The sequence below is a fragment of the Pseudoalteromonas sp. P1-26 genome, assembly GCF_001401795.1.
GTDB lineage: Bacteria > Pseudomonadota > Gammaproteobacteria > Enterobacterales > Alteromonadaceae > Pseudoalteromonas.
Genome location: NZ_LKDX01000014.1, coordinates 1 through 57,671, shown reverse-complemented (window position 1 = coordinate 57,671; position 57,671 = coordinate 1). Strand labels below are relative to the sequence as shown.

General features: G+C 39.9%; 57 protein-coding genes (1 of these 57 running past the window's edge). 32 read left to right on the top strand and 25 right to left on the bottom strand.

Features of this window, described 5'->3' with window-relative positions; genetic code table 11:
- On the bottom strand, positions 1–561 hold the beginning of the coding sequence (locus tag AN394_RS09310; protein WP_054561519.1) for an isovaleryl-CoA dehydrogenase. It extends 615 nt beyond the left edge of the window; 561 of the gene's 1,176 nt are visible here — the first part of the coding sequence; the start codon lies at positions 559–561; its stop codon lies beyond the left edge, outside the window.
- Positions 562–605: 44 nt separating this feature from the next.
- The gene (locus AN394_RS09305; protein WP_054553803.1) at positions 606–1,040 is read right to left on the bottom strand and encodes a MerR family DNA-binding transcriptional regulator; all 435 of its coding nucleotides are present in this window, start codon (positions 1,038–1,040) and stop codon (positions 606–608) included.
- 341 nt (positions 1,041–1,381) lie between these two features.
- Between AN394_RS09305 and AN394_RS09300 the strand changes: the two genes are divergently transcribed.
- The 11 genes from AN394_RS09300 (at position 1,382) to AN394_RS09250 (ending at position 12,762) form a co-directional block, all read left to right on the top strand.
- On the top strand, positions 1,382–2,563 hold the full coding sequence (locus tag AN394_RS09300; protein WP_055021360.1) for an acetyl-CoA C-acyltransferase: 1,182 nt from the start codon (positions 1,382–1,384) through the stop codon (positions 2,561–2,563).
- Between the two features lie 91 nt (positions 2,564–2,654).
- Positions 2,655–4,145: a CoA-acylating methylmalonate-semialdehyde dehydrogenase gene (locus AN394_RS09295; RefSeq protein WP_054553805.1), complete on the top strand. Its 1,491-nt coding sequence runs from the start codon at positions 2,655–2,657 to the stop codon at positions 4,143–4,145.
- Positions 4,146–4,256: 111 nt separating this feature from the next.
- Positions 4,257–5,414 (top strand): acyl-CoA dehydrogenase family protein, encoded by a 1,158-nt coding sequence (locus tag AN394_RS09290; RefSeq protein WP_054561517.1) that lies wholly within the window; start codon positions 4,257–4,259, stop codon positions 5,412–5,414.
- Between the two features lie 10 nt (positions 5,415–5,424).
- Positions 5,425–6,204 carry an enoyl-CoA hydratase gene (locus tag AN394_RS09285; RefSeq protein WP_055021359.1) on the top strand — a complete coding sequence of 260 codons (780 nt, stop codon included), beginning with the start codon at positions 5,425–5,427 and terminating at the stop codon, positions 6,202–6,204.
- The gene (locus tag AN394_RS09280; protein ID WP_055021358.1) at positions 6,204–7,346 is read left to right on the top strand and encodes an enoyl-CoA hydratase/isomerase family protein; all 1,143 of its coding nucleotides are present in this window, start codon (positions 6,204–6,206) and stop codon (positions 7,344–7,346) included. Before AN394_RS09285 ends, AN394_RS09280 begins: the two co-directional genes overlap by 1 nt.
- 17 nt (positions 7,347–7,363) lie before the next feature.
- Positions 7,364–8,254, top strand: a complete 891-nt coding sequence (gene mmsB / locus AN394_RS09275) for a 3-hydroxyisobutyrate dehydrogenase (RefSeq protein ID WP_054561514.1) — start codon at positions 7,364–7,366, stop codon at positions 8,252–8,254.
- A 9-nt stretch (positions 8,255–8,263) separates the two neighbouring features.
- Positions 8,264–9,025: an SDR family oxidoreductase gene (locus AN394_RS09270; protein WP_055021357.1), complete on the top strand. Its 762-nt coding sequence runs from the start codon at positions 8,264–8,266 to the stop codon at positions 9,023–9,025.
- Positions 9,026–9,133: 108 nt separating this feature from the next.
- Positions 9,134–9,622: a hypothetical protein gene (locus AN394_RS09265; RefSeq protein ID WP_054561512.1), complete on the top strand. Its 489-nt coding sequence runs from the start codon at positions 9,134–9,136 to the stop codon at positions 9,620–9,622.
- Between the two features lie 55 nt (positions 9,623–9,677).
- Positions 9,678–11,498 carry a protein kinase domain-containing protein gene (locus tag AN394_RS09260; protein WP_055021356.1) on the top strand — a complete coding sequence of 607 codons (1,821 nt, stop codon included), beginning with the start codon at positions 9,678–9,680 and terminating at the stop codon, positions 11,496–11,498.
- Between the two features lie 39 nt (positions 11,499–11,537).
- The gene (locus tag AN394_RS09255; RefSeq protein ID WP_055021355.1) at positions 11,538–12,209 is read left to right on the top strand and encodes an RDD family protein; all 672 of its coding nucleotides are present in this window, start codon (positions 11,538–11,540) and stop codon (positions 12,207–12,209) included.
- Positions 12,210–12,348: 139 nt separating this feature from the next.
- Positions 12,349–12,762, top strand: a complete 414-nt coding sequence (locus AN394_RS09250; protein WP_152968925.1) for a hypothetical protein — start codon at positions 12,349–12,351, stop codon at positions 12,760–12,762.
- Positions 12,763–12,952: 190 nt separating this feature from the next.
- On the opposite strand, the gene gloA is transcribed toward AN394_RS09250, so the two are convergent.
- The 4 genes from gloA to AN394_RS09230 all read right to left on the bottom strand — a co-directional run bounded on the left by gloA (position 12,953) and on the right by AN394_RS09230 (position 15,873).
- Positions 12,953–13,483: a lactoylglutathione lyase gene (gene gloA / locus AN394_RS09245; protein ID WP_055021353.1), complete on the bottom strand. Its 531-nt coding sequence runs from the start codon at positions 13,481–13,483 to the stop codon at positions 12,953–12,955.
- 196 nt (positions 13,484–13,679) lie between these two features.
- Entirely contained in the window at positions 13,680–14,096 is a 417-nt protein-coding gene (locus AN394_RS09240; RefSeq protein ID WP_055021352.1) for a VF530 family DNA-binding protein, read from the bottom strand.
- Positions 14,097–14,174: 78 nt separating this feature from the next.
- A complete protein-coding gene (locus AN394_RS09235; RefSeq protein WP_055021351.1) occupies positions 14,175–15,179 on the bottom strand; it encodes an MDR family oxidoreductase in 1,005 nt (334 codons plus the stop codon).
- A gap of 61 nt (positions 15,180–15,240) precedes the next feature.
- A complete protein-coding gene (locus AN394_RS09230) occupies positions 15,241–15,873 on the bottom strand; it encodes a TetR/AcrR family transcriptional regulator (protein WP_055021350.1) in 633 nt (210 codons plus the stop codon).
- A 374-nt stretch (positions 15,874–16,247) separates the two neighbouring features.
- Here AN394_RS09230 and rmf point away from each other — a divergent pair, with 374 nt between their 5' ends.
- A complete protein-coding gene (gene rmf / locus AN394_RS09225) occupies positions 16,248–16,418 on the top strand; it encodes a ribosome modulation factor (protein ID WP_036968408.1) in 171 nt (56 codons plus the stop codon).
- Positions 16,419–16,496: 78 nt separating this feature from the next.
- On the opposite strand, the gene fabA is transcribed toward rmf, so the two are convergent.
- Positions 16,497–17,012: a bifunctional 3-hydroxydecanoyl-ACP dehydratase/trans-2-decenoyl-ACP isomerase gene (fabA, locus tag AN394_RS09220; protein WP_054553819.1), complete on the bottom strand. Its 516-nt coding sequence runs from the start codon at positions 17,010–17,012 to the stop codon at positions 16,497–16,499.
- A 207-nt stretch (positions 17,013–17,219) separates the two neighbouring features.
- Between fabA and AN394_RS09215 the strand changes: the two genes are divergently transcribed.
- The 4 genes from AN394_RS09215 (at position 17,220) to AN394_RS09200 (ending at position 20,382) form a co-directional block, all read left to right on the top strand.
- Entirely contained in the window at positions 17,220–18,077 is an 858-nt protein-coding gene (locus AN394_RS09215) for a 6-carboxytetrahydropterin synthase (protein WP_055021349.1), read from the top strand.
- Positions 18,070–18,888 carry a M23 family metallopeptidase gene (locus AN394_RS09210; RefSeq protein ID WP_055021348.1) on the top strand — a complete coding sequence of 273 codons (819 nt, stop codon included), beginning with the start codon at positions 18,070–18,072 and terminating at the stop codon, positions 18,886–18,888. Before AN394_RS09215 ends, AN394_RS09210 begins: the two co-directional genes overlap by 8 nt.
- A 5-nt stretch (positions 18,889–18,893) precedes the next feature.
- Positions 18,894–19,328 (top strand): acyl-CoA thioesterase, encoded by a 435-nt coding sequence (locus AN394_RS09205; protein ID WP_054561502.1) that lies wholly within the window; start codon positions 18,894–18,896, stop codon positions 19,326–19,328.
- Between the two features lie 139 nt (positions 19,329–19,467).
- On the top strand, positions 19,468–20,382 hold the full coding sequence (locus tag AN394_RS09200; RefSeq protein ID WP_055021347.1) for an endonuclease/exonuclease/phosphatase family protein: 915 nt from the start codon (positions 19,468–19,470) through the stop codon (positions 20,380–20,382).
- Here the strand turns inward: AN394_RS09200 and AN394_RS09195 are convergent.
- Together AN394_RS09195 and AN394_RS09190 are read right to left on the bottom strand one after the other, a co-directional pair.
- Positions 20,355–20,759: a response regulator gene (locus tag AN394_RS09195; RefSeq protein WP_055021346.1), complete on the bottom strand. Its 405-nt coding sequence runs from the start codon at positions 20,757–20,759 to the stop codon at positions 20,355–20,357. The two genes, AN394_RS09200 and AN394_RS09195, sit on opposite strands and share 28 nt — an antisense overlap.
- Positions 20,756–21,673, bottom strand: a complete 918-nt coding sequence (locus AN394_RS09190) for a glycosyltransferase family A protein (RefSeq protein WP_055021345.1) — start codon at positions 21,671–21,673, stop codon at positions 20,756–20,758. The genes AN394_RS09195 and AN394_RS09190 overlap by 4 nt, the downstream gene beginning before the upstream one ends.
- Positions 21,674–21,893: 220 nt before the next feature.
- Between AN394_RS09190 and AN394_RS09185 the strand changes: the two genes are divergently transcribed.
- From AN394_RS09185 to AN394_RS09120, 14 genes are all read left to right on the top strand, one after another.
- Entirely contained in the window at positions 21,894–23,045 is a 1,152-nt protein-coding gene (locus AN394_RS09185) for a glycosyltransferase (RefSeq protein WP_055021344.1), read from the top strand.
- Positions 23,046–23,054: 9 nt separating this feature from the next.
- Complete coding sequence (locus tag AN394_RS09180) at positions 23,055–24,473, top strand: lipopolysaccharide biosynthesis protein (RefSeq protein ID WP_055021343.1); 1,419 nt, start codon at positions 23,055–23,057, stop codon at positions 24,471–24,473.
- The gene (locus AN394_RS09175; protein WP_055021342.1) at positions 24,457–25,821 is read left to right on the top strand and encodes an O-antigen ligase; all 1,365 of its coding nucleotides are present in this window, start codon (positions 24,457–24,459) and stop codon (positions 25,819–25,821) included. The genes AN394_RS09180 and AN394_RS09175 overlap by 17 nt, the downstream gene beginning before the upstream one ends.
- Positions 25,814–26,524, top strand: a complete 711-nt coding sequence (locus tag AN394_RS09170; RefSeq protein ID WP_055021341.1) for an acyltransferase — start codon at positions 25,814–25,816, stop codon at positions 26,522–26,524. Before AN394_RS09175 ends, AN394_RS09170 begins: the two co-directional genes overlap by 8 nt.
- Positions 26,521–27,657, top strand: a complete 1,137-nt coding sequence (locus tag AN394_RS09165; RefSeq protein ID WP_055021340.1) for a glycosyltransferase — start codon at positions 26,521–26,523, stop codon at positions 27,655–27,657. The genes AN394_RS09170 and AN394_RS09165 overlap by 4 nt, the downstream gene beginning before the upstream one ends.
- Positions 27,658–27,825: 168 nt before the next feature.
- On the top strand, positions 27,826–29,301 hold the full coding sequence (locus tag AN394_RS09160; protein WP_054561493.1) for a GNVR domain-containing protein: 1,476 nt from the start codon (positions 27,826–27,828) through the stop codon (positions 29,299–29,301).
- Positions 29,298–30,377, top strand: coding sequence for a glycosyltransferase (locus AN394_RS09155; protein WP_055021339.1), 1,080 nt, complete (start codon positions 29,298–29,300; stop codon positions 30,375–30,377). The genes AN394_RS09160 and AN394_RS09155 overlap by 4 nt, the downstream gene beginning before the upstream one ends.
- 9 nt (positions 30,378–30,386) lie before the next feature.
- On the top strand, positions 30,387–32,198 hold the full coding sequence (locus AN394_RS09150; RefSeq protein ID WP_055021338.1) for a sugar transferase: 1,812 nt from the start codon (positions 30,387–30,389) through the stop codon (positions 32,196–32,198).
- 186 nt (positions 32,199–32,384) lie between these two features.
- Positions 32,385–32,705 carry an STAS domain-containing protein gene (locus tag AN394_RS09145; protein WP_055021337.1) on the top strand — a complete coding sequence of 107 codons (321 nt, stop codon included), beginning with the start codon at positions 32,385–32,387 and terminating at the stop codon, positions 32,703–32,705.
- Between the two features lie 8 nt (positions 32,706–32,713).
- On the top strand, positions 32,714–33,571 hold the full coding sequence (locus AN394_RS09140; protein WP_054561489.1) for an OmpA family protein: 858 nt from the start codon (positions 32,714–32,716) through the stop codon (positions 33,569–33,571).
- A 1-nt stretch (position 33,572) separates the two neighbouring features.
- The gene (locus tag AN394_RS09135) at positions 33,573–35,639 is read left to right on the top strand and encodes an SLBB domain-containing protein (protein ID WP_055021336.1); all 2,067 of its coding nucleotides are present in this window, start codon (positions 33,573–33,575) and stop codon (positions 35,637–35,639) included.
- Positions 35,636–36,334 (top strand): AAA family ATPase, encoded by a 699-nt coding sequence (locus AN394_RS09130; RefSeq protein WP_054561487.1) that lies wholly within the window; start codon positions 35,636–35,638, stop codon positions 36,332–36,334. Before AN394_RS09135 ends, AN394_RS09130 begins: the two co-directional genes overlap by 4 nt.
- Positions 36,335–36,342: 8 nt before the next feature.
- The gene (locus AN394_RS09125; protein ID WP_055021335.1) at positions 36,343–37,800 is read left to right on the top strand and encodes a SpoIIE family protein phosphatase; all 1,458 of its coding nucleotides are present in this window, start codon (positions 36,343–36,345) and stop codon (positions 37,798–37,800) included.
- Between the two features lie 103 nt (positions 37,801–37,903).
- Positions 37,904–39,358, top strand: a complete 1,455-nt coding sequence (locus tag AN394_RS09120; RefSeq protein WP_055021334.1) for a sigma-54 dependent transcriptional regulator — start codon at positions 37,904–37,906, stop codon at positions 39,356–39,358.
- Here the strand turns inward: AN394_RS09120 and AN394_RS09115 are convergent.
- Complete coding sequence (locus AN394_RS09115; RefSeq protein WP_055021333.1) at positions 39,327–40,361, bottom strand: glycosyltransferase family 4 protein; 1,035 nt, start codon at positions 40,359–40,361, stop codon at positions 39,327–39,329. The two genes, AN394_RS09120 and AN394_RS09115, sit on opposite strands and share 32 nt — an antisense overlap.
- A gap of 20 nt (positions 40,362–40,381) precedes the next feature.
- Here AN394_RS09115 and AN394_RS09110 point away from each other — a divergent pair, with 20 nt between their 5' ends.
- Complete coding sequence (locus AN394_RS09110; RefSeq protein ID WP_054561483.1) at positions 40,382–40,714, top strand: Hpt domain-containing protein; 333 nt, start codon at positions 40,382–40,384, stop codon at positions 40,712–40,714.
- On the opposite strand, the gene yvcK is transcribed toward AN394_RS09110, so the two are convergent.
- Positions 40,679–41,584: a uridine diphosphate-N-acetylglucosamine-binding protein YvcK gene (gene yvcK / locus AN394_RS09105; protein WP_055021332.1), complete on the bottom strand. Its 906-nt coding sequence runs from the start codon at positions 41,582–41,584 to the stop codon at positions 40,679–40,681. The two genes, AN394_RS09110 and yvcK, sit on opposite strands and share 36 nt — an antisense overlap.
- 173 nt (positions 41,585–41,757) lie before the next feature.
- On the opposite strand from yvcK, the gene AN394_RS09100 reads away from it, so the two are divergent.
- Positions 41,758–43,728 carry a response regulator gene (locus AN394_RS09100; protein WP_054561481.1) on the top strand — a complete coding sequence of 657 codons (1,971 nt, stop codon included), beginning with the start codon at positions 41,758–41,760 and terminating at the stop codon, positions 43,726–43,728.
- A 38-nt stretch (positions 43,729–43,766) separates the two neighbouring features.
- Here AN394_RS09100 and AN394_RS09095 read toward each other — a convergent pair whose 3' ends face one another.
- The 14 genes from AN394_RS09095 to AN394_RS09030 form a co-directional block, all read right to left on the bottom strand.
- The gene (locus AN394_RS09095; RefSeq protein ID WP_054561480.1) at positions 43,767–45,089 is read right to left on the bottom strand and encodes a Na+/H+ antiporter family protein; all 1,323 of its coding nucleotides are present in this window, start codon (positions 45,087–45,089) and stop codon (positions 43,767–43,769) included.
- Between the two features lie 8 nt (positions 45,090–45,097).
- Positions 45,098–47,029 carry a DUF3488 and transglutaminase-like domain-containing protein gene (locus tag AN394_RS09090; RefSeq protein ID WP_055021331.1) on the bottom strand — a complete coding sequence of 644 codons (1,932 nt, stop codon included), beginning with the start codon at positions 47,027–47,029 and terminating at the stop codon, positions 45,098–45,100.
- Between the two features lie 2 nt (positions 47,030–47,031).
- Positions 47,032–47,991 carry a DUF58 domain-containing protein gene (locus tag AN394_RS09085; RefSeq protein WP_055021330.1) on the bottom strand — a complete coding sequence of 320 codons (960 nt, stop codon included), beginning with the start codon at positions 47,989–47,991 and terminating at the stop codon, positions 47,032–47,034.
- Positions 47,992–47,994: 3 nt separating this feature from the next.
- On the bottom strand, positions 47,995–48,888 hold the full coding sequence (locus AN394_RS09080) for a MoxR family ATPase (RefSeq protein WP_054561477.1): 894 nt from the start codon (positions 48,886–48,888) through the stop codon (positions 47,995–47,997).
- A gap of 7 nt (positions 48,889–48,895) precedes the next feature.
- A complete protein-coding gene (locus AN394_RS09075; protein WP_054561476.1) occupies positions 48,896–49,291 on the bottom strand; it encodes a response regulator in 396 nt (131 codons plus the stop codon).
- Between the two features lie 560 nt (positions 49,292–49,851).
- On the bottom strand, positions 49,852–50,994 hold the full coding sequence (locus tag AN394_RS09070; RefSeq protein WP_055021329.1) for a phage minor head protein: 1,143 nt from the start codon (positions 50,992–50,994) through the stop codon (positions 49,852–49,854).
- Position 50,995: 1 nt separating this feature from the next.
- Positions 50,996–51,538 (bottom strand): hypothetical protein, encoded by a 543-nt coding sequence (locus AN394_RS09065; RefSeq protein ID WP_055021328.1) that lies wholly within the window; start codon positions 51,536–51,538, stop codon positions 50,996–50,998.
- Positions 51,539–51,979 carry a hypothetical protein gene (locus AN394_RS09060; RefSeq protein ID WP_055021327.1) on the bottom strand — a complete coding sequence of 147 codons (441 nt, stop codon included), beginning with the start codon at positions 51,977–51,979 and terminating at the stop codon, positions 51,539–51,541.
- Between the two features lie 10 nt (positions 51,980–51,989).
- The gene (locus AN394_RS09055) at positions 51,990–52,604 is read right to left on the bottom strand and encodes a DUF3164 family protein (protein WP_055021326.1); all 615 of its coding nucleotides are present in this window, start codon (positions 52,602–52,604) and stop codon (positions 51,990–51,992) included.
- Positions 52,597–54,102 carry a DUF935 family protein gene (locus AN394_RS09050; RefSeq protein ID WP_055021325.1) on the bottom strand — a complete coding sequence of 502 codons (1,506 nt, stop codon included), beginning with the start codon at positions 54,100–54,102 and terminating at the stop codon, positions 52,597–52,599. The genes AN394_RS09055 and AN394_RS09050 overlap by 8 nt, the downstream gene beginning before the upstream one ends.
- Positions 54,095–55,834, bottom strand: coding sequence for a hypothetical protein (locus AN394_RS09045; RefSeq protein ID WP_055021324.1), 1,740 nt, complete (start codon positions 55,832–55,834; stop codon positions 54,095–54,097). The genes AN394_RS09050 and AN394_RS09045 overlap by 8 nt, the downstream gene beginning before the upstream one ends.
- Positions 55,834–56,340, bottom strand: coding sequence for a DUF1804 family protein (locus AN394_RS09040; RefSeq protein ID WP_055021323.1), 507 nt, complete (start codon positions 56,338–56,340; stop codon positions 55,834–55,836). The genes AN394_RS09045 and AN394_RS09040 overlap by 1 nt, the downstream gene beginning before the upstream one ends.
- Complete coding sequence (locus AN394_RS09035; RefSeq protein WP_055021322.1) at positions 56,340–56,678, bottom strand: hypothetical protein; 339 nt, start codon at positions 56,676–56,678, stop codon at positions 56,340–56,342. The genes AN394_RS09040 and AN394_RS09035 overlap by 1 nt, the downstream gene beginning before the upstream one ends.
- 9 nt (positions 56,679–56,687) lie before the next feature.
- Entirely contained in the window at positions 56,688–57,131 is a 444-nt protein-coding gene (locus AN394_RS09030) for a hypothetical protein (protein WP_055021321.1), read from the bottom strand.
- Between the last annotated feature and the right edge of the window lie 540 nt (positions 57,132–57,671).

The window sequence follows — 57,671 nt, the reverse complement described above, 5'->3', positions numbered from 1 at the left end:
AGGGCCAGCATTTAAATCTGTTTTTGCATAAATAACAAAGGTATCGGCATCTGGACCATTAGTGATCCACATTTTGTTACCGTTAAGTACAAATACATCGCCTTTTTTCTCAGCTTTTAATTTCATTGATACAACATCAGAACCCGCATTTGGCTCACTCATCGCAAGGGCACCAATGTGTTCACCGCTGATAAGCTTAGGTAGGTATTTCTCTTTTTGAGCCTGAGACCCATTACGGTTAATTTGGTTAACACATAAATTTGAATGAGCACCATAACTTAAACCAATCGATGCACTTGCACGGCTAATTTCTTCCATTGCAATAACATGTTCAAGGTAGCCAAGGCCAGCACCGCCAAATTCTTCAGGTACTGTCATACCTAATAAACCCATTTCGCCAAGCTGTGGCCAAAGTTGATTAGGGAAGGCATTGTCTACATCTGTTTGTTCTGCAAGTGGGGCAATTTCTTGGCTAGCAAAGCTATTTACATGATCGCGGATCATGTCTGCTGTTTCGCCAAGTCCGAAGTTCATTTCTTTATAAAGTGAAATAGTGCTCATAATGTGTGTTCCTGTGAGAGTCTGTTGACGAGATTGTTGTCAGGTTATTCGTCTAAATTATTAAGGGTTTCACGACAGCGACGTTCTGCGGTCACCAATTCCATTAGTACAACTTTAATGTCGTCCATTTGTTGGCTTAGGTCCGCTTTTTTCTCTGCGATAAGGTCAAGCATAGTGACTAGCTGTTTAGCGCTCGATTTATCTGCATCGTAAAGTTCAAACAAACGGCCCGTTTCAGCCAAGGTAAAGCCTAAGCGTTTACCACGTAGAATAAGTTTTAGTCTTACTTTGTCACGTTTTGAATAAATACGGGTTTGACCATTGCGATCAGGTGAGATCAGGCCTTGGTCTTCATAAAAGCGGATAGAGCGGGTCGTTATATCAAATTCTTTTGCTAGTTCGCTGATACTAAACGTTTGCTCATTGCTAGCAGGTTCAACTGCTGCGCTTTCAAAGTTTGTTTGATTATCTTGTTTCATGATTTATTTACCTCATTCGAATAACACCAATATAAGTGAAGTTTACGTAAAGGTAAAGGGGGATTTGGGGGTTATACTTTAGACTTATAAAGATAACTGGTTGGATTTGTTGAAAAGCTTTATTTATCTAGCCTTGTAAGCACATGTTCGATTTTTCATACAACAAAATACAGATAAGTTTACAGTTTTACCGGCCGCAAAAATGTTGATTTTAGATTTACGTTGGCGTAAACGTAAATATTATGTATGCTGAATTAAATCGAAATTAAACTATAACAAATTAACTGTTTGGTTACACATGATTTGAACACATGATGATAACCACTTACATGGAGCCAATTATGACTACTGAAGCCGTTGTTATTGTTGCCGCAAAACGTACCCCTATGGGTGGTTTTATGGGCGCACTAAGTGGTGCACACGCAACTGATTTAGGTGCTACAGCTATTAAAAGTAGCTTAGAGCAAGCCGGTTTATCTGCCGATAAGATTGATGAAGTGATTATGGGCTGTGTATTACCAGCTGGTCTTGGTCAAGCACCTGCACGCCAAGCAATGTTAAAAGCGGGTCTTAATCAAGGTACTGGCGCTACAACAATCAACAAAGTATGTGGCTCTGGCTTAAAAGCTGCAATGTTTGCCCATGACTTAATTAAATCAGGCTCTATCAACTCAGCGGTTGCTGGTGGTATGGAAAGCATGAGTAATGCCCCTTATATGTTACCAAATGCACGTTCAGGTATGCGTATGGGCCATGGCGAAGTAAAAGATCACATGATGTGTGATGGGCTTGAAGATGCTTACGACAACAAAGCAATGGGTTGTTTTGCACAAGACACTGCCGATCAGTATTCAATTGGTCGTGAACAAATGGATAACTTTGCACTTAGCTCACTGACTAAAGCGAATAGTGCGATTGAAACAGGTGCATTTGCAAACGAGATTGCCGCGCACACTATTTCTACACGCAAAGGTGATGTGACCGTTGCAATTGATGAGCAACCAGGCAATGCACGTCCAGATAAAATCCCAGGTTTACGTCCTGCATTCAAAAAAGATGGCACTATTACAGCTGCAAACTCGTCATCAATTTCTGATGGTGCAGCAGCGCTTGTGTTAATGCGTGAATCAGATGCTAAAGCACAAGGTTTAACACCACTTTGTCGTATCGTTGCTCACAGCACACACTCTCAAGCACCAAGCGAATTTACGCTAGCACCGGTTGGCGCGATGCAATCGCTTTTAGAAAAAGCCGGTTGGTCTATTAATGATGTTGATTTATGGGAAATCAACGAAGCGTTTGCCATGGTGACTATGCTTGCAATTAACGAGCTAAAACTTGATGAAAGCAAAGTAAACGTAAACGGCGGTGCCTGTGCACTTGGTCACCCAATTGGTGCAAGCGGTGCGCGTATCTTAGTAACGTTAATCCATGCATTAAAGAATCGTGGTCTTAGCAAAGGTGTTGCCTCACTGTGTATCGGTGGTGGTGAAGCTGTTGCTATGGCAGTTGAAGCTCTTTAATCGCTTTAGAATTTTAATCTCTCACAGCCGCAACGTATTTTAAAAACTATCATGTTGCGGCCTCTTTATACCCACTGGGGAGGAGTGCCTCATGCACCAAGTACCTTTATTTATCAACGGCGAATTTACCCAATCAAGTTCAACGCAGTTGATTGATGTTATCAATCCTGCAAACCAAGAAGTGTTAGCTCAAGTTCCGTGTGCAACGGATGCTGAAATGGATGCAGCCATTGCCTCTGCAAAAGAAACATTTAAAACATGGAAAGAAGTGCCAATTTCTGAGCGTGCGCGCATTATGATGAAATACGCAGCACTACTAAAAGAAAACCATGATGAGCTTGCGACGATCATTTGTCATGAGCTGGGTAAAACATTTGAAGATGCCAAAGGCGATGTTTGGCGTGGTATTGAAGTTGTTGAGCAAGCAGCCAATGCACCATCATTAATGATGGGCGAAACAATGGAAAACGTAGCGCGTAAAATCGATACTTACTCTTACATGCAGCCACTGGGTGTATGTGCGGGTATTACACCATTTAACTTCCCTGCGATGATCCCATTATGGATGTTCCCACTGGCTATTGTGTGTGGTAATACCTTTATTCTGAAACCATCAGAGCAAGATCCACTAACACCAATGCGTTTAGCTGAACTATTTGTTGAAGCGGGTGCACCAAAAGGGGTGTTACAAGTTGTTCATGGTACAAAACCACAAGTTGACCGTTTATTAGAAGACCCAGCAGTACGTGCTATTTCATTTGTAGGTTCGTGTGGTGTAGGTGAATACATCTATTCAAAAGGCACAGCAAACCTTAAACGCGTGCAAGCTTGTGTAGGTGCAAAAAACCACATGGTTATTATGCCTGATGCAAGTAAATCGCATGTTGTAAACAACCTTGTAGGTGCGTCTGTAGGTGCTGCGGGTCAGCGCTGTATGGGTATTTCGGTTGCTGTATTCGTTGGTCAAGCAAAAGACTGGGTTGATGAAATTAAAGCAGGCTTTGAAAACGTACGCCCAGGTGTATGGGATGATGCTAACGCGGCTTACGGCCCACAAACATCAAAAGCAGCTAAAGATCGTATTTTATCACTTATCGCAAGTGGTAAAGAACAAGGTGCAACGTGCTTAATTGATGGCTCTGACTTTACTGTTGAAGGTTACGAGCAAGGTAACTGGGTTGGTCCAACGCTATTTACTGATGTAACAACCGAGATGGATTTATACAAAGAAGAGATCTTTGGTCCTGTACTGGCTTGTATGTTTGTAGATACCCTTGAAGAGGCGATTGAGCTTATCAATAACTCGCCTTACGGTAACGGTACTTCGTTATTCACATCAAGCGGCGCTGCTGCACGTAAATTCCAACATGAAATCGAAGTAGGTCAAGTTGGTATCAATGTGCCAATTCCTGTGCCACTACCGTTTTTCTCATTCACAGGTTGGAAAGGCTCATTCTACGGTGACCAACACACCTATGGTAAGCAAGGTATTCGTTTTTACACAGAAACGAAAACAATTACTTCACGTTGGTTCGAGGATGATATCGCCTCAGGTCCGAACATGAGTATCAACCTTAAATAAGCCGTAATTAATTTACTGCTGAGCGAGCACATGCCTCGCTCAAAGAACACACATTTAAACGACAACAATCGTTATTCACACAAGAATAAGACAACAAAATAGAGGTCTACTATGGACTTTAATTTAACCGAAGATCAGCAAGCGTTTGCTGAAACAGCCCGTCAGTTTGCAGAGTCTGAACTTGCTCCACATGCTGCTAAGTGGGACCAAGAACACATTTTCCCTAAAGACACCATTAAAGCAGCCGGTGAGCTTGGCTTTTGTGGTTTATATACCCCAGAAGAAGCGGGCGGCTTAGGTTTATCTCGCTTAGATTCAAGCATTATCTTTGAACAGCTTGCAATGGGTTGTACAGCAACGACTGCTATGTTGACAATTCATAATATGGCAACCTGGATGATTGCAAGCTTTGGTACTGAAGATGTTAAAGCTCAGTACTGTGAGCAATTAGTCATGGGTGAGTTACTTGCTTCTTACTGCTTAACAGAGCCTGGCTCTGGCTCTGATGCAGCATCACTAAAAACTAAAGCGGTAAAAGAGGGCGATGAGTATGTGATCTCAGGCTCTAAAATGTTTATCTCGGGTGCTGGTGAAACTGATTTACTTGTAGTTATGGCGCGCACTGGTGGTGAAGGCGCAGCCGGTATTTCGGCATTTGTTGTGCCTGCAGATGCTGCAGGTATTGAGTACGGTAAAGCTGAAGAAAAAATGGGCTGGAATGCACAGCCAACACGTTTAATTAGCTTTGAAGGTGTCAGAATTCCTGCGGCTAACTTACTAGGCCAAGAAGGCGAAGGCTTTAAGTTTGCAATGCAAGGCCTAGATGGTGGCCGAATTAATATTGCTACCTGTTCATTAGGTACAGCACAAGCAGCTCTTAATACTGCGCGCGAATACTTAAAAGAACGTGAGCAATTTGGTAAGCCATTAGCTGCTTTCCAAGCACTGCAATTTAAAATTGCCGACATGAACACCGAGCTTGTTGCAGCTCGTCAAATGGTGCGCTTAGCCGCATTTAAACTAGATACTGGTGACAGCGAAAAAACCACTTACTGCGCGATGGCAAAACGTTTTGCTACAGATGTTGGTTTTAAAGTATGTGACGACGCACTACAAATTCACGGTGGTTACGGTTACATCAAAGAATACCCATTAGAGCGTCATTTTAGAGACGTACGTGTGCATCAAATTCTTGAAGGCACAAACGAAATCATGCGTGTGATTATCGCACGTCGTATCTTAGCTGAGTCAGCTGGCGACATTCTATAAGGAGCATACTATGTCTAATCCATCGATTGATTTAAATATTGAAGGTAACGTAGCGGTTTTAACCATGAATAACCCGCCAGCGAATACCTGGACACAAGATACATTAACCGCGCTTAAAGACACTGTAACTGAGCTAAATGCTAACAAAAATGTCTATGCATTAGTGATTACAGGCCAAGGTGAAAAGTTCTTTAGTGCAGGTGCCGATTTAAACGTGTTTGCCAGCGGTGACAAAGGCGTTGCTGCCACTATGTCAAAAGTGTTTGGTGATGCATTTGAGGCACTAACAAATTTCCGTGGTGTATCAATCGCGGCAATTAATGGTTATGCCATGGGCGGTGGTCTTGAAGTAGCCCTTGCTTGTGATATTCGTATTGCTGAAGAGCAAGCTCAAATGGCACTTCCTGAAGCGAAAGTTGGCTTGTTGCCTTGTGCTGGCGGTACGCAAAACCTTGCATGGCTTGTTGGTGAAGGTTGGGCAAAACGCATGATCTTATGTGGCGAGCGCCTAAAAGCTGAAAAAGCACGCGAAATTGGCCTTGTTGAAGAAGTGGTTGGTGCTGGCGAAAGTTTAGCTGCGGCAATGAAACTTGCTAACCAAGTTGGTGAACAAAGCCCGGTTGCTGTGACTGCATGTAAAGAACTTATTCAAAAAGGTCGCACACAACCTATGGCTCATGCGTTGCCATTAGAGCGTGAGCTATTTGTTCAGTTGTTTGATACGCAAGACCAAAAAGAAGGCGTGAATGCGTTCTTAGAAAAGCGTAAAGCAAATTGGGTAAATGGCTAATGACTAACGTAACACTACTAAATCATCAAGATGCGCCTGTGGTGTTTGAAACTGCAGAGGCCGAGAGTGGCCTCATTGCAATTGCGACACTCAATGCGCCTAAGTCGTTAAATGCTTTAAATTACGACATGATCCAACTGCTTGAGCCTCAGCTTAGAAAATGGGCTGACGATGACGCCGTTGCCATGGTCGTGCTAAAAGGGGCTGGCGAAAAAGCATTTTGTGCCGGTGGCGATGTAGTAAGCCTGCATAAAGCAATGAGCACAGGTGAGCCTGCTAACTACATTGAAGACTTTTTTACCCTTGAGTACAAATTAGACTACCTAATTCACTGTTATGAAAAGCCAATATTACTTTGGGGTAATGGCATTGTTATGGGTGGCGGCCTTGGCTTAATGGCTGGGGCAAGTCACCGAGTGGTAACAGAAACATCACGTATTGCAATGCCTGAGCTAACCATTGGTTTATACCCAGATGTTGGCGGCAGTTACTTCTTACATAAAATGCCTGAGCAAGTGGGTCTATTCTTAGGGTTAACTGCGGCGTCTATCAATGCTGAAGATGCCTTGTTTGTTAATCTTGCTGATCACTATGCAACAGCAGATAAATATGACGCTATTTTAACGGCTATCACCGCTGAAAAATGGGGCAAAACAGCCTCATTAAATCACGAAAAGCTGACTAACATTCTAATCTCGATTGATAATATTTCAGGCCGTGTTCCTAAAGGCAATGTAAAAGATAACTTAGCGGTTATTCAAAAGCTGGCTGAGTTTGATTCATTGCAGGGAAAAATTGACTACATTCAAGCTTTACAAACTGAAGACAAATGGCTTACCCGTGCGCAAAAGTCATTAGCACATGGTTGTCCGCTTAGTTGTGCGCTGGTTGAACGTCAATTAGCTAATTCAAAAGAGATGACGTTAGCAGATTGCTTTAAAATGGAGCTAGGTATGTCAGTACGCTGTGGCGAAGTAGGCGAGTTTCAAGAAGGGGTTCGTGCGCTATTAATCGACAAAGACGGTGCACCTAACTGGCAGTTTAAATCGCTCAGCGATATCGACGAAGCAGTTGTAGATAGCTTCTTTACAGCACGCTGGGATGAGCAATCTCACCCACTAAACTCATTAACGTCATCTTAAGTCCAAGGGGTAAACAAATGGCTAAATTAACAATAGGATTTATTGGTTTAGGCAACATGGGTGGCCCAATGGCGGCAAACCTTGTCAATGCAGGTCATACAGTTCGTGTGTTTGACTTAAATAAAGCAGCGGTCAGTGAGCTTGCCGATAAAGGTGCAATTGCTGCTACCGATGCAGCTGAGTGTGCCATTGGCGCTGATATTTTTATCAGTATGCTGCCAGCAAGCAAACACGTTAAGTCTCTTTATTTAGGCGAAACAGGCCTTATCAACTTACTTGATAGCAAAACTTTAGTGATTGACTGCTCAACCATTGATGCAGAATCAGCGCGTCAAGTGGGTAGCGAACTTGCTCAAAAAGGCATTGATTTTGTTGATGCACCTGTATCAGGTGGTGTTGCAGGTGCAACAGCGGGTACTTTAACCTTTATCGTCGGTGGTGAGCAAAGCCACTTTGAAAAAGCCAAACTGGCTTTAGCAGATATGGGTAAAAACATCTTTCATGCTGGTGATATTGGTGCAGGCCAAGTCGCAAAAATATGTAACAACATGCTGCTAAGCATTTTAATGGCTGGTACTAGCGAAGCACTACAAATGGGCATTAACAACGGGCTTGATCCAAAAGTGTTAAGTGACATCATGACTGCAAGCTCTGGCCGTAACTGGACGCTTGAGCTTTACAACCCATGCCCTGGTGTAATGGAAACAGCACCAGCAAGTAATGATTATAAACCTGGCTTTATGGTTGATTTGATGGCAAAAGACTTAGGTCTTGCTATGGAAGCGGCTCAGCAAAGTAATTCATCTACCCCAATGGGGTCAATGGCGAAGAATCTATACACTATGCTTCAGCATCAAGGTGCGGGTAGTGATGATTTTAGCGCTATTTTTAAATTATTCTCGAAGTAGGAGATTGTTGTGGAAATTAAAAACAACAACATCGTAATTACCGGTGGTGCGCAAGGTTTAGGCTTTGCGATGGCCGAGAAATTTGCATCCCTTGGCGCGAACATCGCCCTTATCGATATGCAACAAGACGTTCTTGATACTGCAGTATCAGCGCTTGCTAAATATGGTACAAAAGTTATGGCGTATGCTGCTAATGTTACAGATGAAGATGCTGTGGTAGCAACGTTCAACACTATTAACAAAGACTTTGGCCATATCGGCGTGTTAATTAATAACGCAGGTATCTTACGCGATGGTATGTTTATCAAAGCAAAAGAAGGCAAAGTGGTAGATAAAATGTCGTTAGCTCAATTTCAATCTGTTATTGATGTGAACCTGACCGGTGTATTCTTAGCAGGTCGTGAAGCTGCGAGCCACATGATTGAGTCTAGCAAAGGTGGCGTTATTGTTAATATGTCGAGTGTTGCCCGTGCTGGTAACATTGGCCAAACAAACTATGCTGCGTCTAAAGCTGGTGTTGTTGCGATGACAACGGGTTGGGCGAAAGAATTAGGTCGCTTTGGTATCCGTGTTGGTGCAATCGCACCAGGTGTTATTCGCACAGCAATGACAGATGCAATGAAACCAGAAGCAAAACAACGCATGATGGCGGTAACGCCAGTGGGTCGTTTTGGTGAAGCAGAAGAAATTGCCCAAACAGCACAATACATTGTAGAGAATGACTTCTTTACAGGTCGTGTTGTTGAAATTGATGGCGGTATTCGCCTTTAATTTCAAAAGGTAACCCTTTACCCATTGAAAGTACCAAAACGGTAAGCCTAGCTTGCCGTTTTTTTATTTTTAAAGTATTTTAAATTCATAATGATAAGGAGATTTGTTATGAACACTGATGGCATTACAGTATCAATGAGCAAGGGAATCAAAGCTAACTTCAAACTAGGTGAACATTTAATTGAATACTGGGGTTCGGCTTATTCAGGAAAAGAAGTACTGAAAGTAGACGGTGAATTAATAGCAGAATCACGTAACTTTAAAACTAAATCTGTTCATGAGTTTAGTATTGATGGTAAAGCCTGTCAGTTGTGTGTAAGGGTTAAACCCTTTTTTAAGTTCTCAGCCGTTATTTCATTAGAGTGTGAAGGTGAATTAGTTCAGCGCTACAGACTCACATACGGTAAAACACGAAAAGTCGCTTGGTATTTCAGGTATCTCGATCTCTTAGCTTTTTTTGTTTTGGGATGGGTATTCATGGCAGAAGCAATATCACTGAACGAGCTAATTTTACTTGCTGGTGCCATTTTAATTTTTTCCGAAATAGTTTTTAAAAATCATGGCTGGATCATCGAAGAGCAAAAGCCTTGTAATTAACTGCCTAGCATTCAATAATTAAGCGGTTAAAAGCCGCTTAACTTTGAGAGATGTAGTGAATCCCAAACAAATCCGCAATTTTTATATCAATGAAGAACAGTCTGTTTATTTACTGTCTCACCATGATGCTAAAAAGCACCGCCAATGGCTTAATATTTGTATTAAACAGCTTACTTTGCTTGGTTACAGTGACGTTGAATTAATTGGCTCTGGTGCGTTTGGATTTGTTTTTGCCGGTGTTGATGATGAAGACTTACCTTGGGTATTTAAGTTTTCACGTATAACCCTTGCACAAAGTGTACGTGACCGTTTAGAAGACGAAGCGTACATGCTCTCGCAAGTTAATAATCCGCTCGTGCCAAAATTTTATGCCTTTGAACGCATTAAAAAGCAAGGCATTTTAATGATGGAGCGCGCTCTAGGTGAAGACTTAGAAAAAATCTCCATTAAACAGGGGCGTTTTAGTGCAGCAAAAGTTATGGCGCTGGCACTTAGGCTACGTAATGTGCTTTTAGATTTACGTGAACACAAAAATGGCTTAAGCCCACACCCAATTGTGCATGGCGATATTAAACCCTCTAACATCGTTTATGATGAACAAACTAACAAGTTGTCTTTGGTAGACTGGGGCAGCTCTGTTTATGCACAAATAGATGCTGATGGTAATCCGGTTGCCAGCAATTTTATGGATCTTATGTCTGCTGATATCAGTACCACTAATGCACGTATGGGTGATGTGTACTTTATTGGTGATGAGCAAATGTCAGGCGGGCAGTCATCGCCACGTTTTGATGAACAAGGTGTTGCCTCAACCCTTTATGCATTGGCCTCTGCACAATCTTGTAGATTTGGTGCTGCGGTTATTCCGGCTACAAGCCTGAATTTACCTATGGAGCTTGCCCGGGTTATTGACGGTATGCTTTCAAAAGATAAGGCAACCAGAGATGGCGCAGGTGATTATTTTATGCGAAACATGCCTACAATGGCTAAAGCTTACCTCCCTGAGCTGCCCCGTAAAGTCATTCGCCCGTATATTCCTTATTGGTTTAGTGAGTTTGATGAACACCCAGACACGGTGGTATATAGCTCTCGTAAGCAATTTTTAAGACAAGCGGACCATAATCAACAATTACTAGATGTAAACGATGCCCAGCTCGACAGATACTACAAAGAGTTTTTATTTGATACCGGCGACACCGAAAAAGCATTTTTGGCCTCAATAAGCCGATTAGCAAAATACCCAGTAGTAGGGGGCTTGAGTTTTCATTGGAAAGAAAACTCACTGTTTGTCGAGTCTTCCCTTATTCTGCATGATGAAACGCTTGGCACTGCGTTTACCGATGCGATTAACAACACGGTGATGTTAGCACAGGGGATTGAACAAAAAGGTCTCTTTAAATGTTGCTTGTTTGATGCGCGTAAAACCATTCAGCTCGAGCGTGATGGCACAGGTGCGTTTAAGTTTGAGAATTTACCTGAGCTTGATTACGAAGTAATGGATGTACAAGCCTCAGACGTAACCAGGCCACACTCTTACTTTGAAGATGGTAAAGACCCTGATGAGCAATTACAGCTCCCGAAAAAGGTTATAAAGTGCGTATTTGAGCTAAACCAAATACACCACACGGGCTGTATCATTTTCGAAGCCTTACCTGATAGGATGAAAATACATCATTACTATCGTTTGCTTGATGCCAGTAAAGAGCCTGAATTTAAACGCTTATTAAGTAAGCTTATGCAGTACGCAGTTAATATCACAGATGTAGGTGTGGCAGGCTTTATGAAGCTACCTTACAAAAATACCCGTGAATTTAATTTATGTACTAAACAGCCCGATGAGTTTTATCCGCGAGATCCCAAAAGAGTGGAATGCTAAAAGCTAACCTGATTCAAGCAGTTAAGGAGAATAATAAACATGGACTACAGCCCAAATTATAAAAATTATTCATTAGATGAGCTATTAGATGCTCAAAAGTATATTGATAAAGAAAGCTTCCCACAAAGAGCGCAAGAGTTAGAATTAGAGATTGCAAATAAATTAAAAGACCCAGAAATAAAAGCAGAGTTTGAAGAGCTAGAAACGAGTAAAAGGTATGCTACTTTTTGGCCTCGTTTTTGGGCTGCTATTATTGATGGCTTAATTTTTACAGCATTACTTTATATCGAATGCTTACTCTTTGACGTTGAATATTCTTACGAAAACTCGATTTTACAAGCTGTTAATGGCTTTCAGTACATTGGCTATGTTGTTTTCATGCATGGGTTTTATGGTCAAACACTTGGCAAGATGGTCATGGATGTTAAAGTCCTCAATCATGAAACCGAAACGAGCATTACGCTTAAGCAATCGGTTCGCAGAGAATCTGTTAATATTGCTATTAACTCGTCTTGGATTCTATTAGTTTTTTCTATTTCAATATCGTTACAACAACTTGGTAGCGTACCTGCGGTTTTAACTTATTTAATTATGGGTCTGAATTCATTAGCTACAGTTTGGGCATTGTCAGAATTTATAACCATGCTGTTTAATGAAAAGCGTCGTGCAATACATGACTTCATCGGTAGAACGGTTGTTGTTAGATTGTGATAAGGAGATCTACAATGACAACCGTAAAAAAACACCTTAATTACCTAATGATGTAGTCGTTAGTTCTTTTTGTAGTGGCTAATAATAGGTATTGTTTATTCATCCTTTCAATTTATCTAAAGGCTTTCAGTGAATGCTAATGTCTAAAGTCCTTGTCGAGAATTTATATTATGATGGGCCAAGAGGGGGTATCACATCTATTGAGGGGAGACATTACAGGTTTGTTTCAGACTTCAATGATGACAGTGGATTTACTGATGAGTTTTCTCTTTATTTAATATCGGAATCTGAACTTCAATTAGAGATTGAGCAATGGCAAATTTTTGTTAAATGGAATAAAAAATATCAGTCAGGTGAATTAAAAGCCGATAGTCATCCTGGGCATGGTGGTATATCTAAAAGATGGGATGAAATAGAGCAAGCTTTGGCAATTAACAGAAAAGATACGTCAAACTTTAAATTTAAAGCTACAGCGACCTTTACCCGGAATGATCAAGAACTGCAATATGATTTAAATGGCCCTTGTTATGATGTTTCTTGGCACTTTCTTTAATTATAAGTGTATTTAAAAAACGATGGCTACTCGCTAAAAGTTACAGTGTTTTTTATTCATTTCAAATAAAAAGCTTTTTATAGAGCCTGACATTCACTTGCTAATGCAAAACATACAAACACTGACTACTACATATCAAAAGCGTAAATTAAAAAACCTGCTAAATAGCAGGTTTGTGGGTAATTGGCTTTTACTTATGCTCTTCAATTATCTCAGTGATCCCTTCAGCAGAAAGTATCTCTATCAAATAACCATCTGGGTCTTTTATAAAGGCTAGACCTTTCATAGAGCCATCGTCTGGTTTTTTTACAAACTCAACATCGTATCTTGCAAAACGCTCGCATGCTGCATATACGTCTGGCACACTAATACCGATATGACCAAAGCCTTTTGGTTCATCATTACCACTATGGTAACCAGCAAAACTGTCGTCGTTTTCTGTGCCCCAATTGTGTGTAAGCTCGATAAGAGCAGGGCGACGAAACACCCACTGTGCTTTTTCTTTAGCTGTGCCTTTTGGCATTTCTTGCTCATAACCTAAAAAGTACAGCGTAAACTCCATTTTAGGGAAGTCATATTTACCCAGTAACTTCATGCCTAAAACGTTTTGGTAGAAATCTAAAGAAGGCTTTGGATCTTTAATGCGCAACATTGTTTGTTGCATCACGAAATCTTGCGTTGCATTTGCGATTTGTTCAGGTGATTCGTTGTAGTTAGACATACACATCCTTTTTTAATGACATTAATGATGATTAACTCAGTCTAACATATTCAAGTTACCCTTAAATTAATAACAAATAATATTAACGTCTTTAGATAGCCCTTCAAATCTTAACTTGCTAACTCAAATAAAAAACCGCCCTTAAAGGCGGCTTATTTCAACTAATAGCTAAAAGCTTATAGCTCAGAGCTAAAGCTTAATTACCCCAAGGATTACTCGCACTTGAACGTTGTTTACGGGTGCGGGCTTTTTGCTTGGCTTCTTTTTTAGCGTGAATACGTTTAGCGTCAGTAAAACTTAACTCACATGGTTCACCTGGTTTTTGATCAGCAGGGATCACACGATCGCGCGGCGGTAATTCATAGTTTACATCATCTGGGCGTGGTAAATTTTTGAGACGATACAAATAAAAGTTCTCTACTTTTTCTTGTGCCCATTGGGTTTTACGTAAAAACTTAACCGCAGATTTTACATCTGGGTTATTCTTAAAGCAGTTCAAACGCATATAGGCGTGGAGTAATTCCCAGCCATATTGTTCGACAAGCTCTGTCACTACTTGCTCGATACCAACACCTTGCAGTGGGTTATTGCTGAAAATTTCTTTATTACTCATTAGACTGTCCGGTATTACAAAACTAGGGTAAGTATAATTGCCTTTACCCTAGTTTTATAGCTAACTTGCTAAGAATGTTTATATTCGAGCTAATTCTTTACAATTGACCACTACACGGCCGCGAATTTCACCTTTTAATAAGGCTTCTGCATTTGCAACGGCTTCAGAAAGTGGAATTTCTTGCGAAATAGCATCGAGGTACTGAGCTTCAACTAACTCACTTAAACGTTGCCATGCTTCAATTCGGTCAGCTTTAGGGCGCATTACACTATCTATACCCATTAGACTAATGCCACGAAGGATAAACGGAGCTACTGTTGCTGGAAAGTCCATACCTTGTGCTAAACCACACGCTGTTACAACACCACCGTATTTAATCGATGCACACACATTTGCAAGGGTGTGGCTACCCACAGAATCAATTGCGCCAGCGAATTGCTCTTTAGCGAGTGGTTTCCCAGGTGCTGAGAATTCTTCGCGTGATAAAACGCGTTTTGCGCCTAATTTTTCAAGGTGATCTGCTTCGTTCATTCGTCCTGTTGTCGCAACTACATCAAAACCTAGTTTATTTAATAAATAGATAGCAAAACTACCCACGCCGCCATTAGCACCGGTAACAAGAATTTCGCCACTTTGGGGTGTGATACCTTGTTTTTCTAAAGCGATGATACTCAGCATTGCCGTATAACCTGCAGTACCAATTTGCATAGCCTGTTTTGGTGTTAAATTAGCAGGGAGGGGGATGATCCAATCAGCACTCATAGACGCTTTTGAACTCAAACCACCTAGGTATTTTTCCCCAACACCAAAGCCATTTAACAGAACTTTATCACCTACTTTAAATTCATCGCTTTTAGAGTCTGTTACTGTACCTGCAAGGTCTATCCCGGGGATCATAGGAAATGTTCTTACCACAGGTCCTTTACCTGTAATGGCTAGGGCATCTTTGTAATTCAATGTACTGTAGTCAACATCAATATTTACATCTTGCTGGTGGATGCTTTCTACAGGAAAGTCTGTGTATTCGGCACGGTAGCCTTGATCATCTTTGTTTATAACTACCGATTTTACTGATGTTGTCATGTTGACTCCTTTTAGACCGATCGTCTTTTAATGGTTAAAATAAAACCGTATTTAAACGGCTTTATAAAATTAAGCGTAAAAATTGTGCTGTATAAAGGGTAAGCGGTTCACTTGATTTATCAAGTTTAGAGCGCATCACTGCGCCTTCCCAGCCAATCCAGAAGAACTCAGCAAGCATTTTGCAATCTGATGATTGAGGAATTTGCTTTTGCTTCTTAGCATCAACTAAGCATTGCTCGATTAAAGCTTGCCAGTTGGCGTAAGCCTGTTTTATGCGGTCAATCATAGGCTCATCAAGGTGACTGATTTCTTGGTTTAAATTACCTATTAAGCAGCCGCGTTTAAACTCAAACTTTGCCATGCCTTGTTTGGCGTCATTGGCAAATAGCACAATCCTCTCAAGAGGGGTTGTTGAATCGTTGTTTAGGTGGCGTTTTAACTTTGCCTGAAAATAGCTGTCGTAAGCATCAATGAGTGCTAAGCCAAAATCATTCTTACTTTTGAAGTAATGATAAAAAGAGCCCTTAGGTACCTGAGCTGATTTTAATATTAAATCAATGCCGGTTGCGCTAAAGCCTTTTTCGGTTAATACAGCTAGCCCCGTATTAATCAAAAGGGCGCGGGTATCTGCATTTGAACGCGCTATTTTTGGTGGCCTGCCACGACGGCTTGGCACAGAGTTATTTGTTTCCATACCGACTATATTAGACCGATCGGTTTTTAATGTGCAAGCATTAAATTGACTAAATTGTAATCATCATAATTTTGTCATGATTACAATTTAATTGGGAACTTTGCCGAAATTGGCTTGGTCACAAATAATGAAGCTAGAAGAGCTGTATCGTTTTTAGCTGAATTTAAGTGTATTAATAGATGGTTTTAGTTAAAGAGGTACGACCACTTAGTCATTTAAAATGTTAATTCATTTGAGCATCAGCACGTTAGTTATTGTCAATTTATTTAATTGCTTTTTGCTATTTGAATTTAACAGTTTTATTAACTATTCATTAAATGTAGATGTCAATTTCGCTACATATCTATAAATATAAAAAGGTGAGGATATTACCTATGAAGAGACAGAAAAGAGATCGTTTAGAAAGAGCTCATTCTCAAGGTTATAAAGCAGGCTTGGCAGGCCGTTCCAAAGAACAATGCCCTTATCAACAAATCGACCCTAAATCTGAGTGGTTAGGTGGCTGGCGAGAAGCCATTGAAAACCGAAACATGTTTAAAACTTAATATAGGCACCTTATTTACGCAAAAAAGCCCCATTTAGGGGCTTTTTTGTATCTGCTATTTTGTATCTTAAATTAAAGATTAAAACGCAGATGTATCTTGGAAAAGACCTACTTTAAGATCTTTTGCTTCATAGATTACGCGGCCATCTACTTCTACAGTACCATCAGCCATACCCATGAATAATTTACGTTTAATAACACGCTTCATGTCTAAACGATAAGTTACTTTTTTAGCTGTTGGTAAGATTTGACCTGTGAATTTAACTTCACCAACACCAAGTGCACGACCAAGACCAGGACCACCAGACCAACCTAGGAAGAAACCAACTAATTGCCACATAGCATCAAGACCAAGACAACCAGGCATTACTGGGTCACCTTTAAAGTGACAGTCGAAGAACCAAAGATCAGGGTTGATATCTAGTTCTGCAACGATTTGGCCTTTACCGTGCTCACCACCATCAGCAGTGATAGAGATAATGCGGTCCATCATTAGCATGTTGTCACTTGGTAAACGACAGTTGCCTTCACCGAACATTTCACCTTGACCGCAAAGGACCAATTCTTCTTTTGTATAGCTGTTTTTAGGTTCCATAACTCTCATTCATCGCTTAGAAATTGCCCCGTACTTTAGCGTACACTTGTACGCTAAACAACTCGGAGCAGTTAATTATTTGCTATTTTTAGCTTGTTTTATGACCATTTAATTAAACTGTCGCTGATAAAGGGAGATAAAACCGCGCATTGTGAAGTAAAAATCATTATAATTGCTGTGATTCTTTAACCAGTCTAAAGGAAATTTATGATCCTTTTTGTAAACTCACTGACAGTGATTGATTTTTCTTACTTGTGTAATAAACGCGGCGCAGTTGGCGAGAGCTGGATTGTGGATTTAACTCTGCACGGTCAATTAAATGATGAGTCGATGGTGCTTGATTTTGGCTTAGTTAAAAAGCAAATCAAGGGCATTATTGATAACTGTATCGACCATAAACTTGCTGTGCCAGCTTCTCTAAACGGTTCACTAAAACAGCATGCTGAGCACAGCGTGCTAGATTGTCACTTTGGTGATAATTATCACTTAGCTATGAGTGCTCCTAACCAAGCATACTGTTTAATCGATGCTGATGTTATTGATGAAAAATCTGTAACTGAGTTTTTAATTAAAACTATTATGCCTGAGCTCCCTAGCAACATCGAAAAGATTGAAATTAATTTATACCCAGAGCATAGCCAAAGTTTTTATTATCATTACAGCCATGGTCTTAAAAAGCACGATGGTAATTGTCAGCGTATTATTCATGGTCATCGCTCTCAGATTGGTATTAGCCTTGATGGTATGGCTATGCCTCGCTTACAAAAAGAGTGGGCAGATAAATGGGAAGACATTTATCTAGCAACAGCTGAAGATGAAATCAATAAATCAGACCTTAAGCATGTAACTGCACAACAGAACGATGTGTGCTTTGCTTACACATCACAGCAGGGCTATTTTGAAATGGCGATAGACAAATCACGCTGTGACATTTTACCTTGCGATACTACGGTTGAGTGCATTGCAGACTACTTAAGTTCACAAGTTAAAAACCAATACCCTGATTCAGAAGTTAAAATTACAGCTTACGAAGGGGTTGGCAAGGGGTCAATCAGTTATGCGTAAAGGATTATTTATAGCAGCATTTGCAGGATTGTTTTCTTTAACTGCAAGTGCTGTTGAATTAAAAGGACATTTAACTCAAGGCGGTTTAGTAACAGGCCAAATTGATGGCGCTAAAAGTGTTAGCTTCAATGGTGAGCCTCTTAAGCTTTCAACAAATGGTGAGTTTGTATTTGGCTTTGGTCGTGATGCCAAGCCAAATCATAGCCTTTCTTGGGTTGATAGTGCTGGTGTAAGCCACGAACAAGCAATTGTGATCACTAAGCGTGATTACAAAATTGATAAAATCACCGGTGTAGCAAAAAAATATGTTTCGCCACCTAAAGAAGTGTCTGAGCGTATTAGCCGTGAAGCTGTAGCTGTACGTAAAGCTAGGCAAGTCAATTCTGACTTAAGGTACTTTTTAGACCCTGTTTATAAGCCGGCAACGGGGCGTATTTCAGGTGTTTATGGTAGCCAGCGTTACTTTAATGGTGAACCTCGCCGCCCGCACTTTGGTTTAGACATTGCTAATAAAACGGGTAGCCCAGTGTATGCACCAGTGAGCGGCACAGTTGTTTTTGCTGATGCTGACTTATATTACTCTGGTGGTACCCTGATTCTTGACCATGGCCATGGTGTTACCTCTACTTATATTCATTTAAGCAAATTAGATGTAAAAGTAGGTGACGAAATTAAGCGTGGCGATAAAATTGCCGAGATCGGTGCGACCGGCCGCGTAACTGGCCCACATTTAGACTGGCGTTTTAATTGGAAAAATGAACGCCTTGACCCTGCGCTAATGATGCAAGACACATTAGCTAATAAAAAGTAGAGACTATGACACAACAAATCGATCGTGACGCTATTATTGCAAAGCGTATTGCTGACTCAACAACGTCGGTAACAAAAACAGTTTTTCCTGGCCGTACTAACCACCACAATACTTTGTTTGGCGGTGACGCGTTGGCATGGATGGATGAAGTAGCGTTTATTGCTGCTACACGTTTTTGCCGTAAGCCACTTGTAACGATTTCGTCTGACCGTGTTGATTTTAAAGAGGCCATTCCGGCTGGTACATTTGCAGAGCTTATTTCTAAAGTTGTACACGTAGGTAATACTAGCCTTAAAGTAGATGTTGAAATCTTCTTAGAAACAATGCACAAAGACGATAAACACTTAGCTATTTCGGGTAGCTTTACGTTTGTTGCTGTTGATGATAACCACAGACCAACTCCGGTAGTGTGCGACAAAATGATCAACGGATTCGAATAAGACTTACAGTAAGTTTTAATTAAGTACCTTCGGGTGCTTAATTTAATACATAAGAAGAACACATCATACTATATTTGTATTAAGCATTTCTCAGCAAGGAACAAAATATGCAGCTATAAGTTATCAGAGGAGGGGAGCGATGCGTTTAATATTTTTATTCTGTTATATAGCTATATTAGTGTTAGCATTTAATCAATTCGATGGTTACTTATTCGATTTGGCGGCCGCTTTACGAGGGTTGCTGATTGTATGTAGTTTTTTACCTGCATTTTTTTTGTTGTGGTGGAACAAAAAACTATCTCTCAGTTTAATTGCTCTAAGTATTTGCTTAGTACTATTTCATTTTAAACCTTACTCATCATCTGAAGCGACTCAAAACACAGATATCAAAATCGCCCAGGTAAATTTGCAATATAGTAACCCTAACTTAGCAAATATCATCACTAGCCAATTTATAAATGCGCAAAATGATATCTTAGTACTGTTTGAATTCAATGATACGCATCGGCATGTGCTTGATGAGCTAAACTCGAAATATCATTTATTTGGTTATGCTGAAGTTGAAGGGGCGCCATTTGGCATTATTGTTCTATCAAAACTTCCTATCGTACAAAGGCAAATTATACGGTTTGATAATCCTAAGCTTGGCTACGTAAAGCTTAGCTTTTTATATAATAACGTTATGTTAAATAGTGTGTTTTTACATCCTCCATCACCTAGAACTCAAAGTTTGTGGAGTCAGAGAAACTTAGTTTTAAGTGAAGTTGCTTCAGAAATTAAAAAGTTAAAGGGGAGTTGGTTAGTTGCTGGTGATTTTAATACAGTACCTTGGTCACGATACTTTATGAGTATTAAAAGCAGTTGTTTTAATCACGCAGGTTTTTATACATCTTGGTCTTTAAAAAACCAGCTAAGTGATTTAAAAGTTTTGGGTTTACCAATAGATCATTGTTTAGTGAGTGAAGATGTTTCTTTATCTAATGTTGGTGTTAACTCTGTAAACGGCAGCGACCACAAACTGCTGCACTATGAACTCACATTTTCTACGCATTGATTAAATTTAAGGTGACTATTTTCAATTAATATATCAACCAGCATAGTTAGCTCAAAGTTATCCCAAGGTTTTGCGGTAATCATATTAGCTATATTATTGTTAAGCGCACTTTTAGAAGCTTCTAGCTCTGCATAGCCGGTAATCAAAAGGCGAGAGCAGTTCGGCTGTAGCAATTTAATGTCCTCTAAAACAGCAAAACCACTGATTGCAGGCATCAACAGATCACAAATGACTAAACTAATTGGGTTCTGTTTCGCATACTCAATTGCCGATAGAGGGTCGCAGAAACAAATTACATGGTTATTAGTACCTAATAATCGTTTTAGCGACCTTAAAATTGCTTCATCATCATCGATGATTACAATGTTTTTTCTCATGAATGTGCTCCAAATAAGTGCTTCAAGTCATAGAGCATATGTTTAAAGTTTCGTTTATGAGGGAATAGCCAAAAGGCTTTATTCGAATACATAAGTGCTTTTGAATACTGACCAAGTTCACGATAGAACTCGCCATAACATTCACTTAAACGTGCTTTGATTTTTTTAAGTTCATTGTTTGATACAACAGATTGGTTACGATTAATAATTTCAACCATAGCCGCTAGTCTATTTTCCCTATTTGATGTTATAGAGTTAGCACGCATTAGATAGTGCATTGCACACAGCGTTGAATAACCTACATAACCTTTTTTTGCTATTTTTAACCAGCAATCTAAATCGGTAGCGCTACTTAACTTATTGTCAAAACCACCCACATCAACAATGGTTGAACGTTTAACCATGACCGACGAAGTCCCAACGATATTGGTTGTGATCATTTGGCTTATTGGATTATCTAGAAACTGGAAGTCTGTGTTTTCTTTATTGCATTTAAATTCGGGCCAATAATCAAAACAGCCAATTATATCTTCGTTGTTTTCATTAAAATGCATGTAGTCAGTAAAACTTAAAACACAGTCTGGATGTTTTTTATGAAATGCTAACTGAGCTGCAAGTTTATCGGCTGACCAATAATCATCGGCATCTAAAAAAGCTACGTACTCTGACTTTGCTTGTGTAATTGCAAGGTTACGAGCAGCGACAACGCCTTTTCTTTGTTGGCTAAATATGCGTACTTCACTTTTGTCAGCAGCAAGTTGCTCAAGGTATTCTTTACTGCCATCTGTAGAGCCATCATCAACAATAATAATTTCGAAATTAACATTTTTTTGCTGGTAAATGCTGTTAATACAGGTATCTAGATACTGCAAACAGTTGTAGTTAGGAATGATAATACTGACTTGGCTGTTCATAATATGCTCCAATAGCATTTCTTCACGTAGTAAAGGATACGCAATTTAGACGCCAGCTTTAAATCTGTATTTTCTGTGAAATTACTCAGCCTTTTCTCTTTGTGCGTTGCATTTTGCAAATCTTCGGTAATTTTTTATCTCAATTCGGGAATATTTCGGTTTTTTTGCTGGGTATGGAACTTGCCATAGCTCTTATAACAGTTTTTATAGGAGCGTTTTTATGAAGCACATTGCTATTTTGGTTCCAAGCTTTCCAATTGCATCTGAAACATTTGTTGTAACGGAAATTAAAGCTCTTCTAAATGCAGGGCATAAGGTGACAGTTCTTACATTTGAAAAAACCAGTGTCATGATTAACTTAACCAGTGCCATTGAAGTTAAAAAAATCACTAAGCCTGCTTTTAAATCAATCTTACCTTCTATGTTGAACATTTATAAGTTAGCAAGGGCAACGCATACTGCAGCTCAATTTAAATCAATTTCAACACAATCCTTGCTTGCTTATGGTTATCAAATTGCACGTTATATAAAAGCTGCAAAGATAGATCATTTACATTGCCATTTTATGCATGGGCCTCTTGCATACGGTATCGTTGCGGCAAAACTTGCTGACATTACAGTATCTTCTATTGGTCATGGCCATGATGTTTACGTAAACAACGCAGACTTAAAACCTAAATTAGCTCTTTGTGATTTTTCAATAGCAGTTTGTGAAGAAATGGCTATGCAATTTAAACGCTTTTCGAAGAGCAATGTCAAATTGTTGCATTGTGGTATCGATACTAGCCAATTTAAGTTTGTACCATCGTCCCTAAATGAATCTGTTCGTTTAATTTTTATCGGTCGTCTAGTCGAAAAGAAAGGGCTGCAATTCCTATTACCGGCACTTAAACATATTCCAAAAGAGTTTGGTATAACCCTAGATATAGTAGGGGACGGGCCAATGCTTAATGATTTAATGTATATGGCTGAAGAGCTTGGTATTCGTAAATCTATACGCTTTCTAGGTGAAAAACCTCATGATTGGGTTAGCTCAAACCTAATTTATTATTCTGCGCTTATCGCCCCTTTTTGCGTCGCAGAAAATGGCGACCGTGATACAGGCCCGTTAGTTTTAAAAGAAGCCATGGCTTGTGGCCTTCCTGTTCTCACTACCACCTTAATGGGGGCAAACGAAATTGTAACCCCAAGTGTTGGTATGAAATGTATGCCAGGTAGTATCTCAGGACTCAGCAAAATGCTTTATAAATTTCACCAATTATCTCCACATAAGCGTTATCTACTTGGTCAAAATGCTAAGCAACATGTAAACGAGCATTACAACGCAGTTAAGCAAGCTCAGCAACTTTCAAAATGGGTTGAATCTTTATAGGGAGGTTTTATGAGTAACTTAAAACAAATTGGTTACTTTGCTTTAGCTATTTTTGCAGTAAAAGGGTTTGGCTTTTTACTTTTACCAATTTCAACTCGCTTTTTAGAAAAGAGCGAGTTTGGTGAGCTGAACTTTTTGGTGACCATGTCAGCGCTATGCTCTTTAGTGGTTTCTCTTGGTTTACCTGAGCTACTACTAAAACAACAGTACCCATCTTTTCGTGAAAAAATGGCATTATTTAGAGACTCTCTGGTATTAACAATCTGCTTTAGTGCGCTTTTTTTAGGCTGTAGCTTTATATTTAGCGAGCAAATTATTGCAACCTTACCTGCGCAAATAAAGGTGATTGATTTTAGGTTACTTATTTTAAATTTAACTTTTGCCTCGGTACTTGCTATCCCGTACACCTACTACCGATTATTTGATTACGCGCAAAAGTATTGTTTTTATAGTATTGCGCATGCTGTCATACAAACTTGTTTAACAATCACTTTGTTATTTCTTGGTTTTAATGTAACCGGTGTAATGGTTTCAGGTGTTGTCTGCACGTTCATTATTATGTGTTTAACCTTAAGTGATATGCGAAGTGCACTTAAAGTGAGCTATTCTCGCTTTAGCTGGAGAATAAAAAAATCACAGACTGTATTCTTAACTTCAATTATCGCATCAGGTTTGTTTGTTTATGCCGGTAATGGGGCTGAAAACTGGTTTATCGTTGCCGAATTTAACGAGAGTGTTTTAGCGAGTTATTACGTTGCAGCGCAATTTGCCATTATAACTTCGTTCACATTTGAGCAGATTAGGCTTTGGTGGTTCGCCAAACGTTTTAGCTTAATTAAGCAAGATAAAACGCAATATCAAAATTATGCAATAACCTCATTAAATGCAGGCTTAGCTATGTGTGTTTTAATGAGTTTACTGGCACCAATCGCTTTAAACTCAGTACTTCCTGCTGAATACCATGGCAAAGATAGCTGGCTGATTCTGTTGATTATTGTTGTTGCCATACGCCATCACAGCGATATTTTTAATATTGGTTGCTACATGCATAAAAATGGTGTGTTTGTATCAATTATAAATTTCTTTACGGCACTTTTAGGCCTTAGCCTGCTGTACTTTTTAGTGCCAAAACTTGGTGTTGAAGGCGCTATTTTGGCGCTAATCATTATGCAAAGTTTTAAATTAGTTTGCCTTTACTCAGTTAGTCAGCATTTCGAACCTCTAAAGCTAAATTTTGCAGCATTAATACCAAGCTGGTTAGCATTAGGCTCTATAACACTGATCACTTTACAGTTTAGCGAACTAAGTTTGGCTAAATGGATTGTATATTTTATCTATATTGTTGGTATGGCTTATCAATATAGAGCATTAATTAAGCAAGTAATAAAAAGCTTAATGAAGGAGCATCACTATGCTCAATTACTATAAACAAAATCAGTTATTCATTAATGGCATTTTAGTAACCTTACTTGTGGTTGTTACCTATGCCATTTTGGGCCCGATAGCAGTATTTGCATTGCTGCTATTACCTTTTGCCGCTTTCACTGCAGTAAAGGTAAGTGTGGCTTTTATAATTTTGTTTATTTTATTTAGCTACTTTAGATTACACGAAGCTTTTCCTTTTTTAATGCCTTTTAAAATTCCTAAGTTACTCGCGCTTGCGTCGCTATTGGGAATAGCTTGGCACCTGTTTATCTCACAAAAATTAAAGCCACATTGGCATACCAATCATCTGATATTTTTTGTTTGGTTTATTTGGCTGACTGTTTGCGTTTTTAGTGCCTCAAATCGGGGTTTAGCGATGGAGTACTGGTCAGGTGTACTAACAAAAGTACTCATTATGGTATTTGCAATCTCGTGGTGGATGAGCACATTAAAGCATTTTAATGTGGTTAGAATTGGCATCATGATCTCAGGTGCCGCCATTGCTTTAGTTGCCCTGAGTAACAAAATGAATGGTATTGGCCTAGTAGAAGGTACCCGCGTCACTATTTCGCGAGAACTTCGCTCACAACTTGGTGATCCTAACGATTTATCACTTGTAATGATGTTTCCCGTGTCTTTTTTAGCTGCTGAAGTATTTGATTCAAGTGCCCATAAATTTAGACGCATCATTGCATTTATTTGCTTAGTTATCGCAATCAGCGGTGTTATTGCAACACAAAGCCGAGGAGGCTTACTTGGCATTGCTGCTGTACTTAGTTTCTTTATTTACCAGAAAGTTAAAAATCCTGTAGTGGTCGGCTGCATAGGTGCCGTGGGCATGTTAGCCATGGTTGCTTTTGCAGGTATTGCAGATAGACAAAGTGGCGGCTCCCATGAGGGCGGTGTTGATGAATCTGCTATGGGCCGTATTTACGCATGGCAAGCTGCAATCAATATGGCAATACATAATCCATTAACTGGGGTTGGGGTTAATAACTTTGTCGTTAATTACTATTTCTACAGCCCACATTGGGATGGCAAGAATCATGCAGTACACAGTACGTGGTTTCAGGTATTAGGTGAAACGGGCATCGTAGGAGTATGCATTTTTGTATTAGTGATTGCCTGTATTTATCGCACCTTGAACCGTGTGTTCTTAATGAATAAACAGATTAATGACAAACAAATAGATGTAAATGCGAAAGCTCTAAAGGGCGGCCTAATTGGCTTTATGGTGTCAGGCACCTTTTTAACTCAGGCATTTACATGGCCTATTTATATCATTCTTGCTTTAACTATTGCATTAGAAAAGCTTGTAATCGATAAACAAAGGGAGAGCTCACATGAGTGAAAATATTAAACAATGGCTTAAATCAAGTGACAGCCCATTTGCAAAATCACTTTTTCAATTTGCGAAATCGATTCGCAATCCGCAAATGTGGGTTATCCCAGGTATTCATTCATTTATATATAAATTGCATTTATTGGTTAAAACAGTAGTGAGTGAGCTAGGGCGCATTTTTTATTACACACCACTATTTAAAAGCCAAATCAAGGGCTCAAAAGCAAATTTATACCTATATTCTGGTATGCCGCAAATTTTAGGAAAACTTGAAATTAGCTGTAATGACAACACACGAATTAGTGGCATCAGTACTTTTTGTGGGCGTAGTCATGGTAATAACACACCCAAACTTATAATTGGCAGTAATGTAGATATTGGTTGGCAGAATGCGTTTTCTGTTGGTCGAAAAATTGTTTTAGAAGATGATGTTCGCCTTGCAGGTCGGGTATTTTTAGCTGGTTTTCCTGGTCACCCTCTAAACTCTGAAAGACGTGCTCTTGGTGAGGCTGATGATGAATGCCAAGTTGGCGATATCATTATCAAACAAGGCGCTTGGATAGGCACCGGCGCAACTGTGCTTGCAGGTGTAACAATAGGCGAGGGTGCTATAGTTGCTGCAAGCGCGGTAGTTACTAAAGATGTCCCAGCAAATACTATTGTTGCTGGCAATCCAGCAAAAATTGTTAAACAGCTGGAGGGGACGCTATGAAATTTATTGTATTCGGTGAAGACTGGCAAAGTCACCCAAGTAGTACACAGCACCTATTTAAACAACTATCAAAACAACATCAGGTTATTTGGATTAACTCGATTGGTATGCGAAAACCAACATTTCGCTTGATTGATGTGAAACGAGTTTTTAATAAATTAAAAAGCCTTTTTTTATCAAAGCGCACAGGGTCAAATGCTAAAACAACGAATACTAGCCAAAACATTAATTTAACATCACACACATTAGCGGTTTTACCCTGGCACGATAACGTTATAGTAAGGCTATTTAATAAATGGATTTTTAATCGAAAAGGTTTCATAGATGATGAGCCAATTGTTTATTGGCTTAGTGTGCCTACTGCAATTAGTCTAATTTCACCGCGAGAGCAAGATAAGGTAATTTATTATTGTGGTGATGACTTCTCTGCACTTGCGGGGGTTGATCATAAAATGGTCGCGCCTTTTGAAAGTGACCTTATCGAAAAAGCTGACACCATCTATGTTGTGAGTGAGTTTCTTGCCAACAAAATGCCGAAATCTAAAGTTAAAATGCTTTCTCATGGTGTCGATTTAGAACTTTTTACCGTGCAAACCACAAAAGCCGTTGAACTTGAGCAAATAAGCAAACCTATTATTGGGTTTTATGGTTCCTTGAATGCTTGGCTTGATAAAGCCTTATTGTTGAAGCTAGCCAAAGAAAGGCCTGAGTACCAATTAGTATTGATAGGCCACCTTGTCGAAGACTTCTCTGATCTACTCAAGTTAGACAATGTAACCCATATACCGGCTGTAGAGCATGATCGTTTAGCTTCATTTTCTCAGCATTGGCAGGTATCTATCTTGCCATTTGTTGATAATGAGCAGATCAGGGCCTGTGATCCACTTAAATTAAAAGAATACATAGCCACAGGCACACCAATTGTTACAACACGCTTTGCTGCGGTTAATCCGTACCAAGAGACCATATTAATAGCAGACAACCACCAGGGCTTTATTGAGCGATTAGACTATGCTGTAAGCCTAAGTAAATCAAACAACTTAAATTGGCGAGCCAACCAATCTCAGCAGGCAAGTGATCATAGCTGGCAAGCAAAAGCCAAGCTAGTCTGTAAACAACTTAGGTTTTGCTAAATAAACCTTTCAACCCAAAGCCGCATCTTGTATCGCTACAAGATGCGGCTTTTTCATTTTGGCTCATTAACTGCAATTAACTAACTATCTATAGAAATCTCGGTTGTTTTTATCAATTTGCAAATTAAAACCGAGCAATTTCGCAAAATGCAAAGCAAAAGGTAAAGTATGTTAGTTAAAGAGCAGATCAAACGGTTAATTTATTTAGGGCTTTATGCGCTTTACACGCGTATTAAGCTCTTTATTATTCCGTTTTGCATTGTGCCAATCGTCGTCATTGCACTTGGTTTATCTGCTCAAAAACAATATACCAATCACGCTACCATCTTAATTGAAGAGTCAGCACTACTTAATCCTTACTTAGATGATCTGTCTTTCTCGTTTCAGCTTTCTGACCGTATGGCAGCACTGCGTACCTTAGTTATCAGCCGCAAGGTACTTATTGCAGTAGCAAAAGAAACCCAGTTAATAGCTGAAGATGCTACGCCAAAGCAAGTTGAAGAAATCCATCAAAAACTATCTAAAGCACTATCACTTTCGTTAATTGGTGATGAGCTGGTCCGCATTAACTTTATTTGGCATGACCAATCACAAATGAAGCCAGTGCTTGAAAAGGTGGTAGAAAAATTTATTGAACGTTTATTAGCACCAACAAAGGCATCACTTGATACTTCTGAGCAGTTTTTCTTTAAGCAGCTGGATAGTTTACGCGAAGAACTTGAGTTATCAGAAGAGGCACTTGCTGATTTTAAAACCAAAAACAGTAACACCTTACCCGATGTTTTACATAGCAATCGCCAAACCTTCGACAGCTTACTAAGTGAAAAACAACAAAAGCTGATTGCTCTTTCAGGGGCTAAAGCAAAACTGAATGCCTTAGTGAGTAAAGTAGGGCAAGCCAATCCAATTTTAGGCAATTTAGAAGAAAAGATAATTCGTACTGAATCAGAGTTAAGTCTTTTGAGAACACGCTATACCGATAAACATAGCAAAATTATCGAGAAAAAACGCACCCTTGCAAATTTAAAAAGCCGCCAACAGGCGCTGTTAGCATCTAGTGAAGAGCTAGACACAACGAATCTTGATCAGTTATGGCAAATGGTTAATACGCTTCCTTCTGGTGATGGTAAAGAGAGCAGCGTTTTAGTTTCACAACTTCTTGCGCTTGAAGAGGCCCGTAATAATTTACTTCAGCAAGAACAAGAATTTGCAATGCTCGAAGAGCAAGTTCAGCTAGTCAGTGAACGTCTGTTAGTAACCAGTGATGTAGAAAAACAATTACGTAAACTAGAGCGTGATTACGATGTTAAACAGTCACTTTATAAAGACATGCTGAGCCGTTACGAAATGGCCAAAGTTACGGGCAAATTAGTGAAATACGAAGGACCAGACAAAGTTAAAACTATCGAGCGAGCTTATAGCCCAACACAACCTATCAATACCTCAATGCTGATGACCGTTATCGTTGGCATTGTGCTTGGGATTTTCACAGGTAGTGCAAGCGTATTTGTTGCTGCACTTTGTGACAGTCACTTAAAAGATATTAAAACCATCGAAAAACTCACCAGCGCAGAGGTGGTAACAGTACTTCCTATCGTCAATGCCGAAACTAACTTCGGTAATATTGAAGGAGATAAATCATGAATGTCATGCACTTAGTTCAACACCTACAAGTAGGTGGCCTAGAAAAAATGGCAATTACTTTACTCAAAAATAGTCAATTTAGTAGCTCGAGTATTATTGTTTCTCTTGAAGGAAACAGGCAATCTGCGTTTGAGCAATGGCCAGAGCTTGAACAATATAGCCATCGAGTTATTTGTTTAAACAAAAAACCAGGCGTGAGTATTTCTGTTATCGCAAAGATAAAGGCATTAATAAAAGAGCATGATATCGATATTATTCACAGTCATCATGTTGGTCCTGTTATTTATGCTGGCCTTGCTTGTGCGTTGACCGGTGATACGGTTCGTCATATATCAACAATTCATGATGCCTGGTATTTAAATAACGTTAAACAATGTACATTCACTAAGTTACTTAACTCATTAACGAATATTTATTGGGTCGCAGATGCACGCATTGTTGCCGATGAATTTAGAGCTAAAACGGCAATCATTCCTGAGCGCACCATTTTAAATGGTATAGATTGCGATAACTTTGTTGCAATTAATCAATCAACCGCCAGAAATCAGCTCAATTTACCCCACAAAGTTAAGCTAGTTGGCTGTGCTGCAAGGTTAATTGAAGGTAAAGGACACAAAGATCTTATTCATGCATTGCATTACTTACCTGAAGATTACCATATGGTGTTTGCTGGAGATGGCGATCAAAAAGTCATTTTAATGAATTTGGTACGTAATTTAGGGCTTAACGAGCGTGTGCACTTTTTAGGCAACGTTCACGATATGCGAGCCTTTTATTCGAGTATCGACGTGATGTGTTTGTATTCACAGCGTGAAGGTTTGCCATTATCGATTATTGAAGCCATGGCATGTGGTATTCCAGTTGTAGCGTCTGATGTAGGTGGAATTCATGAAGTTGTCACCGATAACGAAGGTGAGCTTGTGTCTTTGAACGAGTTTAACAAGCTTGCACCGGCTATTTTGAGAGCATGTAAACTGCCACATGGTCTTTGCATTCGTCATCATGCTATTGCAGTCGCTGATGCAAGAACCATGAGTAGTAAATACGATAATTTATATTCTGCATTAGCAGTGTAGGAGCCAACCATGACTATTTTTACTACATTATTTATCATTTTAATGTGTATTGCTGCGTATCATCATATTGGCTACCCATTATTACTAAAGTGTGTTGCAAGCAAAAAGCAAAAACCAAGCAAGCAAACCGTTTTTGATGACAACTACACACCGAATATTGCTGTTTTGATGTGTGCTTACAATGAACAACAGCATATTGCAGAAAAGCTTTATAACTTAGCATCACTAGTTTATGACACTCATCATTATTCTATTCATGTTTATTTTGATGGTTGCACCGATAAAAGCTATCAACAAGCTCTTAAAGCACAGCAGGTATTACATAAGCAAGGCGTGCAGTGCTATTTTCACCATCGTGATGAAAACCAAGGGAAAGTACAAGGGTTAAATACCTTGATGGGGATGGCAAAATATCACAATGATATTTTACTGTTCACTGATGTTAGTGCTTTATTGAGTATTGATGCATTAAACAAAGTAGCTAAGCAATTTAGTGATCCGCAAGTGGCAATTTCGACAGGTGTTTACACCTTAGATGAAAATGCACCAGATGCGCAAAAAGCCTACTGGCAGTACCAAAACCAAGTGAAAAAATCCGAGTCAAACCTTGGCGCTGTGATTGGCGTACCTGGGGCAATGTTTGCAATGCGCGCTGAGTATGCAAATGAATTAGAAAAAAACATCATTAACGACGACTTCGTGCTATCAATGAAAGCTTTAAGTAAAGGCGGTAAAGCCATTGTCGATGAAGACGTAGTCATTTACGAGCGCGAATGCGATGAGCAAAGTGAAGATTATAAACGCCGAGTAAGATTAGGTGCCGGTAATTGGCAACAAATAAAAGCGCTGCTTTTATTACTTAACCCGCGTTTAGGTTGGACTTGTATGAACTTTTTCTCGCACAAAGTATTACGTGGGGTTATGCCAATTATTTTAGCCTGTATTTATGCTTGTGTATTTATAGAAGCTATCGTCACACAATCTGTATGGTCACAATTGATAGCTACAGGCATTTTATCGCTTCACACACTGCAAGCGGTTAAAACTATATTCGCCTTTAAAAGACGCATTCCTATCGTCGATAAAGTTAATTACATCTTAAATAGCTACTTTTTAGCACTTTGGGGGATCATTCGTTATGAACAAGGTTACTTCGACACCCCTTGGCAACGTGTAAAATCTGCGAGTAAAGCACAAACCAAATCTGTTATTAAAGTCATCAAAAGAAGCTTAGATATTGCAGGTGCCTTATTTGCACTAAGTCTAGTTTGGCCTGTTTGTTTAATTGCAGCACTGGCTATAAAGCTTACATCTAAAGGTCCTATCATCTTTAAACAACTTAGAGTGGGTGAAAGCTCAGATGACTTCGTTGAGTTATTTTATGTTTATAAGTTTCGCTCTATGGTGGTTGATGCTGAGTCACGTTCTGGTGCTGTGTGGGCCAGTAAAGATGATCCAAGAATAACGGCAGTAGGGCGCTTTATGCGTAAAACACGAATTGACGAACTTCCGCAATTAATTAATGTGCTTAAAGGTGAGATGTCATTAATTGGCCCAAGACCAGAGCGCCCTGTGTTTTATGGTAAATTAGAAAAAGACATTCCTTATTTTTGCCAGCGTACTTACGGGGTTAAACCAGGTATTTCTGGTCTTGCTCAAGTGATGAACGGCTACGATGAAACCATTGACGATGCACGCAGTAAAATTGGCTGGGATTACGCCTATTCACTGAGTATGTCATCACCGCGTGCTTGGGCGAAGCTTGAGTTTTCAATTGTGGTTAAAACATTACAAGTTGTCTTTACTGGCAAAGGGCAGTGATACCAATCCACGTCTTTTTTACCAAATAAATTAAGCAAATCACGTTGCATAATGCAAATTAACAGCAAAAAGTTAATTGCATTATGCATCGCTCCATCATTTAGCCTTTAAATTTCAAAACCTTATAAACTGGCATTTTAGTTGTACTAGTTACTATGACTAACCAATTTAACTAAGGTGAAGATCATGGCTACTAACACATCATTTTCTAACAATACCAAACTAATTTCACTACCTAGTGACTTTTCTGGTCTAGCCGTCGATGGCTTTAAAGATCAGTTTGAAGAAGTTGCACACGGCAAACAGCAAAGTGTGGTACTCGATTTTAGCTCTACTACATTTATTGATTCATCTGGCATTGGTGCCATGGTGTTCCTATACAAACGGATTGAGAAAAAAGGGCAAAAACTATCACTGCTTAATGTGTCTGGGCAACCACACAAATTAATGAGTCTATTAAGAGTTGATAAGACGATTCCATTCATCGAACAAGCTGATATCGCGTGAGGTGATTTATGAAGCACATACTATTTACAATCATTTTGCTAACGCTTGGTGGATGTGCTTCTTGGCCTGATGAGGGGCAAGGAGGCTGGGCTGAAAAATATCAAAATTATCCGCTTACTGATGAACAACACGAGATGATTTACGACACACAAGAAACCGTGGTGCTAAGCGAATTTGAACATCATGTTTTAAAGTTAGATTTATTAAAAGCACAAGGGATACAGCAATGTATGCCAGCGCAATTGCTAAAAGCACAAATATACGAAAACCGTATAAGACGCCTAATAGCAGCGCAAATGTGGTCTGATGCTGAGCATGATTTACTTATTCACTATCACGGTTTAAATCAGCTTGCCAAGCACTTTGAAACTGTTAATGCGATGAGCCAATGTGCAGGTGTTACTGACACTGAAAAAAACATGACAGCATCACTTAAAGACCAGATCACTGAGCTTCTAAATAGTGATAACCAGTTTTCGTTGAATGATTTTCAGGTTACTCCTAAATACATCACACGTTTAGCACAAGCGGCTGACTTAATTAAACAAGTTGATGAGGTTAACTTATTGCTTGTTGGTCATGCTGACATTAGTGGTCAGCAACAAAACAACTATGAGTTAGCACTTAAGCGTGCAGAAACAGTAAAACACTGGCTAGGTATTTATGGTGTAAACCCAGCAACAATAACAACCTTAACACAAGGTAGTTTAACGCCGTACAGCGACGAACCTGACTCACGCTCAAAACGTCATTCAGATAGACGAGTAGAGGCAATTATTATCGACATGAGTGACGATAAAGCCACTAAACAAAAACATGCATTATCCAGCTGGACCAAAATCTTAAATGGTCCTAAGGAGCAATAACATGAAACAGTTAATCTTACTTTGCTTACTTATATTCGCGTTACCTACTTTCGCAGAAGAGATTGAAGTCGGTAATAAACTTTACTTATACCTACCAGGCGAAGCTGAATTTAGCGAACCGTTTGAAGTTGATAAAGAAGGTGCTATTACCTTACCAGAGCTAGGTCGTTTTAAAGTAGCAGGCTTACAACTAGATGATGTGCAAAGCCAGCTCCGCACAGCATTAAGTGAAATGTATGTGGCGATGGATGACTTTTATGTAGAAATTCATTCACGAGATATTTTTATCAATGTTATGGGCTATGTAAACGACCCATCACAAGTAAGTATTCCTAAAGATGGCAACATTCAAATGGTCATCGCCCGTGCTGGCGGCTTAAAACCAGGCGCTCAATTAGACCGTTTACAAATTCGCCGTGGCACAGAGATGATTGAATTTAACTATAAAGCCTACTTAGACTCAGGCAACATTGATTTATTACCTGCATTACAAAGCGCTGACACTGTCTTTGTGCCTGTGTCTCCACTGTTAGGTAACGTCCAAATTGACTTTGATGCACAAACCTTAAGTGCATCTGGTGATGCAAGTGATAACAGTGCTATTACTTTGCTTGGCGAGGTGCACAATCCTGGTAGCTTTTCATTTAAAGAAAACATGAGTGTACTTGATGCGCTAATGCGTGCTGAGGGTGTAACCCGCTATGCAGATGTAACCAAAATTCGCGTTATCGTTGATAAAACCCCAGTCGTGTTCGATTTAAAAGCGTATTTAGATAAACCTAATAACGACACTATGCCAGAGCTAAAAGCGGGTTCTACTATTTATGTGCCTATCATGGTTGATGATGTAAATACCACTTCAAGAACAGTTTATATCATGGGCGAAGTACAAAAGCCGGGCGCTTATGAAGCAGGCGAAAGCACCAGCTTTTTAGATATTCTGGCTAATGCAGGTGGCCCAACCCGTTTTGCTGAAACTCGTCAGATTAAAATCTTAACTCCAGCAGGCGAAAGCATCTTATTTGACTTACAAGGTTACAGCGAAGGCATAGTTACAGTAAAAGTGCCAAGCCTTAACCCTGGCGATGTGATTTTTGTACCAGAGAAAACCGATCAAAACGAAAAAAGCTGGTTAAAAGTTCCGCCAAAACGTGCCATCAAAATTATCGGAGCCATTTTATCTCCGGGTCGTTATGAGTGGAGCCCTGAAATGGACTTTACTGATTTACTTGCGCATGCCGGCGGCCCAACTAAGGGTGCCAATATCAATGATATTAAAATTGTAAGAAACGGTGAGGTGACCAAACGTTTCGATTTAGAGCAATACACTATTAATGATTCTGGCAAATATGAACTGCCAAATTTAATGGCTGGCGATACCATTATTGTTGAAGAGTTACCAGTTGACCCTGCAGACAATAAATCTCAATGGATCCGTCAAGAATCAAGCAAGTCTATTTACATTATGGGGCAAGTGGGCTCACCAGGTCGCTATGCATTTAATACTAATATGCACTTTATCGACATTTTAGCCGCTGCTGATGGCCCTACAGATAACGCTGACTTACGCAATATTCGTATTACTCATCGTAACGGCAATACAGCAAGAGTCAGCAAATTAAACCTTGCACTGTATTTTGAAACCGGTGATGAAACTTTATTTCCACACGTTTTACCGGGCGATACCATCTATATCCCAGAAAAAGATAAAGACTGGTTACGTACGCCAAAAGAGCAAGTAGTTCGCATCATGGGCGCAGTTGAAAAGCCTGGTCGTTATAGCTTTGATGACACTATGACTGTACTTGATGTACTTGCAGAAGCGGGCGGCCCATCAAGCTCAGCGCTTATCGACAAAATCGTGGTGGTAAATCATTCATGCTGTAAAGAGCAGTCTCGTGTATTTGATTTAGAAGAGTTCGTTAAAAACCCTAACTCAGCGTATATCCCTGTGTTACGTGCTGGCGATACCCTGTATGTACCAGACAAAGGCCAAGATTTAATGAGCCAGTTTAAATCAAACTTCTTAGATTTTATTACTGTTGTAGCTTTAGTGGTGGGCTTATGAAACTAATACCAGCGCAATACCAAGAACTTGAAGCCGTGTGTAACGAAATAGATAACAGTAAAGCCCGTTGTATCTGCTTTATTTCGTTAACCGGCAACGAAGGCTCTACATCACTTTGTGCGAGTGTTGCACAGCGCTTAAGTTTGCAAGCCGCCAAAGTACTTATAATCGACTTAAATCCGTTAAATCCATTTAAGTTTGATGAACCAAAAAAACCAGAATCTTGGTGCTTCAGCGATATTTCGTGTCAGCTGAATATCATCAATACTGAACAGGTAGACCTGCTCACCATGGCGCATCTTAAAGAGCTTGAATCGGTGAAAAATAAAAGCGTACTTAATGATGCAATAGAACGCATAAAACAAGAGTATGACTATATTTTTTTAGATATGAGCCCAGCTCTTAAATGTAATCGGGGAAATGTACCGCTGCATGCGCTTAGTTTATGTACCGAACTGACATTTTTAACGGTATCGCTTGGTTATAACGACGAAGAAGCTTTATGTCACGGTATGGCAAATCTTGAACACGCAGGCGTTAATAACGTGAAAATTGTTGTTGCGCAGCATCAGTTTGCTCCATTGGGTAGCCGCATCGTGAAAACGCTCAAAGCGTTTCAACCAAAATGGCCTAAACTCACAGAGTACTTATTAAACAAAGTTATTAAACAGCGCTGGTTGTTTTTACCTTATTGAGAACCTGTATGGACTGCTTATATCAAAAATCATTTAGTCTAGATTGGCCCACAGTCAGTGAGATTCGCCATATTTTAAAACATGTTTTGACGGCGATCAGTGTTAAAAATCAAGATATAGATGCAGCAGGGTTAGTAGCAACCGAATACCTAACTAATCTGTTACGCCATAGCCAAGAAACGTCAATGCATGTGCAGTTTGCTATGCATAAACTGCCCGATAAACAGCTGCTAATTGAATTTAAAGACAGTATGCCAAGCTATGATTTATTTAATCAACAACCATCAGGGTGGCAATTAGACTGTGGTGAATTAGTTGAAGGGGGTATGGGGGTGGCGCTCATAAAGCATTACTTTCCAAACGCTTGTTATAAAACTGTTGGCCAGCAGAATACATTCTCTTTTTGTTTAACCAAAATCGATAAACGACCCACGCTTATCTACATAGATGATGATAAGGCACAACTTGCTTTATTGAATGCTTATTTATCTGAGCATTTTCAGGTTATTTGCTGTGAGGATAGTGAATCGGGGTGGCAAGAAATTCTCACCTCTGGGGCAACAATTTTATTGCTCGATCATAAACTTAAAAATGGTACTAGTGAGCCTTTACTTAAAAAGCTTAATCAATCTAACCTAAAAACTAATTTATCTGTGGTTATGCTGACAGGTGATGACAGTGAAGAACTTATAAAACGTATAAACCTATTAGGGGTTGATGATTATTTAGTAAAACCCGTAAGCAAAACTCGCTTATTACAAAGTATTGAACGCATTGTGCATCGTTTTTCTGCATTAAAGTATTTAATTAACGAAGAGCGCATGCAAACAAGGCAAAAAATAGGGGAGTTTAATGCCTATAATTTTGGCTCCATTATCAGCCAAAATGGGGGGGATTTTTGTATGTATCCCCACCAGCAGCAAGCACCTGTGATCATTGGCGATATGATGGGGCACGGTATAACAGCACTAAAAGAAAGTTTTGCCATAAAGGGCTTTTTAAGTGGCTGTTTAGCGACAGAAATACCAATAAGAAATGTTTTAACAACCTTGAACCAAGCCCTTTATGAACAGCGGTTATGTAAAACTAGTTTAGTCACTTTACTAATAAGTTTTATTGAAAATAACACACTTCACTGGTTTAACGCAGGTCATCCAGCCCCCTGTGTGATAACCAAAAATGGTAAATTGATCCAGCTAAGCGGCACTGATCCCTTGCTTGGCCTTAGTGATGATCATGTTTATCAAAATTATAGTTATAACTTAAATGACGTTGAACACATTTTATTATTCACCGATGGTTGGCTTGATAATCAGCAATTAAGCGATGTAGACCAAATTATTACTAAATTAACTGACGAAAATGTGCAAAGTGAAGAGTTTGCTTATGCACTTTGGCAGGCAAGCCAAGTTGAGTTATCTGCTGAAATAGACGATGCCTCGTTAATTGTGATCAATAAACACTAAAGTTTGAGTTTACAAACCGGCCAAATAAGCACTAAGCTACTAATAAGGAACTGTTAAATAATCACTTTATCTCAGCATAAAACGATAATAAAGGAAGTCTGTAATGCCACCTAAAATACTCATTGTTGAAGATACAGAATCGCTAGCGCTGATGTACCAATCATATTTGATCCCAACCGGGGTCGAAACACGCATTGCCTACAATGGTGAACAAGCTGTCGCTGCACTACAGGAATTTGAGCCTGATTTAGTGATTTTAGATGTTATGCTGCCAGATATGAACGGGCTAGATATATTATCCTCTTTAGACCCAGACACAGCTCCGCAAGTGATTGTTTTAACAGGGCATGCCACTAAAGAAATGGCAATCAAAGCTATTAAACTCGGGGCCAGTGACTTTCTAGAAAAACCAATCGAAGCCGATCGTTTTCGCATTACAGTAAACAACGCATTAAAACTTAAAGATTTAAAGCAAACAGTTAAAAGCTATCAAACAACCTACGAGAACGGTAAATATTACGATCTGATCGGCAGTTCATCTGAAATGCAATCTGTTTACCAAATCATAAAATCAGCATCGGCAAGTAAAGCCACTGTGTTTATCACTGGTGAAAGTGGAACCGGTAAAGAGCTGTGCGCCCGTGCGGTACATTTAGCGTCACCGCGTGCGAATAACCCCTTTGTAGCCCTTAACTGTGCAGCAATACCAAAAGATCTAATCGAAAGTGAAATATTCGGTCACTTAAAAGGGGCGTTCACTGGCGCGATTGCCAATCGTGAAGGGGCGGCTGGCCAAGCTGATGGTGGTACGTTGTTTTTAGATGAACTATGTGAAATGGACATCAATCTGCAAAGTAAGCTACTGCGCTTTATTCAAACCGGTTGTTACCAGCAGGTAGGCAGCGAAAAAGAAGTTAAAGTTGATGTGCGCTTTGTGTGCGCCACCAACCGCGACCCATTATTAGAAGTGCAAGAAGGCCGTTTTCGTGAAGACTTATATTATCGCCTACATGTTATCCCTATTGCCTTACCACCGTTGAATCAGCGTGGCAAAGATGTGATCGAAATTGCCGATGCATTATTTAAAAAAATAAGTAAAGAAGAAGGCCGTGCATACAAAGGCATGTCAGAAGGCGTTAAAAATCTATTTTTGAGCTATGGTTGGCCTGGTAATGTTCGCCAATTAGAAAACACCATACGTAACATTCTTGTTTTGCATGATGAATCTTACATTGAAGCGAGTATGATACCAGCACTACCAAACGCACAAAATCAATCACAACCAGTAGCAACAACTGTTAATACTGTAGCCTCGGAGGTGATGCCGTCACAAAGCTTTACATCGCCATCAACTGAAGCCACTACTGTTATCAGCGAAGTTGCAACAGCATTTTCTCAAGCCGATATTGAACCGCTTTGGTTGGTAGAAAAACGTTATATTGAGCAAGCCATTGATGCTTGTGATAACAATATTCCTAAAGCTGCAGCTCTTTTGGATGTGAGTCCATCTACGATTTATCGTAAAATTAAAAGCTGGGAAGAGATGCAAGTAAGCTAGAGCTATAGACTCTATCTAGCTGCTTAAATTGCTGCTCTCCAGAAAAACGTTGTTTAACAAGTCTTTGTGCATTGCCTAGCATGTAGCTTCTTTGATCATTACTCAACATAATTACGTTGTTCAGCTGTTTATGCAAAGCATCGCTTGTACTTTCAGTCATCATTAACCCATTTGATAGGTGATTAATTATCTGAGGTAACTGACCAACAGGCGATGCAATAACGAGTACCCCGTGTGCCATTGCTTCTAGTGCCACCATAGGTAGACCTTCAGCCCGAGAGCAGATCACCAATACATCGAGTTGTTGCCATATTTGTTGTTGCTCACACTGTCCATGATAACTCACCGCTGACATATCAAGCTCATTGAGCATAGGGCCATCACCAAACATATGAAATTTTAAGTTTGCCGTGTTGAATCGCTTGGCTGTTTCAATAAAAATGTCAGGGCCTTTTTCATGGGATAAACGACCAACAAATCCGACGTTTAATTCATTATTATGTTTAAGACCTAAAACTTTAGTAGATTCATTTACCTGAATAAAATTTTCAAGTAATTCAGCATTGTACAGCTCTTCGGTGAGTTTGCTAGACACAGCAAAGTTAAGTGAAAAGTAACTTAGTAGTTTGTCGAGCTTATTGTAAAAATAAACCTTACCCGTACCTGCTTCACCGGCATGATAGGTTGAAATACAAGGGCGGTTTTGCCAGCGACACACTAACTTGCCCATGATACTTGCCTTGTACCCATGGGTATGGAGTAACGCTGAGCGAGGAAACATTTTTAGTATTTCGTTCAAGCTTTTTAAATTTCCGCCAGCAAAACCGAAAGTGATATTTGCATTTTCTAAGCGATTATATAATTCACGGTTATTATGATCTTGATAAAATAGTACCGAGCTCATAATATTATATCGTTCTAACAGCTTACTCATGGCAATCAAATGGCTTTCGATGCCACCAATTAAGCTTGAATCTACGAATAAAATAACACTATATTTCATATTCACTCCAAGGTGAGACCATGATAGATACTGCGACCTATACGCAATTACAACAGGATGTTGGTGACGACCTAGCAAAACAACTTTTGCAGGTATATATCACTGAGTCCCGCCAAATCGTTGCTGATCTTGCTGACGCAACAAAACAGTCTGAAATCGAAATAAATGCCCACAGTTTAAAAAGCAGTAGCCGTAGTTACGGGGCATTAGCCGTAGGCGGCCTTGCAGAACAAATTGAGCAAAAGGCTAAGGCATCACAATTTGACGATGAACTACAAAGCTTAATAGCCTTACTGCAAGACCAATTTGCACAAACGCTAACTCACGCGCAAAGTTTGATTGCTACTGACTAGTTCCTCAGCTTCTAGGCTTAACGGCATTTTTAATATTTCGCCAAATACATTACTTAGCTGCTCAATGTCGTGCTGCTGGTTTGGCGATTTAACAACATCGTCAAAGTGAGACACAATTTCACTAAGCGCATCTAAAGAGATACTCATGTCACAAAAACGGTAACCAAGCATGCCTTCGAGCCAATCAACCGGTTGCATATCGAGGGATTTAATTACGCTGGCTTCTTTGGCAATATTTTCGATAAACAATCGGCATGCTGATGTTTGTTGCACCGCTTTAGCTATGTCTTCAACTAACATGGCAGGCATTACACTGGTAATTAAACTTCCAGGGCCAATTATTAGCATATCGGCGTTTTCAATAGCTTGAACCACACCAGGAGCAGCATTCACATCTTGTGAGAGCGTTAAATAGTCTGGGAGCTCTTCTTGTGAATCAATATCGCATTCACCAAATACTTTGATGCCTGATGACATAACAGCTAGTAAATCGGTCGGCTCGTCTGACATGGGTAGAATCGTTTCTGAATTACCCAACATGGCATTGAACCATGCAACCGCTTGAGTTGCTGAGTTAGTTTGTTGGGTTAAGCTTAATAAGGCTAAATTACCAAGGCTGTGGCCATTGAGTTCACCCCCATCAAAACGGTGGTGAAAAACTTGGTGGATTAATGAGTCACTATCAGCTAATTGCAAACAACAACGTCTAATATCACCAAGGGCAACTACATCTTGGCTTTGACGTAATTTACCTGTGCTGCCGCCGTTGTCTGTGGTTGCAACGATAGCTGTCAGTTCGGCGCAGTGAGGTCTAATTGCACTTAACATATGGGATAAACCGTGTCCGCCACCTATGCATACTATTTTCATAACAGTCACCTTGGTTAAACTTGATTAATATTTAGTTAGCATGGCCCGTACCAAGTGTTCGGATTTATATAACACAATGAAATTTAAATAATTTATTTTGATATTTTTATGGCTAAACTGAGAACTGTTTTCTATATTTGCAATATGCGATGCAATATTAACTAGGAATGGCAATGGCAGAGTTAAACTTAGAGCAATTACAACTTGAGCTAACGGCATTTCATGGCATAAACGATAGCCGTGCATTAAAAGCTCAACTTGAAAAAGTGCTTCTGCCATATTTTTCGTTTAAAGAGTTTTGCTTAATAAACTTCGAAGATTCAAAAGCATCCCTCGAAATGCGTACTATTAAGTACATTGAATTTGACGAAACAATATTAAAGTCAAAGTTACAACAAGCTCAGTCACAGTGGTTATTTAATGAAGATAACTCACTGTTTTATAGTAATGAGTTCGTAAATAACCTAATTTTTCATGTTGATATCTCTGAACACACAACGCAGTGCTTGGTCTTTTTCGATATAAAAGAGCAGGCTAGTTTTAATGATAAATCACAAACCGCAATCAAAATCTTATTACAGCAAGTAGCGGTTCAATTAGCTGCGCAAACAAGGCTTAACCGCCAAAAGTTTCACTCAACCTCTTTACTAACAAGACTAGGCGAGTTATCTGAGTTATTTAGAGACTTTGCCAGCGAATGGTTTTGGCGTACTAATAAAGATGAGCACTTTATTAATGTTTTAACTACCGCCAGCCACAGTAACTTATACAAACGTCATTTTTTACATAAAAATTTTGATGCCATCATCACTGAGCAGGAACAAAATCAGTTAAAAAAGTGGTCGCACTTTAAACACTTGCTGGCAGAGCATGCCGAGTTTTTAGATTTTGAATTTGAAGTTAATTCGTCGCCTCCGGCCTGGGTCTCTTTAAGTGGTAAGCCACAATTTGATTCAAGCGGGAAATTTCGCGGCTATTTAGGTATTGCCAAAGATATCACTGTCAATAAAGACCGCGAGCAAGCACTACAATTAGCAAAAGAAAAAGCAGAAGAAGCAAACCAAGCAAAGTCTCAGTTTTTAACTGTGATGTCTCATGAGATCAGAACACCTATGAACGCCATTGTAGGCATGTTGGAGTTGTTAGCCGATTCAGAACTTAATGACAAGCAAACACGTTGGCTCGATTACGCAAACTCAAGCGCTGATTTATTACTTGATTTGATCAGTGATGTGCTGGATTTTTCAAAAATTGAAAGTGGCTCGATGGAGCTTGATGTTAAAGCGACAGATATAAATGCGTTAGTTAAAAATATAACCGCACAGTTTCAAGAAACAACTCAAGGCTCTAATGTCTTGTTTACCACAGAGATAAGCGATGGCTTACCCAACAAAATTAATATCGATGGGGTTCGGGTCGGGCAAATTCTGTTTAATATTTTAGATAATGCCTTCAAGTTTACCAAAGTAGGCACCGTCAATTTCAGAGCAGATTTTAATGATACCCATTTGTTATTTGAGATAGCAGATACTGGGCAGGGGATCTCTCAATCTCAAATAGCCAGCATTTACGATGCCTTTAAACAGCATGACTATGGTGTTAATCGACAAGTAGAAGGGATTGGCCTTGGGCTTAGCATTACCAAAAGCCTTGTTGATTTAATGAAAGGCGAGATTAGAGTAGCTAGTGCAATCAATATTGGTACTAAATTTAATATTTACATACCATACTCTATCGTCGCCGATGATCAGCAATCAATAGAGCATGAACAAACTCTTGAGCCCATGGCTATTCTTGTTACTGAAGATAACAAAACCAACCAAGTGCTAATCAAAACCTTTTTAGAAAAGCTCAATCACCATGTCACCCTTGCAGATAATGGCCAACAAGCAATTGATAAAGTACAACAGCAAAACTTCGATTTAGTTTTAATGGATATGATGATGCCAGTGATGGATGGTATTACAGCAACTAAATACATGCGTGAAGAATTAAAAATGACTTTACCCATTGTCGCCTTAACAGCCAATGCATCTCATCAAGATAAAGCCACTTGCTTAGAAGCAGGAATGAACAAAGTGCTGACAAAACCCATTCGCTTTCATGATCTAAACCGCGCACTGCGTATTTTGTTTAGCCAATAAAAAAGCCCCAAATGGGGCTTTTAAAATGAAACTCGACTTTACAACACCATTGCCGCAACCCAGCCAGCAACAAGTAGCGGAATATTAAAATGGATGAAAGTAGGTACTACTGAATCCCAAATATGGTCGTGTTGACCATCTGCATTTAGGCCAGATGTTGGGCCAAGTGTTGAGTCAGAGGCAGGGGAGCCTGCATCACCTAGCGCACCAGCAGTACCAACCAGTGCTGCAGTAGCCATAACAGAAAAGTTTAATTCCATACAAAGTGGTACAAACAGGGTGGCTATAATTGGCACTGTCGAAAACGAGCTACCAATGCCCATGGTGATTAATAGCCCAACGAGTAAAATTAATGCTGCGGCAAGTGGCTTGTTACCTTCAATCATTCCTGCAGCAGCGCTAACTAATGAAGCAACATCACCGGTTGCTTTCATCACCGAAGCAAAGCCTTGCGCAGAAATCATAATAAAGCCAATCATCGCCATCATAGCAATACCTTTGCTAAATACATCGCCGTTTTGCTCAAGCTTTACAACACCAAATAAGGTAAATATAGCTACCCCAACAAGACCACCTAGGATCATAGAGCCGCTAATATTTTGTGCCACTAATGAACAAAGTACGGCGGTAATTCCCACTGCTAACACCTTTTTAGGCTGCTCAATGACAACCTCTTGCTGTTGCTCTGTTAGGCTGTGAGACTCGTAACTACGGCGTTTTCGATAAGATATAAACACCGCAACCAATAAACCAAATAACATCCCAATGGCTGGAATGATCATTGCCATCGGCACTTGAGTATTAACAATCTCTAGACCATTTTCAGTGAGGTTCTTGTGTAGTATCGAGTATAAGTAAATGCCACCAAAACCATAAGGTAGCACCATGTAAGAGGTGGCTAAGCCGAAGGTTAAGATACACGCAATTGCTCGTCTATCAAGGCGTAACTTGTTAAACACCACAAGTAGAGGTGGAATTAGAATTGGGATAAAAGCTATATGTACGGGTATCAAATTTTGCGACGAGATCGCACACAGCAAAATAATACTCAATATAAGATAACTAAGTGTCGTTTCGCCTTTGTGGCTATTCTCGTTTACTTGCTTTAGTAACTTAGACGCTAAAATACGTGTTAAACCTGACTTAGAAATAGCCACCGCAAATGCACCTAACATCGCATAGCTAAGTGCTATTTCAGCGCCGCCCGATAAGCCATCATTAAATGCATTAACGGTTTGTGATAAACCAAGGCCTGCGGTCAAACCCGCAATAATTGCGCTTACCGTCATCGCCACAATGACATTAATTCGACAAAGTGTCAGGATCAGCATCAACATAACGCCGACAATTACTGCATTCATATTGTTCTCTATTTGGCTGTTTTGAGAGAGTTTAACAGAACTCGTACGCGGTTTTTGCGATTTTGGTTATATGATTGCTGTTGGTAACGTACTTCGATGATTATTTGCTCAAACTCACTTAAATATGCCTCTGTTCTAGGCTTTTGCTGTTTAATTAAAGCAATATTTTGTAGTGGCGTGTTGGTATCAACTGGCTCAATGCCTTGCTTTTTTGCCCACAGGTAAAACTTAGTGATGTCATCAACAAGCGGTTCTCTACTTCGAATAGGGCGTTTGTTATATAAGAAATAGCCAGTAAAGCTCAGTAATAATGTACCTAACACAATTAAAGGCGTTAGCCATGCTGACTTATTACCAAACAGTGAATCAAATAAATTTTGTTGTGATTCTTGGTCAAACGTAAGCACCCAGTTAGTCCATTTATAGTCGAGCTCTTCAAGATGAATTCTAAGCCAGTTTATTGCTTTAAAATGACTCCAGCGCTTTAGACCAAAGTTAAGATTGTCGTTAAAGCTTTCATTTAAATCACCCAGTTGTGATAACGAACCGTTTAAACGCTCAGGAGCAACAACAGCGGTAGCATCAAATATGTGCCACTTTTCATCAAAGAACACTTCGACCCATGCATGGGCATCGTATTGATAAATGTTAAGCGTAGCAGCTTTAGTTTGTTCTCCGCCTAAATAACCAGACACAACACGGGCGGGGTAACCGGCGACACGAAACATAAATGCAGCGGTGCTGGCATAATGGCCACAAAAGCCACGTTTGGTTTCAAACACAAACTGGTCTAGCGTATTATCACCATACATTGGTGTAGGCGTTAATGTGTAAGCAAACTGCTGCTGATTAAAGTAATCTAGTAGCGCGTTAAAGTAAGCTTGCGCATTTTCATGCTCAGCAGCCAGCTCGTTTGCCAGTGCCGTTGTTTGTGGATTAGTTGTTTTCGGTAAGCGGGTATATAAGCGTTTTTCAAAGTTATTTAGGCTCAGTGAAGCCTCACTACTGGTTACCGCGTATTTAATGTTTTTGTTTAAGTTACCTTTACGTTTTAACAAGCCATTGTAGGTTGAGTGCACATCAGAATTAGCACTTTGCGCAAAGCCAAGCCCAAACAACCAGTTTGATGATGAGGGCTCTGCAATAACCTGATAATTAACGCTATTAATTGTACGGCGAATTGGGTTAAATTGTTGAGACTTCAAAATGTCCGATATTAGCCATTCGCTACCATTAAACTCATCATGAATAAGGCTGCGCCAGTAATAGGGGGCTTGTAGGTCTTGCCCTGGCTGTTGCTCTACCCGAAAAACTAAGTCATCAGATTCCGCTAATTTCGCAATAGAAAAAGGGTTAACTTGCTCTGATAAACCCGTTTTAGCAAGCTTTGGCCCCGGTAGCTGCCAAAACGCAGGAATTTTAGGTAAAAATAAAATCAAAAACGCCGCTATGGGTAAGGCTAGTAGTATGGTTTTAAAACTTTGTTTGTTAGCGGCCTTAAAGCTTTGCGGGCTAGTTAAATAACCTAGTACCGCGAAGTTAACAATATAAAGTACACTGACTACCAAGGTTTCAAATAACCCTTGATGAAACAAATACACCGTTGAAAGGTTAAAAAACACCAGTAAACACACAGTTTGATACTGTTTAACAGTTTTCGCTTGTAGCAATTTAAAGCTGCTAGCAAGTAGCATCATGGATACAAATAACTTGACCGTATCGCTCACACCAACCAGAATAAATAAGGCAACTAAGCAAACCGCAGCCAAAATATTCGCCACCAATCCATTTAGTTTTTTATAAAACTTACCTAAAAACAAGTTTAAAAAGCTTAGGCCCGCCAATATGGCTAAGAATGGAGTAGGTACTTCAGTGAACAAAAAGCCACTGGTAACAATAAACAGCAGTGATAAAACGGTATTTATAAGCGGTGTATTCATAATTAAAACTCCGCTAATGCTTGCAAGCAGGCTTTTTGATGGTTGACCCCTTGGCCTTTCGCTATGGATTTATTGGATAAGGTTAACGAAAACGCCATTTGTTGGTCGGTTAATTGGTTCACCAAAAAACATAACTGGCTTAATCTATGCTCATTATTGCCACTCAACATATTGAAATTAAGCGCTAATTCCTGTGATGCGTCACTGGTAAATTCTTTCGTTAATAGTTGCTGAGTTTTAGCGTAGTGTTTCCACGATACCTTATTAAGCGCTGTTCCTTGCACAAAAGGGGTAAGCTGATAAAAGTCATCATTACCGGCTTTAACTTGTGCGTTATCGCCATCGTGTTCGTCATTGTCATGGAGCTGAGTATCAAGCTTTTCAGCGGCGATAGGCTGAGGGTAAACATAAACCGTTTCGGTTGGCTCTATATAACTCCACACAGACACCAAACCAAATGGAAAGTGGCTAATGATTTTTATTCTATCAAAGCCATATGCACCGCGTTCACTGAATTTTAGCGCTATTTCAACGATCTTTTTCTCTTTACTTTGTAGTGACACAGTTTCAGATTCAAGGTTGTCATTAATCAGTTTTATAAGTTCACAGTATGATTGTGCTTGAATTTGAAAACGCGCAATAGGGGCTTTTGGCGCATAACTTTCGTTTACTGACAGGTATTTAACCGACAAACCTCTCACATTTTTATAGCCGGTGAGTATCGCAAACACCAAAACAACCACCATTAAATACGCCATGGCTAAAATCAGGTTGTTTTGATAGTTAATGCCCATTACAAAGTTTAGTAAGGCAATTAGTAAAAACTGCCCACCAAGTTTTGAGGGTAATACATAAATCGTTTTATGTTGAAGCTCAATTTCGTTGGTATTATGCTTGTTTTTTAATAACTTATTAAAAACAGACTGACGAAATTGATCAATAAAAGCAGGGCGCTTAAACATGTTTTATAAGCTTACAGGCACATGTTTAAGTGCATAACCGCTGTCACCAGCGTTTAATCCAAGCCTGTGATCAGTCACACTAGGAAAAACAGCTTGTACATCTTCAGGCATTACAAAATCACGACCTTCAATATACGCCCATGACTTTGCAGCTCGGGCAAGCGCAATGCTGGCTCTTGGAGATAGTGGGTTTACAAAATGGTTATCTTGGCGAGTAAACGCAACTAGCTCAAGGATATAATCAACCACCGAGTTGCTGATCGTTACTTTATTAATTTCTTTTTGAATAACAGCAAGTTGCTCAGGGTTAATGCGCACAGGTAAGTCGTCATAATTTCGATTGTTTAAGCCTAAAATGAGGTTTTTCTCAGCGTGTTTATCAGGAAAACCTAAACTAATACGCATGAAAAAGCGGTCTAATTGTGACTCTGGTAACGGGTAAGTGCCAGATTGATGCACTGGATTTTGGGTAGCAATAACAAAAAATGGTGATGGTAGGGCGTGTTTAACCGAATCTACCGTCACTTGTTTTTCTTCCATTGCTTCTAACAGTGCACTTTGTGTTTTAGGACCTGCACGATTAATTTCATCTCCTAATACAACTTGGCTAAATACTGGGCCTTGATGAAATGAAAAACTATGTTCTTTAGCATCAAAAATGTTTGTACCAAGAATGTCAGAAGGTAATAAATCGCTAGTGAATTGAATGCGTTGATATGACAAGCCAAGAACTGCGGCAAGTGCATGAGATAAAGTGGTTTTTCCCATGCCTGGTAAATCTTCAATTAACAGGTGGCCTTCACTAAATAAACACGTAAGGGCGAGTTTGATTTGTTGTTGTTTACCAAAAATAACCGTTGATAAGTCATCTATAATGAGTTGGATTGTCGAATTCATAAACTACTTAGTTTGTTATGGTTTCCATCAATTCTAGACGTTTCATAACAGAGTCGACTTTTTTTGCGTTGAATGGTTTAGCGATAAAACCTTTAGCACCTAATTCCCAGGTGTTTTGCACATTCTCAAGACTATTATGGCCAGAGCACATAACAACATGAGTATGAGGATGGCGGTCATTTAAGTATTCAAGAATATCCGTACCGTCAGTATTAGGTAGTTCAATATCAAGAAAGATAACGTTAGGCGACTTTTCTTCAATTACGGTTTTAGCTGATTCAAAATCTCGACTTTCTAAAATATCGTCAAAACCAAGACCAGTTAAAATTTGATTTAGATAGTCGCGGATATCTTGCATATCATCGATTATCAAAATAGGTTCTAACGGCTTCACAAATTCCATATCGTTTACATCTTATCGTTACATCTCAAGTTGATAGTTTTAATATAAGTCATGAGATAACTAAGCTCAAGAAACAAGCGCTAATAAAATGAATAATATGATAAAACACCACCTTAATGTCCGATACCGTCTAGTATTGGACTTAACATGCACGGAGAATAGGTGTAGATATGTATAGATACCTTACTTCCTATAATTTATATTATGTTAAATAATGTATTTATCTTTATAATCAGGTTCATTGGTCGTTAGATTTTAAGGTTTTTTAGCCCCTTTTTTGTAAGGGGTTGTTCATTTCTAGAATTATGGAGGTATGGAGATTTTCGCCCTCGTGTTTTGGAAAAGCCCGTAAATACTGACCTTTGCCAATCCCAAGCCGAAAATTCATGATTTTTGAATTACGCTTGTTTTTAGACTCTAACTGTTCAAACTGACTCATTATCTGATCATTCCTGCTCATTTTACGTTTAGAATTAGATCATTTCTGATCGTTTAACTTTTCTTTAAACGCACTTTAAACGCCATTTAAACGCTCTTTAAATATTCTCAGCGAGCAATCTTTAAATCTTTTCTGCTGCTACAACTGTATTAAAGTTTGGTCCCAGTTCAATTGTGATCATAAAGCCCTGGTACGTCATTCTAATTTTGTTATCTATATATGTGTACGCATTTGGTTTTTGAATAGCGTTCATTAGCTGGTGGATTTGTTCAATTGTAAGTTGGCCTGCTAACAGCTTTTCAATTTGCGAGCTGCTAATCGTAACAGCGCTACTATATATAGGTGCATTTTTACGTGACAACTCGTTTAAGAAAAATGCAGGCAAGTGCCCTAACGTAAATTCTTGGCCATCGACTACCGGCTTTTTAAGTGCAATCTGAGCTGCTTTTAAATTTACCTGCTTTTTATAATATTGCTGTGACTTCAAAACAGCTTCATTAAATTGCGGTACCGCTAGTTGTTGAAGTTCTTTCGATAACTTTACTACTGACTTACCAGCTGCTATGTCAGCACCTAACCACGCTTTACCTGGATTATAGTCCCAACCTAGATCTATGCCAGGTAACTTATCTAATTCTTCACCTGTTGATGCATCGACGACCTTGAATGACTGCATAAACTTATTAACAGACTCTGGTTTTGTGATCGATAAGCCCATACGTGCAATATCTCGTTTATTCAGTGAAACCACCTTACAACGGCAGTTATAGCCATTTGGTGGATAATGCGTGTCCCAAAACGGATGGTCTACAGGCAGTAATATATAGTTCCATTTATTGTGATCAGGCCTAACTCGGCTATCACCAGCAGTGAGATAAAGTAAATAAGGTCTACGTTCTTTTAATCGGTTCTGTTGTTCCCAGCGCCCTGCTGCTCGCGCTGTATTTTTGTTGTTCTGGTAAATTACTTGAGTGCGCCAGCCACGCTTACCTTTATAAGACCAACCATGATCATCAACAATTTTATCAAAGCGTTTTCTAAAGTCCGATATTGTCTCGCCATCACTAATTGCTTTATCTACTGCTGTATATAGCTCATTCAGGATTTCGATTTCTGTTGCACCTGCAACGGTGAATGCTTTGGCATGAATTAAGCCCTGTAAGTCTTTATATGACTCACTTGTCAGCTTAATTTTGTCTTGAAAGTGTGAAATGGCTTCCTTGAATTTAACAAGGTCGCCATATTGTGGAGCTGATAGAGCCATTTTAATGCTCTTTTAATGACTGTTGAATGTCTTGAATTTCATTTCGACGCGAGTTATCACGGCTATTACCAAAGAAGAAATTCAATATTGACGCTATAACAGTGCCTAAAACAAACCCTAAAATGGTATCTGCAAAGCGTGTAGAGCTCTCAGGAATAGGCATAAACGTGATAAAACCTATATATAGAGCCGTCGTAATTGACCAAAACCACGCATAATAATAGATGAAGCGTTTAGAAAACTTATCATCTTGGTTTAGTGCTTGGATCTGCATATTGCGGGCACTCTGGGTATTTTTAAACGCAAGCTCGTCAAGTTCTTTCTCTCGATTGAGCAATGTGGTTCTTAACTCATGCGCAAATTTTTCAGAGTCTTTAATACGGTTTAACGCTTCTTCTGGTGAACCTGACCCCGTTAAGGTTTGGGCTATATCAACGACTTTTGAAGCAACTGCTTCACCATTTGTGCCCCCTATCCAGTTACCTATTTTTTTATCTAGGCCAGTTAGCTTAGCAAGGCCAAGTGCAATTGTGATCGGTTCCATTTAAGCCTCCATTGACTCGTAAGGTACGCCACCAATAAGCATTAATTGGATACCTTTGATCCGCTTGAATTGGCGAACTAATGATTTAGCTGTTGTAAAGTGACAATCAAAGAACTCTTTTTTGTCATCCAGATTTGGAAAACATTTCTTGGCTTGCCTTTTACCAAAAGACTTTATGATGCGTTTCTTTTCCGCAGGTTTAAAAATCGATATTGTTCTTTTGCGCCAAACTTGTTTTAAACATGAGGGTTGAGCGGCTTCTTTAGTAAACCATTCACCTTTTATATAGCCATCAATGTAAACAGCTAATACAGTGGTAGATTCTGATTTTCTAACACGCTGTATCGAGATTTCATGATCGCCCAATTTAAATAAAGCACTACCAAAAGTCCCTGCAAGTTCACTTTCAACCTTGTCCCATTGCTCTTTAGAAATAGCCATAAGCGCCCCGCTACAGCTTTGCTATATCAAGTGAAATAGCTTGTTCAATGCCTTTATCATCCTGCTTGTAAAAACGGATAAAACGGCATGAATCGATAACACCTACAGACTCTGCAATGATGTTCATCGCCTTCTGCCATTTACCGCTTTCATCAGTGATTTCAAGCTTGCGTAACGCAAGGATACGTTGCGGGTTTAATGATCCTTGCTTATCGGTATTAAACGTTTTACTGACAATGGCACGTATGTTTTGATTGCCGCCTTCGGTCCATTCATCTAGGCACTCATCAATCAGCTTTTTAGCTAGAGATAGCTCTGGACCAAGCTCGATACGTTCCTGCGTTTGAATATTTACGCGCAAAGTATTGTCGAATGAACGTAACTGCGTATTGCCTTTCTTACCACCTAAACTAACACCATGTTCTTGCGCTAAAAGCTCTATAAAGTCGTCAGCTTCTGCCATCAATGAACGTTTGAACTCAGCTAATTTTTCCTGCATTTCGAGTGCTTTCGCACAGGCTTTTTGTACAAACTCATCTTTGATCAAGTCCGTTTGTTTAACGTTAGCAATTGCAACCAAATTGCCTTTACCGTCTTTTAAGTAACCTTCAGGAATGTTATTCATCGTCTATCTCCACAGTTTTAGAATTAGCCTCGCTCATACCCGCCATAAACTCATACCGCAGAGCTTGCTCAGCCACTTGTGCTAAAGCAGACTCAGAGATAGTTGGGAATTGTGAGGTTATTTTTTGCTTAAGTTCGTCCAGGTCTTTTGATGCCTGGGCAAAATGCCAAATCTTTTCAATGGTGTCGTTTGAAGCGTGATCGAACACATCAAACTCATCGCTAATTTCAGTACTAGAAGAATCAGACTTAGCAAATTCAGTGCTTTTAGCAGTTGAGGCAATGCCTTGGCCGTCATCAGGTACTTCTAGAATGTCTTCACCTGGTTTAGGTTTTGGAATACCTAACTCTTTGTACACGTAGTCAGTGCTTACAGGTACCAAGCGTGCAGATTCGCGAACACGGCTTACCGTATCGGTATTAATTTCGCGCTTATCTTTAAAGATGAATTGCGGCGGCTCGCCACCCTCAAAATTGACAGAGTGAAGAGTGTTAATGATCTGATTGCGATAAGAAGCAACAAGCGCTCTATCTGCTCGTTGATTATCGCCAGCGCGTTTTGCATGCGTTTCACTTGCAGCACGTGCGCCGCCGTTCTTTTGCTCAGTGGCCAATGTTTGGCTGGTGAGCGCCTTACTCATTTCAGCATTACAGAAATTAATTAAACGCTCAGGAATTGGCTCACCCGATAACTTACTTTCAAGTACCTCAATACTGGTATCGTCAGGTATTGCGGCTATACCGTCTTGTACTAACTTAGCAAGTCCATTTAAAAGGCTGTCTATATCAGCATCTTTTGCGCCAATTGGGTATTTACCCACAGGGAACGGCACACCAAAACGCTCACAGAATTGAACAAAGAACTTAAAGCCACCGTGCTTAAACATCCACGGCCAAAAGCAGCTGCTCAGTAGTGCAATACCATACGGGTTTGTTGCACTAGGCATATGACGAACGCACGACCAACGACGCGGATCTACTTCTTCGCCTTGCGGGTTTTCTCTTGTTTTAACAAGCAGCTCGTGATCACTATTAAAAGCAAAGCGGCTATTACGCCATGATTCAACGTATTCAGGCTGCCACGTACCATCACATTTAATAAACTTGCCCAAATGCGTCACACTGAAACCATGTAAAATAGCACTGTAGTTATGCCAATCCATATCGGCCCACTCTGTATGCTTGCACGGTTTACGCTTAAAAAAATGTTTTGCTAACTCGTAGCTTTTCATACTGGCCGCATCGGTACCACCAGGCACCAACTCGGTATTAAAGCTATATAAACCGCTACGCAATGAACGAAGCTCACCAATAATGTGTGCATCGCGTGCTATTTCTTCATAAATAGCCGTGTTTTTACCTGCTTTACGTAAAATTGGGTCAGGGTTTGGGAGCTCTGTTATCAACGACGAAAAGCCAGGGTCCAATTGATTTTGTTCAAACATACGAACAAGGGCACCATAAGCCCGTGAATTAATGCGTGGCTTAGACTTAAACATGATAGCCCCCTATTTTTTTGGTTACTTTGCGGCTTCGGACCCTTGGCATCCCGCCTGCGCCAGTGCTGGATATCATCCATAAAATGGCTAAGGCACAACTCAAGTCGTAGTGATGTGTTGTTTGTTTTTCTGGCCAGTTTTCGAGTTCGTCGAGCAATAAACGGCAGCGTGAATGAAAGGCTATTTGTGCAGGTGTATTGGTCACATATGTTTCGAGTGAGCCTATGCGTTCTTCAGCTGGTAATGTGGCCGTAACACCCCGTAAAGGGAGTGCAATGCCCTGCTCTAACCCTTTGGTGATAAACTCACTGCGCATAAAGTCAAAGGCGTTGTTATTCTCAAAGCCCCACACTAAGCAGTTATATTCTTTTTGAGCGCGTATTATGTCGTTAAGTAAACGGCTGGTACCGCGCACTTTACGGCTTTCGTATTCAACGTGCAGCTTTTGTAAGTCTTTTGAATAAAAGCCAACAAGTATCGCACTTGGGTCAGATTTTTCTGTTTTACCCATACTTGGATCACATGCACCGTAAGGTACCCAATCGTGTAAACGGTCAACCCAAAAATCAAACTGATAAAAAATCGCTTCTTCATCGCTTTTAGCAATACCTTGCATCTCGCGGTTAAACTCGCGCTTGTTAGCAGCCCACATACACATTAAATCGTAAAGTGTACGTACACTTGGCCAACTTGTTTTTGCACCCTTAAGCATTGCGCGTTTGTTCTTGATCCAAAACTTAAACGAAGGCTTATCTTCTGTTGCAACAGCAATACCTTTAGCCGCTTCGCGTTTTTCAAAGCGCTTATCATCATGAACCATGAGGTCGCGACATTGCTCCCAAAGATCCATGCGCTCAGGCATTTGTTTAATTGCTTTAAAGCGGTGAACTATGTGCCCTGGTGCTTCTTCAGCACGGCTAATTGGGTCATCATTATTAAGAACGGTGTTCACACCTAAGAATTTTACGGTACCATCTGGCGGGCCTAAGTACTGCACCGCAGCTTCAAGGAATCGCCAGCGGTTCTCACGCTCTGTGGGTGACTTGGCTTCGGCATCTGTAATTATATCGTCAGAAAGTAACAGCTTAGGACGGCTTGCACCGTGGAACGTACCTCGAACTGATTGCTCTGCACCACGACTTTCAAATCGTACACCTTGGGCCGTTACAAACTCGCCTAACTTCCATACTGGCGATTTTTCGCAAACTTCAGGAAAGTCTAAGGCTAAGTTGTTATTGTTCAACAACTCCGTTTTAACGACTTCAAGGGTCTTGGTTGGCATTTTGGTTTCAGCACCAAACAAGATCACAAAATCAATAAAGAGAGGTGGCTTTTCTAACCCAAGTTCTTGGCGTACCTCTGCGTCTTGCAGCAGCGCCAATACAGAAACATACACAGGGGCGATTTTTACGCTGAGTGTACTTTTACCCTCGCCACGTGGAGCAACAAACCAGTTCTTCCAGCCGTTTTTAAGTTTTAATGCTTCTGGTAGCCAACTATTAAAATAAGCCTGAAACTCAGATGGTTTCTGCCCATCATCTAGCCACATATGGTGCGGGAAATAGGTATATACAAAAAACTCAAAATCACCGCTTAAAACACGTTTTCTGCGCTCTCTAATAGCTTCAGGACTTGGATCAATATGACGTTCTTTAGCTTCGATATCGCGGCGTAACGCACTGGTTACTTGCTCTATCTCTGCTAAAAAATCACGTGTATTTAAATCGGCCATTAGTCGCTTAACTCCTTATCGAGCTGAGGACCAAATGCCGTAAGAATTTCGACTAATTGCGGTGCATAGTTAGGGTGATGTTTTGAAACAAATTTAGCTAAAATCTTGATAACTTCAGCAGCGACAGTGCGTTTTTCTAAGCGCTTATTGCCGCCAGATACTTTCATTACTTTGCTCATCATATCAGTGAGTGAGCTAAGTACTTTAGTGCGCTGCTCTAATGGAAGTGCTAAACCTTCTTCAGATTTTAAAAGCTCAAAGGTTTCGTTTACTTGAATAGTAAACTCTTCGATAAAGTCGGTTGTAAACTCACCTGCAGCACCCTCACTACGACGGCTTGCAGCACGAGCAAGATCCCAATCATCGCCCTGGTCTTTCGCTTCCATCTTCCAGCGGCGGGCCGTGCCATCTGCAACACTATGCTTTACTGCTGCAACACTTAAAGCAAGCAGTTCGTTTACATAGCTGTGACGTAAAGCGTTTTTCTTTTCTGCTGGGTGTGCCATTAGTTAAACATCCCACTTTTAACAGCGTAAGCAATTAAAGAAACAGCTAAACCCGCAGAGCCGCCCATTGCAGCCACTTTTACACGTTGGTTTGTGAGCTTTTCTTCTACTTTTGTTAATCGCTCAGCATGGGTCTTAAGCGTCTCAGCTTGGCGCTGCTCACTTTTTTCGATATCTATTTTTAAGCTATCAGTGATCTGCTTTTGACGGGCTTCACTCTTTTCTATGCTGTGGTGAATATCCGCCTTGATACTTCTTAGGTCGTCTAGAATAGCCGTTTGGCTTCCTTGAATTTCACCGATTGCTTGAAATAGCTGGTTCTCTTGTTCTGGTGTCATGAGGTGTCCTTACGGGTAAAAAACTTTAATGCCGATCCACGTAGGTGTGCGAACGTCGAAATGGAACCAATTCACATCGCCCTCGATGGCTGTGATGTAAGGAAATTCTTCAGGGTGAGCTAATACGTAATCACGTACTTGCTGAGCGGTGTAGTTTTCAAAACTACAATCAAAGGCTTTGCCTAGTTTGTGTTGGCTGCGCTTTGCGCCAATTGGACAGTCTAACGGTCTGTAACCACGTAAGTGGTTAGCACCACCCCATAGCCAGTTATTTACTGTGCATGGGCCGAACTTATCACGCAGCTTTTGCAGCATGCGTAAGGCTCTTTCATCAAAAATATTTAGAAGAAAAAGGGGATCGTCTTTAAATAGATTAAAGATTTCTTCAGGCACTATTTCCTGAAATAAGAAACTAGGTGCAGTTGGGACTTTAACTCTTATTTTGGCCGCCATGTTGAGTCCTCAGATTAGTTAACCGTTGTTTAATTAGGACGTAACAGGCAGGCAAACGAGTTTTCCGCGTTGGCTTTTGGTTAGCTGGGTTTAATAGCTCTTTCACGCGTGTGCGTAGTGCTGGCAAATCTTTTAACGGGCAACGACGTGATATAGCGATTTGCTCGTTTTTAGACTTGGCCGACACAATAAGCTGAGCTAATAACTCAATAAATGGCGCATGCACTGTTTTTGTCATGCGTTAAGTAAATCAATTTAGAGGGGGGCATTCCGCTGTAAAGTAGTTTTCAGCGTTGTGTTTTGCGGGTGTGTTATTAGGTTAAAATGAAAAGGCTTGAAATTGCAAGCCTAGTTGTTTAGGACGACTTGTGAATGCTCTAAAGCTTTATTTAGATAATGAAGTAAACCTTTCTTTAAGCCTGTAGGTTCAGTTTCTAATAACTCATCTATTAGGTAGTGTTTAGAAATCTGTGTCATTTCAGTAATATTAAGAAAACAGGAGTGACACATGACTCAATCTTTCGACTTCAACAAAGCATT

Coding starts and splice junctions, on each gene's coding strand:
- AN394_RS09125 (WP_055021335.1), top strand. CDS start 36,343: ATGGACTGCTTATATCAAAAATCATTTAGTCTAGATTGGCCCACAGTC.
- AN394_RS09100 (WP_054561481.1), top strand. CDS start 41,758: ATGGCAGAGTTAAACTTAGAGCAATTACAACTTGAGCTAACGGCATTT.
- AN394_RS09035 (WP_055021322.1), bottom strand. CDS start 56,678: ATGACACCAGAACAAGAGAACCAGCTATTTCAAGCAATCGGTGAAATT.
- rmf (WP_036968408.1), top strand. CDS start 16,248: ATGAAGAGACAGAAAAGAGATCGTTTAGAAAGAGCTCATTCTCAAGGT.
- AN394_RS09205 (WP_054561502.1), top strand. CDS start 18,894: ATGACACAACAAATCGATCGTGACGCTATTATTGCAAAGCGTATTGCT.
- AN394_RS09280 (WP_055021358.1), top strand. CDS start 6,204: ATGACTAACGTAACACTACTAAATCATCAAGATGCGCCTGTGGTGTTT.
- AN394_RS09285 (WP_055021359.1), top strand. CDS start 5,425: ATGTCTAATCCATCGATTGATTTAAATATTGAAGGTAACGTAGCGGTT.
- AN394_RS09290 (WP_054561517.1), top strand. CDS start 4,257: ATGGACTTTAATTTAACCGAAGATCAGCAAGCGTTTGCTGAAACAGCC.
- AN394_RS09175 (WP_055021342.1), top strand. CDS start 24,457: ATGCTCAATTACTATAAACAAAATCAGTTATTCATTAATGGCATTTTA.
- AN394_RS09145 (WP_055021337.1), top strand. CDS start 32,385: ATGGCTACTAACACATCATTTTCTAACAATACCAAACTAATTTCACTA.
- AN394_RS09210 (WP_055021348.1), top strand. CDS start 18,070: ATGCGTAAAGGATTATTTATAGCAGCATTTGCAGGATTGTTTTCTTTA.
- AN394_RS09120 (WP_055021334.1), top strand. CDS start 37,904: ATGCCACCTAAAATACTCATTGTTGAAGATACAGAATCGCTAGCGCTG.
- AN394_RS09085 (WP_055021330.1), bottom strand. CDS start 47,991: ATGTTTAAGCGCCCTGCTTTTATTGATCAATTTCGTCAGTCTGTTTTT.
- fabA (WP_054553819.1), bottom strand. CDS start 17,012: ATGGAACCTAAAAACAGCTATACAAAAGAAGAATTGGTCCTTTGCGGT.
- AN394_RS09180 (WP_055021343.1), top strand. CDS start 23,055: ATGAGTAACTTAAAACAAATTGGTTACTTTGCTTTAGCTATTTTTGCA.
- AN394_RS09090 (WP_055021331.1), bottom strand. CDS start 47,029: ATGAATACACCGCTTATAAATACCGTTTTATCACTGCTGTTTATTGTT.
- AN394_RS09130 (WP_054561487.1), top strand. CDS start 35,636: ATGAAACTAATACCAGCGCAATACCAAGAACTTGAAGCCGTGTGTAAC.
- AN394_RS09060 (WP_055021327.1), bottom strand. CDS start 51,979: ATGGCTATTTCTAAAGAGCAATGGGACAAGGTTGAAAGTGAACTTGCA.
- AN394_RS09140 (WP_054561489.1), top strand. CDS start 32,714: ATGAAGCACATACTATTTACAATCATTTTGCTAACGCTTGGTGGATGT.
- AN394_RS09195 (WP_055021346.1), bottom strand. CDS start 20,759: ATGAGAAAAAACATTGTAATCATCGATGATGATGAAGCAATTTTAAGG.
- AN394_RS09095 (WP_054561480.1), bottom strand. CDS start 45,089: ATGAATGCAGTAATTGTCGGCGTTATGTTGATGCTGATCCTGACACTT.
- AN394_RS09160 (WP_054561493.1), top strand. CDS start 27,826: ATGTTAGTTAAAGAGCAGATCAAACGGTTAATTTATTTAGGGCTTTAT.
- AN394_RS09170 (WP_055021341.1), top strand. CDS start 25,814: ATGAGTGAAAATATTAAACAATGGCTTAAATCAAGTGACAGCCCATTT.
- AN394_RS09295 (WP_054553805.1), top strand. CDS start 2,655: ATGCACCAAGTACCTTTATTTATCAACGGCGAATTTACCCAATCAAGT.
- AN394_RS09190 (WP_055021345.1), bottom strand. CDS start 21,673: ATGAACAGCCAAGTCAGTATTATCATTCCTAACTACAACTGTTTGCAG.
- AN394_RS09235 (WP_055021351.1), bottom strand. CDS start 15,179: ATGACAACATCAGTAAAATCGGTAGTTATAAACAAAGATGATCAAGGC.
- AN394_RS09045 (WP_055021324.1), bottom strand. CDS start 55,834: ATGGCCGATTTAAATACACGTGATTTTTTAGCAGAGATAGAGCAAGTA.
- AN394_RS09080 (WP_054561477.1), bottom strand. CDS start 48,888: ATGAATTCGACAATCCAACTCATTATAGATGACTTATCAACGGTTATT.
- AN394_RS09255 (WP_055021355.1), top strand. CDS start 11,538: ATGGACTACAGCCCAAATTATAAAAATTATTCATTAGATGAGCTATTA.
- AN394_RS09300 (WP_055021360.1), top strand. CDS start 1,382: ATGACTACTGAAGCCGTTGTTATTGTTGCCGCAAAACGTACCCCTATG.
- AN394_RS09135 (WP_055021336.1), top strand. CDS start 33,573: ATGAAACAGTTAATCTTACTTTGCTTACTTATATTCGCGTTACCTACT.
- AN394_RS09115 (WP_055021333.1), bottom strand. CDS start 40,361: ATGAAATATAGTGTTATTTTATTCGTAGATTCAAGCTTAATTGGTGGC.
- AN394_RS09200 (WP_055021347.1), top strand. CDS start 19,468: ATGCGTTTAATATTTTTATTCTGTTATATAGCTATATTAGTGTTAGCA.
- yvcK (WP_055021332.1), bottom strand. CDS start 41,584: ATGAAAATAGTATGCATAGGTGGCGGACACGGTTTATCCCATATGTTA.
- AN394_RS09075 (WP_054561476.1), bottom strand. CDS start 49,291: ATGGAATTTGTGAAGCCGTTAGAACCTATTTTGATAATCGATGATATG.
- AN394_RS09265 (WP_054561512.1), top strand. CDS start 9,134: ATGAACACTGATGGCATTACAGTATCAATGAGCAAGGGAATCAAAGCT.
- AN394_RS09050 (WP_055021325.1), bottom strand. CDS start 54,102: ATGTTTAAGTCTAAGCCACGCATTAATTCACGGGCTTATGGTGCCCTT.
- AN394_RS09240 (WP_055021352.1), bottom strand. CDS start 14,096: ATGAGTAATAAAGAAATTTTCAGCAATAACCCACTGCAAGGTGTTGGT.
- gloA (WP_055021353.1), bottom strand. CDS start 13,483: ATGTCTAACTACAACGAATCACCTGAACAAATCGCAAATGCAACGCAA.
- AN394_RS09215 (WP_055021349.1), top strand. CDS start 17,220: ATGATCCTTTTTGTAAACTCACTGACAGTGATTGATTTTTCTTACTTG.
- AN394_RS09230 (WP_055021350.1), bottom strand. CDS start 15,873: ATGGAAACAAATAACTCTGTGCCAAGCCGTCGTGGCAGGCCACCAAAA.
- AN394_RS09055 (WP_055021326.1), bottom strand. CDS start 52,604: ATGAATAACATTCCTGAAGGTTACTTAAAAGACGGTAAAGGCAATTTG.
- AN394_RS09040 (WP_055021323.1), bottom strand. CDS start 56,340: ATGGCACACCCAGCAGAAAAGAAAAACGCTTTACGTCACAGCTATGTA.
- AN394_RS09030 (WP_055021321.1), bottom strand. CDS start 57,131: ATGGCGGCCAAAATAAGAGTTAAAGTCCCAACTGCACCTAGTTTCTTA.
- AN394_RS09150 (WP_055021338.1), top strand. CDS start 30,387: ATGACTATTTTTACTACATTATTTATCATTTTAATGTGTATTGCTGCG.
- AN394_RS09250 (WP_152968925.1), top strand. CDS start 12,349: ATGTCTAAAGTCCTTGTCGAGAATTTATATTATGATGGGCCAAGAGGG.
- mmsB (WP_054561514.1), top strand. CDS start 7,364: ATGGCTAAATTAACAATAGGATTTATTGGTTTAGGCAACATGGGTGGC.
- AN394_RS09155 (WP_055021339.1), top strand. CDS start 29,298: ATGAATGTCATGCACTTAGTTCAACACCTACAAGTAGGTGGCCTAGAA.
- AN394_RS09305 (WP_054553803.1), bottom strand. CDS start 1,040: ATGAAACAAGATAATCAAACAAACTTTGAAAGCGCAGCAGTTGAACCT.
- AN394_RS09070 (WP_055021329.1), bottom strand. CDS start 50,994: ATGGCTCTATCAGCTCCACAATATGGCGACCTTGTTAAATTCAAGGAA.
- AN394_RS09110 (WP_054561483.1), top strand. CDS start 40,382: ATGATAGATACTGCGACCTATACGCAATTACAACAGGATGTTGGTGAC.
- AN394_RS09185 (WP_055021344.1), top strand. CDS start 21,894: ATGAAGCACATTGCTATTTTGGTTCCAAGCTTTCCAATTGCATCTGAA.
- AN394_RS09065 (WP_055021328.1), bottom strand. CDS start 51,538: ATGGAACCGATCACAATTGCACTTGGCCTTGCTAAGCTAACTGGCCTA.
- AN394_RS09165 (WP_055021340.1), top strand. CDS start 26,521: ATGAAATTTATTGTATTCGGTGAAGACTGGCAAAGTCACCCAAGTAGT.